The 56,892-nt window shown below is 72.6% G+C and carries 54 protein-coding genes (2 of these 54 cut by a window edge); 30 read left to right on the top strand and 24 right to left on the bottom strand.

From position 1 onward, the window contains the following. The 6 genes from AB0O28_RS11130 to AB0O28_RS11105 all read left to right on the top strand — a co-directional run. A protein-coding gene (locus tag AB0O28_RS11130) for an alkene reductase (protein WP_363638770.1) crosses the window boundary here: on the top strand, positions 1-531 show its 3' portion. The gene continues 534 nt to the left of window position 1, outside the view; the window shows 531 of its 1,065 coding nt (coding positions 535-1,065); its start codon lies beyond the left edge, outside the window; its stop codon occupies positions 529-531. A 396-nt stretch (positions 532-927) separates the two neighbouring features. After that, the gene (locus AB0O28_RS11125) at positions 928-2,397 is read left to right on the top strand and encodes a cytochrome ubiquinol oxidase subunit I (protein ID WP_363638768.1); all 1,470 of its coding nucleotides are present in this window, start codon (positions 928-930) and stop codon (positions 2,395-2,397) included. Positions 2,398-2,408: 11 nt separating this feature from the next. Next, positions 2,409-3,320: a cytochrome d ubiquinol oxidase subunit II gene (cydB, locus tag AB0O28_RS11120; protein ID WP_363638766.1), complete on the top strand. Its 912-nt coding sequence runs from the start codon at positions 2,409-2,411 to the stop codon at positions 3,318-3,320. A gap of 30 nt (positions 3,321-3,350) precedes the next feature. Next, positions 3,351-3,500 carry a hypothetical protein gene (locus tag AB0O28_RS11115; protein ID WP_363638764.1) on the top strand — a complete coding sequence of 50 codons (150 nt, stop codon included), beginning with the start codon at positions 3,351-3,353 and terminating at the stop codon, positions 3,498-3,500. A gap of 82 nt (positions 3,501-3,582) precedes the next feature. Beyond that, positions 3,583-3,813, top strand: a complete 231-nt coding sequence (locus AB0O28_RS11110) for a hypothetical protein (RefSeq protein ID WP_363638762.1) — start codon at positions 3,583-3,585, stop codon at positions 3,811-3,813. Continuing rightward, positions 3,803-4,123 (top strand): type II toxin-antitoxin system PemK/MazF family toxin, encoded by a 321-nt coding sequence (locus AB0O28_RS11105; RefSeq protein WP_363638760.1) that lies wholly within the window; start codon positions 3,803-3,805, stop codon positions 4,121-4,123. Before AB0O28_RS11110 ends, AB0O28_RS11105 begins: the two co-directional genes overlap by 11 nt. Positions 4,124-4,148: 25 nt before the next feature. Here the strand turns inward: AB0O28_RS11105 and cutA are convergent, their stop codons facing one another. From cutA to AB0O28_RS11075, 6 genes are all read right to left on the bottom strand, one after another. Continuing rightward, entirely contained in the window at positions 4,149-6,533 is a 2,385-nt protein-coding gene (gene cutA / locus AB0O28_RS11100) for an aerobic carbon-monoxide dehydrogenase large subunit (protein ID WP_363638758.1), read from the bottom strand. Continuing rightward, positions 6,530-7,018, bottom strand: a complete 489-nt coding sequence (locus tag AB0O28_RS11095) for a (2Fe-2S)-binding protein (protein WP_363638756.1) — start codon at positions 7,016-7,018, stop codon at positions 6,530-6,532. Before AB0O28_RS11095 ends, cutA begins: the two co-directional genes overlap by 4 nt. Further along, a complete protein-coding gene (locus AB0O28_RS11090; protein ID WP_363638754.1) occupies positions 7,015-7,890 on the bottom strand; it encodes an FAD binding domain-containing protein in 876 nt (291 codons plus the stop codon). The genes AB0O28_RS11095 and AB0O28_RS11090 overlap by 4 nt, the downstream gene beginning before the upstream one ends. A gap of 111 nt (positions 7,891-8,001) precedes the next feature. Then, entirely contained in the window at positions 8,002-9,384 is a 1,383-nt protein-coding gene (locus AB0O28_RS11085; RefSeq protein WP_363638752.1) for a solute carrier family 23 protein, read from the bottom strand. Between the two features lie 146 nt (positions 9,385-9,530). Continuing rightward, on the bottom strand, positions 9,531-9,758 hold the full coding sequence (locus AB0O28_RS11080) for an RNA-binding S4 domain-containing protein (protein WP_363638750.1): 228 nt from the start codon (positions 9,756-9,758) through the stop codon (positions 9,531-9,533). Positions 9,759-9,767: 9 nt separating this feature from the next. Continuing rightward, on the bottom strand, positions 9,768-11,345 hold the full coding sequence (locus tag AB0O28_RS11075; protein ID WP_363639159.1) for a PucR family transcriptional regulator ligand-binding domain-containing protein: 1,578 nt from the start codon (positions 11,343-11,345) through the stop codon (positions 9,768-9,770). Between the two features lie 278 nt (positions 11,346-11,623). Between AB0O28_RS11075 and AB0O28_RS11070 the strand changes: the two genes are divergently transcribed. From AB0O28_RS11070 to AB0O28_RS11050, 5 genes are all read left to right on the top strand, one after another. Next, the gene (locus AB0O28_RS11070) at positions 11,624-12,526 is read left to right on the top strand and encodes a DUF2877 domain-containing protein (RefSeq protein ID WP_363638748.1); all 903 of its coding nucleotides are present in this window, start codon (positions 11,624-11,626) and stop codon (positions 12,524-12,526) included. Positions 12,527-12,621: 95 nt separating this feature from the next. Beyond that, positions 12,622-14,049 carry an FdrA family protein gene (locus AB0O28_RS11065; RefSeq protein WP_363638746.1) on the top strand — a complete coding sequence of 476 codons (1,428 nt, stop codon included), beginning with the start codon at positions 12,622-12,624 and terminating at the stop codon, positions 14,047-14,049. 94 nt (positions 14,050-14,143) lie between these two features. Further along, positions 14,144-15,529 carry a DUF1116 domain-containing protein gene (locus AB0O28_RS11060; RefSeq protein WP_363638744.1) on the top strand — a complete coding sequence of 462 codons (1,386 nt, stop codon included), beginning with the start codon at positions 14,144-14,146 and terminating at the stop codon, positions 15,527-15,529. Positions 15,530-15,681: 152 nt separating this feature from the next. After that, entirely contained in the window at positions 15,682-17,838 is a 2,157-nt protein-coding gene (locus tag AB0O28_RS11055; RefSeq protein ID WP_363638742.1) for a protein kinase, read from the top strand. 182 nt (positions 17,839-18,020) lie between these two features. Then, positions 18,021-19,928, top strand: coding sequence for a serine/threonine-protein kinase (locus AB0O28_RS11050; protein ID WP_363638740.1), 1,908 nt, complete (start codon positions 18,021-18,023; stop codon positions 19,926-19,928). A gap of 36 nt (positions 19,929-19,964) precedes the next feature. On the opposite strand, the gene AB0O28_RS11045 is transcribed toward AB0O28_RS11050, so the two are convergent. The 3 genes from AB0O28_RS11045 to AB0O28_RS11035 form a co-directional block, all read right to left on the bottom strand. Then, on the bottom strand, positions 19,965-21,659 hold the full coding sequence (locus tag AB0O28_RS11045; protein WP_363638738.1) for a bifunctional 3'-5' exonuclease/DNA polymerase: 1,695 nt from the start codon (positions 21,657-21,659) through the stop codon (positions 19,965-19,967). A 120-nt stretch (positions 21,660-21,779) separates the two neighbouring features. Then, positions 21,780-23,279, bottom strand: a complete 1,500-nt coding sequence (locus AB0O28_RS11040; RefSeq protein WP_363638736.1) for a metallophosphoesterase — start codon at positions 23,277-23,279, stop codon at positions 21,780-21,782. 127 nt (positions 23,280-23,406) lie between these two features. Then, on the bottom strand, positions 23,407-25,026 hold the full coding sequence (locus AB0O28_RS11035; RefSeq protein ID WP_363638734.1) for an FAD-binding oxidoreductase: 1,620 nt from the start codon (positions 25,024-25,026) through the stop codon (positions 23,407-23,409). A gap of 57 nt (positions 25,027-25,083) precedes the next feature. Here AB0O28_RS11035 and AB0O28_RS11030 point away from each other — a divergent pair, with 57 nt between their 5' ends. The 3 genes from AB0O28_RS11030 to AB0O28_RS11020 all read left to right on the top strand — a co-directional run bounded on the left by AB0O28_RS11030 (position 25,084) and on the right by AB0O28_RS11020 (position 28,063). Beyond that, complete coding sequence (locus AB0O28_RS11030) at positions 25,084-26,592, top strand: glycerol-3-phosphate dehydrogenase/oxidase (RefSeq protein ID WP_363638732.1); 1,509 nt, start codon at positions 25,084-25,086, stop codon at positions 26,590-26,592. A 134-nt stretch (positions 26,593-26,726) separates the two neighbouring features. Further along, the gene (locus AB0O28_RS11025) at positions 26,727-27,632 is read left to right on the top strand and encodes a sucrase ferredoxin (RefSeq protein ID WP_363638730.1); all 906 of its coding nucleotides are present in this window, start codon (positions 26,727-26,729) and stop codon (positions 27,630-27,632) included. A gap of 116 nt (positions 27,633-27,748) precedes the next feature. Next, complete coding sequence (locus AB0O28_RS11020) at positions 27,749-28,063, top strand: WhiB family transcriptional regulator (RefSeq protein WP_076434697.1); 315 nt, start codon at positions 27,749-27,751, stop codon at positions 28,061-28,063. Positions 28,064-28,237: 174 nt separating this feature from the next. Here AB0O28_RS11020 and rsgA read toward each other — a convergent pair whose 3' ends face one another. The 3 genes from rsgA to AB0O28_RS11005 form a co-directional block, all read right to left on the bottom strand. Next, the gene (gene rsgA, locus AB0O28_RS11015; protein WP_363638728.1) at positions 28,238-29,338 is read right to left on the bottom strand and encodes a ribosome small subunit-dependent GTPase A; all 1,101 of its coding nucleotides are present in this window, start codon (positions 29,336-29,338) and stop codon (positions 28,238-28,240) included. A gap of 325 nt (positions 29,339-29,663) precedes the next feature. Beyond that, positions 29,664-30,923, bottom strand: a complete 1,260-nt coding sequence (glyA, locus tag AB0O28_RS11010; RefSeq protein ID WP_363638726.1) for a serine hydroxymethyltransferase — start codon at positions 30,921-30,923, stop codon at positions 29,664-29,666. Between the two features lie 293 nt (positions 30,924-31,216). Beyond that, complete coding sequence (locus AB0O28_RS11005) at positions 31,217-32,194, bottom strand: YihY/virulence factor BrkB family protein (RefSeq protein ID WP_363638724.1); 978 nt, start codon at positions 32,192-32,194, stop codon at positions 31,217-31,219. 181 nt (positions 32,195-32,375) lie between these two features. Here AB0O28_RS11005 and AB0O28_RS11000 point away from each other — a divergent pair, with 181 nt between their 5' ends. The 6 genes from AB0O28_RS11000 (at position 32,376) to AB0O28_RS10975 (ending at position 36,189) form a co-directional block, all read left to right on the top strand. Beyond that, a complete protein-coding gene (locus tag AB0O28_RS11000; RefSeq protein ID WP_363638722.1) occupies positions 32,376-32,510 on the top strand; it encodes a hypothetical protein in 135 nt (44 codons plus the stop codon). A gap of 84 nt (positions 32,511-32,594) precedes the next feature. Then, positions 32,595-32,678, top strand: a complete 84-nt coding sequence (locus AB0O28_RS10995; protein ID WP_357054749.1) for a putative leader peptide — start codon at positions 32,595-32,597, stop codon at positions 32,676-32,678. A 144-nt stretch (positions 32,679-32,822) separates the two neighbouring features. Continuing rightward, positions 32,823-34,505, top strand: coding sequence for a nitrite/sulfite reductase (locus AB0O28_RS10990; RefSeq protein WP_363638720.1), 1,683 nt, complete (start codon positions 32,823-32,825; stop codon positions 34,503-34,505). Beyond that, entirely contained in the window at positions 34,502-34,657 is a 156-nt protein-coding gene (locus AB0O28_RS10985; protein WP_142569992.1) for an Insertion element protein, read from the top strand. Before AB0O28_RS10990 ends, AB0O28_RS10985 begins: the two co-directional genes overlap by 4 nt. Positions 34,658-34,717: 60 nt before the next feature. Next, positions 34,718-35,446 carry a phosphoadenylyl-sulfate reductase gene (locus AB0O28_RS10980; RefSeq protein WP_357224026.1) on the top strand — a complete coding sequence of 243 codons (729 nt, stop codon included), beginning with the start codon at positions 34,718-34,720 and terminating at the stop codon, positions 35,444-35,446. Continuing rightward, positions 35,428-36,189, top strand: coding sequence for a sirohydrochlorin chelatase (locus AB0O28_RS10975; RefSeq protein ID WP_363638717.1), 762 nt, complete (start codon positions 35,428-35,430; stop codon positions 36,187-36,189). The genes AB0O28_RS10980 and AB0O28_RS10975 overlap by 19 nt, the downstream gene beginning before the upstream one ends. Positions 36,190-36,340: 151 nt before the next feature. Here the strand turns inward: AB0O28_RS10975 and AB0O28_RS10970 are convergent, their stop codons facing one another. The 4 genes from AB0O28_RS10970 to AB0O28_RS10955 all read right to left on the bottom strand — a co-directional run bounded on the left by AB0O28_RS10970 (position 36,341) and on the right by AB0O28_RS10955 (position 40,035). After that, the gene (locus AB0O28_RS10970; protein ID WP_363638715.1) at positions 36,341-37,636 is read right to left on the bottom strand and encodes a cellulose binding domain-containing protein; all 1,296 of its coding nucleotides are present in this window, start codon (positions 37,634-37,636) and stop codon (positions 36,341-36,343) included. A 573-nt stretch (positions 37,637-38,209) separates the two neighbouring features. Next, positions 38,210-38,557, bottom strand: a complete 348-nt coding sequence (locus AB0O28_RS10965) for a hypothetical protein (RefSeq protein WP_363638713.1) — start codon at positions 38,555-38,557, stop codon at positions 38,210-38,212. Between the two features lie 91 nt (positions 38,558-38,648). Then, entirely contained in the window at positions 38,649-39,317 is a 669-nt protein-coding gene (locus tag AB0O28_RS10960) for a DUF1707 domain-containing protein (protein WP_363638711.1), read from the bottom strand. A 205-nt stretch (positions 39,318-39,522) separates the two neighbouring features. Then, positions 39,523-40,035, bottom strand: a complete 513-nt coding sequence (locus AB0O28_RS10955; RefSeq protein ID WP_363638709.1) for a hypothetical protein — start codon at positions 40,033-40,035, stop codon at positions 39,523-39,525. A gap of 247 nt (positions 40,036-40,282) precedes the next feature. On the opposite strand from AB0O28_RS10955, the gene AB0O28_RS10950 reads away from it, so the two are divergent. The 6 genes from AB0O28_RS10950 (at position 40,283) to AB0O28_RS10925 (ending at position 47,594) form a co-directional block, all read left to right on the top strand. Continuing rightward, positions 40,283-41,791, top strand: coding sequence for an ankyrin repeat domain-containing protein (locus AB0O28_RS10950; protein ID WP_363638707.1), 1,509 nt, complete (start codon positions 40,283-40,285; stop codon positions 41,789-41,791). A 168-nt stretch (positions 41,792-41,959) separates the two neighbouring features. Next, the gene (locus tag AB0O28_RS10945; protein ID WP_363638705.1) at positions 41,960-43,570 is read left to right on the top strand and encodes an isovaleryl-CoA dehydrogenase; all 1,611 of its coding nucleotides are present in this window, start codon (positions 41,960-41,962) and stop codon (positions 43,568-43,570) included. 88 nt (positions 43,571-43,658) lie between these two features. Further along, complete coding sequence (locus tag AB0O28_RS10940) at positions 43,659-44,087, top strand: OsmC family protein (protein ID WP_363638703.1); 429 nt, start codon at positions 43,659-43,661, stop codon at positions 44,085-44,087. Positions 44,088-44,201: 114 nt separating this feature from the next. Beyond that, the gene (gene glgX / locus AB0O28_RS10935; RefSeq protein ID WP_363638701.1) at positions 44,202-46,319 is read left to right on the top strand and encodes a glycogen debranching protein GlgX; all 2,118 of its coding nucleotides are present in this window, start codon (positions 44,202-44,204) and stop codon (positions 46,317-46,319) included. A 214-nt stretch (positions 46,320-46,533) separates the two neighbouring features. Next, the gene (locus tag AB0O28_RS10930) at positions 46,534-47,289 is read left to right on the top strand and encodes an AzlC family ABC transporter permease (protein ID WP_363638699.1); all 756 of its coding nucleotides are present in this window, start codon (positions 46,534-46,536) and stop codon (positions 47,287-47,289) included. Then, a complete protein-coding gene (locus AB0O28_RS10925; RefSeq protein ID WP_204047816.1) occupies positions 47,286-47,594 on the top strand; it encodes an AzlD domain-containing protein in 309 nt (102 codons plus the stop codon). Before AB0O28_RS10930 ends, AB0O28_RS10925 begins: the two co-directional genes overlap by 4 nt. A gap of 84 nt (positions 47,595-47,678) precedes the next feature. Here AB0O28_RS10925 and AB0O28_RS10920 read toward each other — a convergent pair whose 3' ends face one another. Together AB0O28_RS10920 and AB0O28_RS10915 are read right to left on the bottom strand one after the other, a co-directional pair. After that, positions 47,679-48,755, bottom strand: coding sequence for an ATP-dependent DNA ligase (locus tag AB0O28_RS10920; RefSeq protein WP_363639156.1), 1,077 nt, complete (start codon positions 48,753-48,755; stop codon positions 47,679-47,681). 16 nt (positions 48,756-48,771) lie between these two features. Next, entirely contained in the window at positions 48,772-49,509 is a 738-nt protein-coding gene (locus tag AB0O28_RS10915; RefSeq protein WP_363638697.1) for a pyrimidine reductase family protein, read from the bottom strand. A 176-nt stretch (positions 49,510-49,685) separates the two neighbouring features. On the opposite strand from AB0O28_RS10915, the gene AB0O28_RS10910 reads away from it, so the two are divergent. Together AB0O28_RS10910 and AB0O28_RS10905 are read left to right on the top strand one after the other, a co-directional pair. Continuing rightward, positions 49,686-50,498: an SAM-dependent methyltransferase gene (locus AB0O28_RS10910; RefSeq protein ID WP_363638695.1), complete on the top strand. Its 813-nt coding sequence runs from the start codon at positions 49,686-49,688 to the stop codon at positions 50,496-50,498. Positions 50,499-50,631: 133 nt separating this feature from the next. Then, the gene (locus AB0O28_RS10905; protein ID WP_363638693.1) at positions 50,632-51,474 is read left to right on the top strand and encodes a tyrosinase family protein; all 843 of its coding nucleotides are present in this window, start codon (positions 50,632-50,634) and stop codon (positions 51,472-51,474) included. Positions 51,475-51,572: 98 nt separating this feature from the next. On the opposite strand, the gene AB0O28_RS10900 is transcribed toward AB0O28_RS10905, so the two are convergent. From AB0O28_RS10900 to AB0O28_RS10880, 5 genes are all read right to left on the bottom strand, one after another. Further along, on the bottom strand, positions 51,573-51,836 hold the full coding sequence (locus tag AB0O28_RS10900; RefSeq protein WP_363638691.1) for a hypothetical protein: 264 nt from the start codon (positions 51,834-51,836) through the stop codon (positions 51,573-51,575). Positions 51,837-51,965: 129 nt separating this feature from the next. Next, on the bottom strand, positions 51,966-52,133 hold the full coding sequence (locus tag AB0O28_RS10895) for a hypothetical protein (protein ID WP_363638689.1): 168 nt from the start codon (positions 52,131-52,133) through the stop codon (positions 51,966-51,968). A gap of 298 nt (positions 52,134-52,431) precedes the next feature. After that, positions 52,432-52,677 carry a GNAT family protein gene (locus AB0O28_RS10890; protein WP_363638687.1) on the bottom strand — a complete coding sequence of 82 codons (246 nt, stop codon included), beginning with the start codon at positions 52,675-52,677 and terminating at the stop codon, positions 52,432-52,434. Continuing rightward, positions 52,674-53,687, bottom strand: coding sequence for a non-homologous end-joining DNA ligase (gene ligD / locus AB0O28_RS10885; RefSeq protein WP_363638685.1), 1,014 nt, complete (start codon positions 53,685-53,687; stop codon positions 52,674-52,676). The genes AB0O28_RS10890 and ligD overlap by 4 nt, the downstream gene beginning before the upstream one ends. A gap of 10 nt (positions 53,688-53,697) precedes the next feature. Next, complete coding sequence (locus tag AB0O28_RS10880) at positions 53,698-53,889, bottom strand: hypothetical protein (protein WP_363638683.1); 192 nt, start codon at positions 53,887-53,889, stop codon at positions 53,698-53,700. 205 nt (positions 53,890-54,094) lie between these two features. Here AB0O28_RS10880 and msrB point away from each other — a divergent pair, with 205 nt between their 5' ends. Further along, positions 54,095-54,496, top strand: a complete 402-nt coding sequence (gene msrB / locus AB0O28_RS10875) for a peptide-methionine (R)-S-oxide reductase MsrB (RefSeq protein ID WP_363638681.1) — start codon at positions 54,095-54,097, stop codon at positions 54,494-54,496. Between the two features lie 3 nt (positions 54,497-54,499). Here msrB and AB0O28_RS10870 read toward each other — a convergent pair whose 3' ends face one another. Continuing rightward, entirely contained in the window at positions 54,500-55,105 is a 606-nt protein-coding gene (locus AB0O28_RS10870) for a hypothetical protein (RefSeq protein WP_363638679.1), read from the bottom strand. Between the two features lie 168 nt (positions 55,106-55,273). Between AB0O28_RS10870 and AB0O28_RS10865 the strand changes: the two genes are divergently transcribed. Next, positions 55,274-56,892: the 5' portion of a sensor histidine kinase gene (locus AB0O28_RS10865; protein WP_363638677.1), read on the top strand. 229 nt of this gene lie beyond the right edge of the window; the window shows 1,619 of its 1,848 coding nt (coding positions 1-1,619); it begins with the start codon at positions 55,274-55,276; the stop codon falls past the right edge of the window.

Here is a 56,892-nt window from a genome sequence, read left to right as displayed (position 1 = left end):
CAGTTCCTGTCGCAGAACGCCAACCTGCGTGACGACCGCTACGGCGGGTCGCCGGCCGGGCGGATCCGGTTCGCCGTGGAGACCGCCAGGGCCGTCGCCGAGGAGATCGGCCCCGACCGGGTGGGCATCCGGCTGTCCCCGAGGAACGGCGCCCAGGGACTGGCCGAGGACGACGCGCACGAGGTGTACCCCGCCCTGGTGTCCGCGCTCGCCGAACTCGACCTGGTCTACCTGCACCTGATGGCGACCGGCGGCGACGAGCTCAACGCCCGCATCCGCGACCTGTGGCCGAACGCCCTGATCGTCAACGACCCCGCGGCCACCGACCCGGCGTCCGCCGCGGAGCGGCTGCTGGGCTGGGGTGCCGACCTGGTCGCACTGGGCAAGGCCTTCCTGGCCAACCCCGACCTGCCGCTGCGCCTGCGGGTCGGCGCACCGCTGAACGAGGCCGACCTGAGCACCGCCTTCGGCGGCGACCACCGCGGCTACACCGACTACCCGACGCTCTCCCTTCACCCCGCCGCCGCGTAGCCGGCACAGAGTCGCGAAGACCCCCGGTTCTCCGGACCGGGGGTCTTCGCCGTTCACGCAACCCTCCGCGCGGGTGCGAGGGTCTCAACCGCGCGGCGTACGGGCGAATCAGCCGCGCGGCGGACGCGGCACTTGTCATCGTTCGCTCATTCTTGATCCCGTGCCTCCCCAGGAGGCGCTCCCGGCGGGACGGGACCGGTGTCCCTGGCGGCCGGGACGATCCGGCCGCAATCGTCGGTACTGCAAGGAACGGGGATCCGGCACCGCGAACCAGGGTCCGGGTGGCGCACCGCCCGGCTGTGACGAAGATCGCACCTCGCGGAGCCCAATGCTCTACAGCTTGTAGTACTACTGAATATAGAACTACGAGCTGTAGAGCTCCGTCGTGAGGGAGACATGGACGCGCTTGACCTGGCACGGTGGCAGTTCGGAGTGACCACCGTGTACCACTTTCTCTTCGTACCGCTGACGATCGGGCTCGGCGTCTACGTCGCCGGGCTCCAGACCGCCTGGCACCTGACGGGCAAGGAGCACTACCTCAGGCTCACGAAGTTCTTCGGCAAGCTCTTTCTGATCAACTTCGCGATGGGCGTGGTCACCGGCATCGTCCAGGAGTTCCAGTTCGGAATGAACTGGAGCGAGTACTCGACCTTCGTCGGCGACGTGTTCGGCGCGCCGCTGGCGCTGGAAGCGCTGCTCGCGTTCTTCCTGGAGTCGACGTTCCTGGGGTTGTGGATCTTCGGCTGGGACCGGCTGCCCAAGAGGATCCACCTCGCCTGCCTGTGGGCCGCCGTCATCGGCTCCAACCTGTCGGCGTACTTCATCCTCGCGGCCAACGCCTGGATGAAGCACCCGGTCGGCTACGAGGTCGTGAACGGCAGGGCGAGGATGACCGACCTGTGGGCGGTGCTGACCAACTCGACGGCCCTCGCCCAGGTGCCGCACGTGGTCGCCGCCTCGTTCGTCGTGGCGGGCGGGTTCGTGATCGCCGTCGCGGGCTACCGCATCCTGCGCGAGCGCGGCCTCGGCCTGCGGCCCGGCCTCCGGATCCGCACGGCCGCGGGGGACGCCACCACGCCGATGCGTCGCCTCCCGGACATGTGGCGGACCAGCCTGCGCGCCGCGCTCGTCATGACGGCGATCGCGGGGGCCGTCGTCGCCGGCAGCGGCGACCTGTCCGGCCAGCTGCTGCGCGAGCAGCAGCCGATGAAGCTCGCCGCGGCGGAGGGCCTGCGCCACGACACCGCCGGGGCGCCGTTCTCGATCGCCCCCGGCGTCGAGGTGCCGGGCCTGCTCAGCCTGCTCGCCGCGCACGATCCCGGCGCGACGGTCCAGGGCGTCGACGACATCCAGGCGCGGTACGAGAAGACCTTCGGGCCGGCCGACTACACCCCGAACGTGCCGGTCGTCTTCTGGTCGTTCCGCGTGATGATCGGCTTCGGCATGGCCACGGTGGGCCTGTCCGCGCTCGGCCTGTGGCTGACCCGCCGGCCCCGGCGGCAGCGCGGCGGCGCGCCGAAGCCGGTGCCGGACTGGTTCGCCCGCGTGTGTGTGCTGGCGCTCCCGTTGCCCACCGTCGCGATCGTCGCCGGATGGCTGCTCAGCGAGATCGGCCGCCAGCCGTGGACGGTCCAGGGCGAGCTGATGACGGCCGCCAGCGTGTCGCCCGGCGTCTCGCTCGGCGAGGTCGCGATCACCCTCGCGGTCTTCACGGTCCTGTACGGCGTGCTGGCGCTGGCCGAGGGCGTGCTGCTGGTGCGGCACGTCAAGGCGGGCCCGGAGCTGCCGCCGGTCGAGAGCGCGCCCGCCGAGGCCGTTCCCGCCCGCCCCGACGAGGCGCGGCTCACGCCGACGCTCATGTACTGAGGAGCCACGAGATGACGACCTTCTGGTTCATCGTGATCGCGTTCCTCTGGACGGGTTACTTCGTCCTGGAGGGGTTCGACTTCGGCGTGGGCGCGCTGCTGCCGCTGCTGTCGCGGTCGGAGGCCGACCGCAAGCAGGTGCTCGGCACCATCGGGCCGGTCTGGGACGGCAACGAGGTGTGGCTGATCACCGCGATCGGGGCGATGTTCGCCGCCTTCCCGGCGTGGTACTCCGGCCTGCTGAGCGGCTTCTACCTGGCGGTCTTCCTCGTCATCGCCGGTCTGATCGTCCGCGGCGTGGGCCTGGAGTGGCGGGGGAAGGTCCACTCCCGGCGCGAGGTCGCGCTGTGCGACGCCGGGATCGTCACCGGCAGCGTGCTCCCGGCGTTCCTGTGGGGCGCGATCTTCGGCAACCTGCTGTTCGGCACGGCGCTGGCGACCGTGCTCGGCGGGGCCCTGTCGCTGTCGGTGGCCGTGCTGCACGGCGCGGTGTTCGTGGCGCTCAAGACGACCGGCGCGGTCCGCGCCCGCGCCCGCCGCGCCGCGCTGCTCGCGGCCGTCGGCGCGGTGCCGGTCGCGATCGGCACGCTGCCGTCCGTGCCCGGCAAGGGACCGATGTGGACGCTGGGGACGGCCCTGCTCGCCGCGGCGGCGCTGGCGGCCGGGGTGACGCTGGTGTGGGGCCGCCGGGAGGGCTGGGCCTTCACCGCGACCGCCACGGCCATCGCCGCGACGACGGCCACCGTCTTCGGCGTGCTGTGGACCGCTCCCCTGCCCGGGCTCACGCTGGCCGAGGCGGCCTCCGCGCCGTACACGCTGACCGTCCTCACCTGGATCGGCCTGATCGCCCTGCCGGGAGTCATCGCCTACCAGGCCTGGACCTACTGGGTCTTCCGCAAGCGCCTCACGGCAGAGGTCCTCTGACGGCAAGGTAGAGAGGCCGAAAGGGAGGCAGTGAGCTTGAACATCGGGAAACCCGAGGCCGAGGACGGCAGCATGGCGGACGATTTGCTCGTGCTCGCCAAGAAGATTCGGTCAAGGGGTGACGAGACGGAGCTGACCGCTGAATTCCTGTACGACGCGGAGACCGGGCTCCCGTCGTGATGGCATCACGACCACGTAGCGCACTCGATCTCCTACAGATCGTCGCGAAGGCCTGCGAGGAACCGTGCCGTACGCTGAGGATATGAGCGTGGTTACCTTCCAGGCCGATCCGCGCACCGAGGCCGCGCTGGCCGAACTCACAGCCGACGGCCAGGCTCCCGACGAGGTCATCCGCGAAGCGATCGTGATGGCATGGCGGCTGCGGCGCGCGGAAACGGCGCGGCGCGAGGCACTGGCCGTCGCAGATGACCCAGATGATCGTGAGGAAGCCCGCGCGATCACGCGTGACATGGAATCTTTGCGTGCGTGGTGATGTCTACCGTCTCCGCTCCGCTCGGGACAGCATAAAGCACGAGCAGAGCGGCGAGCGGTTCGCCGTGGTGATCCAATCCGACTTCATCCCAGCTCTCTCGACGCTGCTCGTCGCTCCGACCTCCACGAGTGCGCGTCCCACGTCCTTTCGTCCCGGGATCGAGCTGTCGGGCAAGTCCACCCGGATCATGCTGGAGCAGACCGCCGCGGTCGCGCCGGAGCGGCTCGGCTCCTTCGCCGGTCGGCTCTCCCCGGCCGAGCTGCTCGAAGTCGACGAAGCGCTCCATCTCCTGCTTGGGCTGGTCCGCTGAAAACACCCGGCGCGGAGACCGCTCCCTAACGCGTGAGGCGCAGGTGGTGGAGGTCGGAGGGGGAGATGGGCATCCGGGTGATCGTGATGCCCTCGGCGTCCTCGACCGCGGAGGCGATGACGGCCGAGACGGGGATGACCCCCGCCTCCCCCGCGCCCTTGATCCCGAGCGGGTTCAGCGGCGAGGGCGTCTCCAGGTGGGCCGTCTCGATGCGCGGCACCTCCGTGGCGTACGGCATCAGGAAGTCCATGAACGAGGCGTTCAGCAACTGACCGTGCTCGTCGTAGACCATCTTCTCGTACAGCGCCCCGCCGACGCCCTGGGCGACCCCGCCGTGGATCTGCCCTTCGACGATCATCGGATTGATCAGCTTGCCGCAGTCGTGGACGACGGCGTAGCGCAGGATCCGGATCTCCGCGGTGTCCGGGTCGGTCTCCACGATCGCGGCGTGCATGCCGGCCGCGAAGGTCGACCTGATCGGCGAATAGTAGTCCCGGCCCTCCAGGCCCGGCTCCTCCCCCTCGGCCACCGGCGGCCGGTCGTCGGAGGCGTGCCCGGCGAACTGGGTGGCCCGCTTGGCCTCCTCGTCGAAGGCGTACCGCAGCGGGTTGGACAGCACGGCGACGGTCGCCAGCGGGATCGACGCCGACGGCACGCCGGCGACGTGGACCGTCCCGTCGGTGATCTCCAGGTCGCGAGGGTCGGCCTCCAGCGCCTCCGCCGCGATCCGCAGCGCCTTCTCCCTGACCTTGCGGCAGGCGAGCGCGATCGCGTTGCCGCTCATCACGGCCGCCCGTGAGGCGAAGGTGCCCACGGCGTATCCGAAGCGCCGGGTGTCGCCGGTGACGACCGACACCTTCTCGATCGGCACGCCGAGCTCGGTGGCCGCGATCTGCGCGAACACGGTCTCGTGGCCCTGTCCCTGCGAGGTCAGGCCGGTCGAGACGTGCACCCGGCCGTCCGAGGTGATCTGCACGTGCCCGCCCTCGTACGGGCCGACTCCGGTGCCCTCGACGTAGCAGCCGACGCCGATGCCGATCCTGCGTCCCTCGGCCGCCGCCCGGGCCTTCGTTTCGGGGAAGGAGTCCCAGCCGATCAGCTCCTTGAGCATGCGCAGCGCCTCGGGGTAGTCGCCGCTGTCATAGATCAGCGGGCGCCCGTCCTGGAACGTCAACCCCTGGTCGTAGGGGAACTCGTCCGGCTGGATGAAGTTGGCCGCGCGGACCTCGGTGCGGTCCCTGCCGAGGTGGGCGGCGATGCGGTCCATCGTCCGCTCCATGCAGAACACGCCCTGCGGGCGGCCCGCGCCCCGGTAGGGCGTGACCTGGACGGTGTTGGTGTAGATCGAGGAGAACTCGACCCGGTAGGCCCCCACCTTGTACGGCCCGAGCAGCTGGGTCGAGGTGATGATCGGCACGATGATCCCGTACGGCGTGTAGGCGCCGTGGTCGTGCAGGATCTCGACCTCGAGGCCGAGGACGCGCCCGTCGTCGTCGAACCCGGCCCGCACGTGCTGGACCTGGCCGCGCTCGTGCGACGACGAGACGAAGTGCTCGCGCCGGTCCTCGGCCCACTTCACCTCGCGGCCGAGCAGGCGGGCCGCCCACGGAACGAGGACCTCCTCGGGCCACGGATGCACGATCTTGACGCCGAACCCGCCGCCCACGTCCGGCGCGATGACCTCCACCTTGGGCAGCGGCAGCCCGAGCTTGGCCGCGATCGCCATCCGCACGCTGGTGGACGACTGGGTGGAGGAGTAGACCCGCAACGACTGGTCGTCGGCGTCCCAGCGGGCGTACACACCCTTGCCCTCCAGCGGCGTGCACGCGCTGCGCTCGACGTCGAGCCGGAACTCCAGCCGATGCGGGGCGGCCTCGATCGCCTCCCGCGCGGTCACGCCGCCGGGCCCCGGCACCTCCTGGACGAGGTGCGCGCCGACGTTGCCCGGCACGTCCTCGTGCACGAGGTGAAAGCCGCGCACGGCCTCCTCGACCCCCACGACGGGCTTGCGGATCTCGTAGTCGACCCGGATCAGCGCGCAGGCGTCCTCGGCGAGGTAGCGGTCGCGGGCGACGACCATGACGACCGGCTCGCCGACGTGCCGGACGATCTCCCGGGCCAGCGGGTACGCCGTACGGCCGTGGGTGAGCGCGGGATGCGGGATCAGCAGCGGCAGCGGCTCGGCCAGCGCGCCCGGCAGGTCCTCCCACGTGTAGATCGCGACCAGGCCCTCGACGTCGAGGGCGGCCGACACGTCGATGTCGAGGATCCGCGCGTGGGCGTGCGGCGACCGGACGAACGCGGCGGCCAGCGCGTCCGCGCCCAGGTCGTCGAGGTAGCGGCCCCGCCCGGTGATCAGCCGGGCGTCCTCGCGCCGCCGGACCGGCTCGCCGAACAGCCTGGTCGTCACCGGTCCTCCTCCGCCTTCAGCTCGGCCGCCCGACGGACTGCTTTGAGGATGTTCTGATAGCCGGTGCACCGGCACAGGTTGCCCGCCACGGCCTCCAGCGCCTCCTCCTCGGTCGGTGCGGGGTTGTCCCGCAGGAACGCGGTGACCGTGCACAGGAACCCCGGCGTGCAGAACCCGCACTGCAGGGCGTGGCACTCGGTGAAGGCCCGCTGGACCGGCGACAGCTCGCCCTCGCGCGCCAGCCCCTCCACCGTCGTGATCTCGTGGCCGTCCACCGTGACGGCGAACGTCAGGCACGATCGCACCGGCTCGCCGTCCAGCAGCACCGTGCAGGCGCCGCAGACGCCGTGCTCGCAGCCCACGTGGGTGCCGGTGAGGCCGAGATCGTGGCGCAGGCAGTCGGACAGCAGCCGCCGCCCGGGCACCGTCGCCTCCCGCACGACCCCGTTGACCGTCAGCGTCACCGTGTGGCGTGTCTCGTTCACGCTTCCTCCCCGCGTGCCGCGCGGGCGGCCTCCCGCAGCGCCCGTACGGCGAGCACCCCCGTGAGGTGCCGCCGGTAGTCCGCCGTCGCGTGGATGTCGCCCTCCGGATCGATCCGGTCCCGTACGGCGGCCGCAACGGTCTCCCAGTCGGCCGAGGCGGCCGGACGCGGGCCGCAGGCCGCCGTCACGTCCACGACCGCCGGGACCGGCCCCACGCTCACGCAGGCGACGCGGGCGGCGGCGATCCGGAAGTCCTCGTCCAGGGTGACGGCGGCGGCCACCCCGGCCACCGCGTAGTCGCCGTGCCGCCGCGCCACCTCGTGGAAGGCCGTGCCCGACCGGGCGGGCAGCGCCGGGAAGAAGGCCGACACGGCCAGTTCGCCGGGACGCGGCGCCGACTCCATCGGTCCGGTGAAGAACTCCGCGGCCGGCACCTCCCGCTCCCCGCCCCGCCGCGCCAGCCGTACGGACCCGCCGAGCAGGGCGAGGACGGCGGGCATCTCGGCGGCGGGGTCGGCGTGGACGAGGCTGCCCACCACCGTGCCGCGGTTGCGGATCACGGGGTGGGCGACCAGCCGCAACGCCTGCCGCAGCAGCGGCTGCACGGCCGCGGCCTCGGGCGAACGCTCCACGGCGGCGTGCCGGGCCAGGGCCCCGACGCGTACGCCGGACGGCCCGGCCTCGATGCCGTCCAGGCCGGGCACGCGGTTCACGTCGACGATCTGGGCGGGCGCGGCCAGCCGCATGTTGAGCAGCGGGATCAGGCTCTGGCCACCCGCCAGCACCTTCCCGTCGGGCCCGGCCTCGGCGAGGACGTCGAGCGCCTCGCCGAGGGCCGCCGGGCCGTGGTAACCGAACGGGGGCGGCTTCACCGGATGGTCCGCCGGGTCTTCCGGCGCGTCCGCGTCCTCGGCCCCGCCCCCGGGGCCGCACGGCCGCCGTACGCCGGCCAATGCGACGGCGGCGTGTCCGGCCCGTGCCGGTCAGACTGCCGGGTCGCGTTCGAACCCGATCTCCCCACCCGTGACCTCCTTCGCTGGTCTGCGCGCGATGGCCCGCAGCAGGTGATAGCCGGCGAGCACCACGATCGTGCCGAGCGCGATCCCGGCGAGCGAGAAGTCGCCGGTGATCTGATGGGTGACCGGCCCGATCGCGAGGATGATCCCCGCGCCGATCGGCACCATGTTGACCGGGTCGGCGAAGTCCACCCGGTTCTCCACCCAGATCTTCGCGCCGAGCAGCCCGATCATGCCGTACAGGATGACCGTGACGCCGCCGAGCACGCCGCCGGGCGTGGCGGCGATCAGCGCGCCGAACTTCGGGCACAGGCCGAACAGGATCGCGATGACCGCGGCGATGTAGTAGGCGGCCGTCGAGTAGACCCGCGTGGCGGCCATGACGCCGATGTTCTCGGCGTACGTCGTGGTGGGCGAGCCGCCGACGGCGGTCGCGACCACGGTGCCGACGCCGTCGGCGATGACCGCCCTGCCCATCTGGGGGTCGACGTCGGCGCCGGTCATCTGGCCCACCGCCTTGACGTGGCCGACGTTCTCCGCGATCAGGGCGATCACGGCGGGCAGCACGACCAGCACGGCCGACGCCTGGAACGACGGGGCGTGGAAGTGCGGCAGCCCGATCCAGTCGGCGTCGGCGACGGCCTGGAAGCTCACCCGGGGGTGGGTGTCGATCTTCCCGGTGCCCGCGTTGTAGGCGGTGATGTTCCCGAAGACCTCGTCGGCGAGCCAGGACAGCACGAACCCGAAGACCAGCCCGAGCAGCACGCCGATCCGGCCGAGGAAGCCGCGGAACACCACGATGAACACGAACGTCGCGATCATCGTGATCAGGGCGATCCACGGGTCCTGCGGCCAGTAGACGTCGGCCACCACGTACGCCAGGCCGAAGCCGATCAGCATGACCACCGCGCCGGTCACGACCGGCGGGAAGACGCGGTGGATGATCTGCACGCCGAGCACGTGGATCGCCACGCCGCACAGGGCGAGCGCCAGGCCGGCGACGAGGATCGCCCCGGTCACGACCTGGTCGGCCGCGGGGGTGTCGCCGCCGAACGCCGCCCGCACGGCCACCACGCCGCCGACGAACGACGCCGACGTGCCGAGGTAGCTGGGGATCCGCCCCTGCGTGAAGAGCAGGAACAGGATCGTCGCGACGCCCGACATCATCACGGCCGTGTTCGGGTCCAGTCCCATGACGAGGGGGAACACGAAGGTCGCGCCGAACATGGCGATCACGTGCTGGGCGCCGATGCCGACCATGCGCGGCCAGCTCAGCCTCTCGCCGGGCCTGACGACGTCTCCGGGCGCGAGGCCTTTCCCGTCGCCGTGGACTGTCCATCTGAAAGCCATGTACGCCCCTCTTGCTCATGGGCCGTGGGCCGGCAGGCACCCCCCAGGCGTCCCTCCGCGGCGCTTCTAGACCGTTTGGGGCACTTTAGGACTGGCGTGCGCGACAGACATTGGCATGATCTGCCAAACCGGTGCGCTATCGGGCGTCATACCACACGGATCGTGTACCCATCGCCGGTGACGACCTGGCCCGCCCGGATTTTGCAGGCCTTGCGCAGCTCCACGCGTCCGTCGACGCGCACCCGGCCCTCAGCGACGAGGTGCTTGGCCGCCCCGCCGCTGTCGGTGATCTGGCAGAACTTGAGGAGATCGCAGAGCGGGATGTAGTCGCCGTCGAGCTCGAAGATGATGGCCGGGGCTTTCGCGTCGTTCACGCCGCCAGCTTAGATACCCCTCATGCGCAGCACGTGCAGGGCGAGGGTGAGATTGAGCCGCAGATGCGCGTCCTCGGTGAAGTTGCCCAGCATGCGCTCCAGCTTCCCGATCCGGTAGCGCAGCGTGTTGTAGTGGAAGTGCAGCCGGCGTGCGGTCTCCGCGACGTTGAGGTTGGTCTCCAGCAGCGCCTGCAGGGTGCGGCGCAGGTCGGCGTTCTCGGCGTCGTCGTCCCCCGCCAGCGGGCCCAGGGTCTCGCGGACGAAGGAGTGCAGCTCGTCGGTGTCGTTCACCAGCGAGAGCAGCCGATAGACCCCCAGCTCGTCGAAGTGGGCGACCGCGCCCGCCCCGTGGAGCTGCCGGCCCACCCGGGCGGCCTTCAGCGCCTGGCCGTACGCGCCGGGCAGGGCGTCCGCTCCGGAGGCGACCCGGCTGAGGCCGGTGGAGAACGTGCCGTCGGAGACGGCCGCGAGCGCGTCCCTGGCCACCTTGGCCGGGTCGGCGGCAGCCCCGACGATCGCCACGACCTCGTGCGAGAACCCGGCGACCGCGCCCCGCGGATCATGCTTGCGCACCGACGCCTGCCACGCCGCCAGCATGCGGTCCTGGACCGGCCGTTCCTCGGCGTCCGGATCGATCTCGGCGACCAGCACGCTCACCGGGCGTTCCAGGTCCCAGCCGAACGCCCGGGCACGCTCGGCCACCCGCGGCCCGCCCCTGCCGGTGAGCACGTCCCGCAGGAAGTCGGCGCGGTATTTGCTCTCGACGGCGGTGACCGCCTCCTGCTTGGTGATCACCAGCGCGGCGACGGTCGCGGCGCGCTCCAGGATGCCGATGTCACTGGGGGTCAGCGTGCCGTGGGCGCTGTAGGCCGCGATCCTCCCGTGATGGTGCCCGCCCGCGACGATCGGCACGGCCGCGTAGTGCCCGTCGCCCCCCGCGGGCGGGGCCGCCGGCGTCCGCGCGAGGGCCGCGTTCATCTCCCGCAGCCGCGCCACCTGCGCGGACTCCCCGGCGGCCGCGAGGAAGTTACCGGCGGCGTCGGTCGCCCCCACGGCCACCTGCAGCAGCCCTGCCACCTCCGCCGTGACCTCCCGCATCCCGCCCCCGGCCAGCACGATCTGCACGAGCGCCCGGTGCGCCTCCTCCGTACGGGCGAGGATCGCCGCCTGCCGGTTGAGGATGTCGGTGAGCACCTGATTGAGGATGTCGTCGAAGCCCACGTCGTTGGGCAGCAGGATCAGCGGAAACCCCAGCCGGTCGGCCTGTTCGACCATCTCCCCCGGAAGCTCGTCCAGGTAGCGGCCGAGCTTGATCGCCAGCGCGGCGAGGCCGCGCTCGTCGAGGTCGGCCACGAGCCGGTCGAGCGACTGCGGCGTGTTGCGCAGCGGGTAGCCCGTGGTGAGCAGCAGCTCGTGCGGCTTCACCCAGGCGAGGATGTCGGGCACCTCCATCACGTTGAGGCGCTGCACGATGCGGTTCAGGCCGCCCCGCCCGGCGATCAGGCGGGCGTCCGCCAGCGACGAGACCCCGAGCACCTCTCCCACCGACACGCCGTGGAGGATCGTTCCCGTGCTCGCCAGGCGCATCGCGGGCGGGGCCGGGTCGTTCTGCAATGCCGTCTCCGGTCCTGCTTGCCGAACAGTGCTTTCGAACAGTGCTTCATGAAGGTGCGACGTCCCTGGTCATCAGTCGCTCACCGCTCCTCGTGCGCTACGCGGGGCCCGGGGACGCCTCAGCCCGATTGTGCACGACCACCGGTCCTGTCAGGAAGAGCCAAGCATTCGGCCGACTGTTGGCATCTTTCTCCGTACGGAGGGGGGAGACCGGGCCTTAGCGTCGGCAACGACTGGCTTCGGGAGGTCCGGTGAGTGTTGGCACGCGCCCGAGAGGGCGGCGGGCGGTGACGCCCGCGTCCCGCCCCCCGGCGGCCCCCGCCTACGTGAGCGGCGCCGCGAGCGTGGCCGTACGGCCCGCGCTGGAGTCGCCCCGCAGGCCTGCCAGGGTGCTGGCGGTCTTTCCCCTCGCGCTCTACCTGGAGATCAGGAGTGAGGCCGAGCCGCACGTCGTCGCGGTGGTGACGGGCGAGGCCACCCGCCTGCCCAACGCCGTGGTGCTCCCCGGGCGCCTCGACGGGGTGTCGGCGGGCGACGACGCCTGGGTCGGCGAGGGCGCCGTCGAGGTCGGGGGCCTGTCGATCCGGGTGCGTCGCTGGTGGGATCCCGCTCCCCCGCTCGCCCCCGCCGGCCCGGCACGGCTCGCGCCCGCCCTCGCACTGCTCCGCGACGCCCGCGCCGCCTCGCCCCGGCGGCCGGGGCTGGCCCCGGGCGGCGCCCCGGCGCTGCTCGAACGTGGCTGCCTCGCGGGTTCGCTGGTGGAGAGCATCACGGCGGCCGAGCGGCTGATCGGTCTCGGCCCCGGACTGACGCCCAGCGGCGACGACATGCTCGCCGGCCTGCTGGTCGCGCTGCGGCATCTCGGCGCGGCGGCGGGGGTCCCGCGCGCCGTCTGGCTGGCGGACTGGCTCGCCGCCGCGGTCACCTACGACGCCCGCACCCGGACCACCCCCATCTCGGCCACCCTGCTGCACTGCGCCGCGAGGGGCGAGGCGAGCCCGGAGGTCACCGGGCTGCTGCGCGGCGCGGCCGGGCAGCAGCCGCTGGAGCCGGCCCTGCACCGTCTGCTCCGCCTCGGCCACACCTCGGGCGCCGATCTGGCGTGGGGCGTGCAGATCGGCCTGTCCGCCGTCCTCGCCCTCGGGAGGGTCTGACGAATGCCGCCCGTCGCGAGCGTGGATCGAGGCGCCGTCCGGGCCGCGCGCGGCAGGGCCATGATCTGCCGGACACGACCCGGAGGGGAGGGCCGGTGAACGACCTGGTCGAGGTGCGCCCCGGGGTCTACCGCGACTCCGTGACGCTCATGCGGGTGAGCCGGGCCCTCACCGGACGGCCCGGCGTGACCGTCGCGGTCGTCGCGATGGCCACGGAGCTCAACACGGGGCTCGCCCGCGATCTCGGCTTCGCGGTGCCGCCCGCGACGCCCGGCGACCTGCTGGTGGCGGTCCGGGCCTCCTCACCCGGGGAGCTGGAGGACGCCGCCGCCGAACTCGAACGACAGCTCGCCGCACGGGCGCCGGCGAGCGGGACGCGGGGCGACGCGCCGCCGCGTACCGTCCGGTCGGCGGCGCGGGCCTTCGAGGCGAGCCTGGCGCTGGTGAGCGTGCCGGGCGAGCACGCCTTCGCCGAGGCGCTCGACGCCGTGGAGGCCGGGCTCTCGGTGATGATCTTCAGTGACAACGTGCCGGTCGAGCAGGAGATCCTGCTCAAGGACCGGGCGCGGGCCAGGGGCGTGCTCGTGATGGGACCCGACTGCGGCACCGCGGTCGTGGGCGGGGCGGGCCTGGGCTTCGCCAACGTGCTCCGCCCCGGGCCGGTCGGCGTCGTGGCCGCCTCGGGGACCGGCGCCCAGCAGGTGACGAGCCTGCTCGACCTCGCCGGGGCCGGCGTGTCCCACGTGCTCGGCGTGGGCGGCAGGGACCTGTCCGCCGAGGTGGGCGGGCGCTCGGCCGTTCAGGCGCTGCGCGCGCTCGACGAGGACCCCGCGACCGAGCTGATCGTGCTGATCTCCAAACCCCCCGCGCCCGAGGTGGCCCGCGCCGTACGGGACCTCGACCTGGCGACGCCGGTCGTGACCGCGCTGCTCGGGCCGGGGCAGGACGACCTCACCACCGCCGCGGAGAAGGTGCTGCGGGCCCTCGGCCGCGAGGTGCCCGAGTGGCCCTCCTGGCCCGCCCCCGCGAACCGGCCGCACTCCGCAGCCCATGCCCCAGCCCATGCCCCGCGCGACGGCGCTGCGGGGCGGGATGGAGCTGCGGAGCCGGGCGAGGCCCTGCGGGGGCTCTACGCCGGCGGCACGCTGTGCGCGGAGGCGGGTCTGGTCGCCGGCGCCGGCGAGTTCACCGACTTCGGCGACGACTCCTTCACCCGGGGCCGGGCCCATCCGATGATCGACCCGGCGCTGCGCCTGGAGGCGCTGCGCCGCGTCGCCTCCGGCGTCGTGCTGATGGACGTCGTGCTCGGGCACGGCTCCGACCCCGACCCGGCCTCCTGGCTCGCGCCCGTGATCCGCGACGCGGTGAACAGGGGCGTGGCCGTGGTCGTGGCCGTCGTCGGCACCGACGGCGACCCGCAGGGGCTGCGCGCCCAGGCCGCCCGGCTCAACGAGGCCGGGGCGGCGGTCTTCACCTCCAACGCCGCGGCCGCCCGGCACGCCCGCCTCCTGGCGGACGGGTGACGGACGTGCCCCGCATCGCGGCGAGCCGCCCGCCCTGCTCCGCAGGGGTCCGCCCCCTCCCCGTCCGAAGGCGGGAGTCCCTTCGGAGGTTCTCATGACCCTCTCCATGCTGTACGGCGAGCCGCGCGTCATCACCGTGGGCGCGCAGGTGCTGGGCGAGGCACTGGACCGGCAGGCCGTGCCGCGCCGGGAGGTCGACTGGCGGCCGCCGCTGCCGGGCGCCTCCGCGGCGCTCGCCCGGGTGCTCGCCGACCCCCGGCGCGAGAGCGCCAACACCGCCGCAGCCGGAAGGATGCTGTCGGCCCGGCCGATGCTGACGGGTGTGCGTCCGGCGCACGCGGTCCTCGGCCTGCGCGCCGGGGAGTTCTTCCACGCCGGGCCGCCGATCACCTGGGAGCGCGCCTCCGGCCCGATGCGGGGAGCGCTCGTCGGGGCCATGCTGTTCGAGGGCCTGGCCGCCACCCCCGAGGAGGCGCAGGACCGCCTGGCCTCCGGCGCGGGGATCACCCTCGACTCCTGTCATCATCACCGGACGGTCGGCCCGATGGCGGGCGTGGTCAGCCCGTCCATGTGGATGCTCGAGGTCGCCGACGCCGAGCACGGCGGCAGGGCGTACTGCTCGCTGAACGAGGGGCTGGGCAAGGTCCTGCGTTACGGCGCGTACGGGCCCGAGGTGATCGATCGGCTGCGCTGGATGGGCGAGGTCCTCGGGCCGGTGCTGGCGGCCGCGCTGGAGCGGTGCGGCCCGCTCGACCTGCGCGCGCTCATCGCCCAGGCGCTGCAGATGGGCGACGAGCTGCACAACCGCAACCGCGCGGCGACGTCCCTACTGGTACGCGAGATCGCGCCCGCCGTCGTGGAGGCCGCTCCGGACCGCGCCGCCGAGGTGCTGCGGTTCATCAATGGAAATGATCATTTCTTCCTGAACGCAGGAATGGCGGCGGCGAAAGTCAGCGCCGACGCGGCCCGCGGCGTGCCCGGGTCGAGCCTGGTCGTGGCCATGGCGCGCAACGGAACGGATTTCGGAATACAGGTGTCGGGCCTCGGCGACCGGTGGTTCACCGGCCCGGCCGGGGTGCCCGACGGCCTCTACCTCGGCGGGTACGGCCCGGACGACGCCAACCCCGACATCGGCGACTCCACGATCACCGAGACGACGGGCCTGGGGGGCTTCGCCATGGCGGCGGCCCCGGCGATCGTCCGGTTCGTCGGCGGCGAGGTGTCCGACGCCGTGGCGGCGACGAGCTCGATGTACGAAATCACGGTGGCCGAGCACCCGGCGTACCAGGTCCCGGCGCTCGGCTTCCGCGGCACCCCGGCCGGCATCGACGTGGCGCTCGTGGCCAGGACCGGTCTGCTGCCCGTCGTCAACACCGGCATCGCGGGCAGGATCGCCGGAACCGGGCAGGTGGGAGCGGGTCTGGTCAGCCCTCCGGCCGAGGCCTTCACGACCGCCCTCGCCGCGCTGGCCGACGTGTGAATTCCCTTTGACCGTCATCAGACCGTAATATCGTCGTCAACCTCAGATATCCGATGCAATTCGCACGGTCCGTTCGGGGGATCCTGCGGAACGAGCGTGAATTGGGGACTTTGTCTATGACGACCGATCGCCTGCTCGGTATGGTCCCCCCTATGCCAGAGGGTCAGGGGCCTGTGGGCCGCGTCCCCACGGGGGGCGCCCCCGAAGGGCAGGGACGTCTCGTCGGCCGCCGCTACCGGCTGTTGTCCCCGGTGGGCCGCGGCGGCATGGGGATGGTGTGGCACGCCCACGACGTGCTGCTCGACCGGGACGTCGCGGTCAAGGAACTGCTCCTGCCGTTCGGGCTCGACAGCACCGGCGCGCAGGTCGCCCACCGGCGGATGCTGCGTGAGGCGCGCTCGGCCGCCCGGCTCAGCCATCCCGGCATCGTCACCGTCCACGACGTCGTCGAGGAGGACGGACGGCCCTGGATCGTCATGGAGCTCGTCCGCGCCTGGTCCCTCGAACAGGCCGTACGGCAGAGCGGGCCGCTGCCGGTCGTGCAGGCCGCCGAGATCGGCATCCGGGTGCTCGACGCGCTGCGTCACGCCCATGCCGCCGGCATCCTCCACCGCGACGTGAAGCCCGGCAACGTGCTGCTCACCGCCGACCGCGTGGTGCTCACCGACTTCGGCATCGCCGCCATCGAGGGCGACGTCACGATCACCCAGACCGGGCTGCTCATGGGCTCGCCCGCGTACATCCCGCCGGAGCGCCTGCAGGGCCGCCCGATCACGCACGCCGCCGACCTGTGGTCCTTCGGCGCGACGCTGTACGCCGCCGTGGAGGGCCGCCCGCCGTACGAGGGCCCGGACGCGGTCGCCGTGCTCGGCGCGGTGCTGACGCAGGAGCCCAACCGGCCGCGCCGGGCGGGCGCGCTGCTGCCGGTCATCGAGGGCCTGCTCCGCAAGAACCCGGCCGACCGCCTTCCCGCCGCGCAGGTCGCGGAGATGCTGGAGCGGGTGCTGCACAGTCACGGCGCCGGACTGCCGGGCCGGGGCGGGAGGCCGGCCTCGGTGCCGACGCCGCAGGACTCCACGCCCGCGGGGCTGCTGCCACCGCTCGACATCCCCTCGGGGCCGCTGCCCTCACGCATCATCGAGACGCCCTCGGGCCCGGTCCGCGTGCCGCTCACGGCCGACGACCTGTCCGGCGCCGCGCCGCGCGCGGGGGAGCCCTATCCCGCGGAGCCCCGTTCCGTGGATGCGCGTGCCGTGGAGGCGCGGCCCGCCGAGCCGGCGTACGAGCCTCCGGGCGCGTTCGGGCCCTTGGGGGCCTTCGGGCAGCCCCCTTCCACCGGCATGGCCTTCGACGCGTTGTCGTCCCCCTCGGGGTCGACGCACGCGCCGGAGCGGCCGAAGGAGGCCATGTGGCCCACGCCCACGCCGGGTGACATGCCCGGCGACTTGGGCGGGACGGCGCAGCCGCCGCACCGGTCCGGGCAGCACGCGGCACCCCAGCACGCGGCGCCTCAGCACGCGGCACCTCAGCACGCGGCGCCTCAGCACGCGGCCCCTCAGCACGCGGCACCCCCGCAGGCCGTCTCCCCGCAGGCCGGCGACTCCGGGCCGGTCGCGGAGCCCACCGGCCCGCACCGGCCCCGGGTGGGCCGCAGGCGCAAGGAGCGGGCCGACGAGGTCCCCGAGCGCGAGGGCCGCTCGATGCTCCTGCCGGCCGTCGCCGGTGTGGCCGTGATCGCGGTGATCGTCGCGATCGTGCTCGTGCTGCTGCCGAGCGGCCCGGACGACGACGAGGCCACGGTCGCGCGGCAGGATTCCACGGCGGCCGCGGCGGACGCCTCCGCGGGGACGGGCGGCGCCGCCGCGTCGGCCGTACGCGTGCCCGAGGGCTACCGCGCCGTGACCGAGGGCGGGGTGTCGACGGCGGTGCCGAAGGACTGGAGCACCACGGTCGACGACGGGGTCGTCAGGCTCACGGGCCCGAAGGACAGCGGGCAGAGCATCACGATCAAGCGGATCCCGGACGGCAGCCTGGAGGCGCTGCGGGCCGCCGAGCAGAACCTGGACATCAAGGACTACACCGACTACACCCAGATCCAGCTGCGAGAGGTGAACTACCGCTACCCCGCCGCCGACTGGGAGTACACCTACACCAACGCCAGCGAGGTCACCGTCCACGCGGTCATCCGCTACCTGGAGACGGGCGGCGGGCGCGCCTACGCGGTCCTGTTCGCCTCGCCCGACTTCGACTGGAACGAGTCGGCCGCACCGGTACGGCAGGCGCTCTGGAGCACCTTCCGCCCCGCCTGACGCCGGCGCCTGCACGGAGGTAGGGGCCGGGGCGGGACGACGGCGTGGTCTCGCGCCCGCACGGGCGGTGGCCCGCCTCGGGCCCTGTGCCCGTCTGCGCCGGTTCCCGGCGACCTGTTGCGGGCTGCTTGGAGAGAATGTCCTGATCGACCAGGCGTGAACCCGGATCCCAAGGAGTGCCGGTGCGGACCTTCGAGACGCTGCGGGAGGACGATCCGCGGCAGGTGGGCCCCTTCCGCATCGAGGCACGCCTGGGAGAGGGCGGGATGGGCCGGGTGTATCTCGGGCGTTCGCGGAGCGGGCGGGCCGTCGCGGTGAAGGTGGTGCGGCCCGAGCTGGCCGGCGACGCCGAGTTCCGCCGCAGGTTCGACCGCGAGGTCGCCACGGCCCGCAAGGTCAACGGCTTCTTCACGGCCGGAGTGGTCGACGCCGACCCGCAGGGGTCGCCGCCCTGGCTCGCGACGGCGTACGTGCCGGGCATGTCGCTGGAAGACGCCGTGAACGAGCACGGGCCGTGGCCCGAGGACTCGGTCCTGGCCCTGGGCGCGGGGCTGGCGGAGGCGCTGGAGTCGATCCACGCCGCCGGAGTCGTGCACCGGGACCTCAAGCCGTCCAACGTGCTGCTGGCCGGGGACGGCCCCCGCGTCATCGACTTCGGCATCTCCCTGGCCATCGAGGGCGGCGCGCTGACGAAGACCGGCATCGCCATGGGAACTCCCGGGTTCATGTCCCCGGAGCAGCTCAGGGGCACCCGGGTCGGACCGGCGAGCGACGTGTTCTGCCTGGGGCTGGTGCTGGCGTTCGCCGCGACCGGCGCCGGGCCGTTCGGACAGGGGTCCTGGCAAGGGCTGTGGTATCGCATCGTGCACGAGGAGCCCGACCTCGGCGCACTGCCGCCGGCGGCGCGGGCGCTGGTGGCCCGGTGCCTGGCCAAGGAACCCGAGGGACGGCCCACCGTGTCGGCCCTGCTGAACGAACTGGCCGACGGCGGCCGTGACCTCGTCTCGCCCGTCCAGCAGGGCAGGTGGCTTCCCCCGGCCGTCGCGCAGGCGGTGCGCACGCCCGACGCCCCCACGCGCGTTCTCCCCGCGTCGCCGGAGACGCGGAATTCGCCGCCGTTCGACAGGCCCGGCCCGGGGATGCCCGGCCCGCGCGGGCCGCGTGGTCCTGAAACGCCGGGACAGCCGGGAGCTCCCGGACCGCCGTGGAGTTCGGGACCCCCGGGCCCGCCGTGGACCTCGGGACCCCGGTGCGCTTCGGAACCGGGGGGCGCTTCGGGACCGCCGAGAGCTCCGGGACCCCCGGGCCCGCCGTGGACCTCGGGACCCCGGGGCGCTTCTGGACCGCGGGGGATGGCGCAACCGTACATGGCCGGGACGCCCGGGGGTCCCCGGCCGGGCGGCGGGCCGGGGATGATCGCACCCGGTCCGCGGCCCGCCTTCCCCGCGCCGAGCCCCGCGCACCTTACTCCCGCCCCCTACGCGCCCCCCGCCCCCTACGCGGCGGGACCCGCGCGCGGCGCGGCGAGGCCGTATCCGCCCCCGGCGCGTCCCATACCTCAGCGCCGGCCCCGGCGGTACCCCGCCTGGTTGCGGCGGACCACGCGCGTCTGGGTGGTCCTCTGCGGGCTGCTCATCGCCGTCGTCGCCGTGAGCGAGGTCCGCATGGCCCTCTCCGCCGTGCCTGAGGAGGTCTCGACCTCCAGTGACGGTTCCGCGCTGACCGTCACGCTGAACCCCGATCCGATGCCGGCGATCTACGTCTCCGGCGCGTCGGGCGATCCGCGGTGCAAAGTGGAGAACGGCCGTGGGCGGAACGTCAGGCTCACCCGGCCGGCGGCGGACTACCAGCCGTTCGTCAAGGGCGGCAGGTGGCGGCTGCTCTACGAGATCCGCGCGCCGAAGTCGGACACCTACACGGTGAGGTGCTCCGGCGACCAGGACGCGTTCGGCGTCGGGACGGCGCCCTCCGCCGGCGTACGCAGGCTCGTCGGCATCGCCGTCGCGATCCTGGCCTACCTGGCCCTTCTGGGAGTGCCGGGCCTGCTGCTGGCCGCTCTCGTCACCCGGATGTCACGCCAGGCCCCCTGAGGCGGAGCCACCGTTCACCGGCCGCGGGGCGTGCCGTCACTTGGCGTCGGCGTAGCAGGTGACGGCCACCGCCTCCATCGGGAAGCGGACCGTGGTGTCGCCGAACAGCAGCCGGGTCGCCTCGTCCGCCGCGCGGCCGACGGCCTCGCGGACCTCGCCCGCCAGGTCGAGGGGGCAGTGCACCATCACCTCGTCGTGCTGGAAGAACACCAGCCTCGCCGTATCGGGCAGCAGCCCCCGCAGCACCGCCAGGAGCGTCAGCGCCCACTCGGCCGCCGTGGCCTGCACGACGAAGTTGCGGGTGAACCTTCCCCGGTCCCTGGCCGCCCGGGCGCCCTCGGGACCGGCCACCAGGCGCCGCCACCGCTCCGACGGAGGCGGGCAGGTGCGGCCCAGCCACGAGCGGACCAGCCGCCCGTCCTCCCCCGCGCGGGCCGCGTCCTCCACGAACGCGTACGCCTTCGGGAACCGCTGCCGCATGACGGCCAGCAGCTTGGAGGCGTCACCGCTGGTCCCGCCGTACATCGCGGACAGCATGGCGATCTTGGCCGACTCGCGGACCCCGCCGAACGCCTGGGCCAGCGCGGCGTACAGGTCGATCTCCCCGGCCGCCCGCGCGAGCCCCCTGTCGCCCGACAGCGCGGCCAGCACCCGTGGTTCGAGCTGCGCGGCGTCGGCCACCACGAGCGTCCAGCCGTCGTCGGCCACCACGACCCTGCGCATGACCTTGGGGATCTGCAGCGCGCCGCCCCCGCTGGTGGCCCACCGGCCGCTCACCACCCCGCCCACGACGTACTCGGGCCGGAAGCGGTCGCCGCTGACCCACTGCGCGGCCCAGGTCCAGCCGTGGAAGCTGTACAGACGGGCCAGTTCCTTGTACGCCAGCAGCGGCGCGACGGCCGGGTGGCCGACCGTCTTCAGCACGTGGGATCGGGTGGACGGGACCTCGATCCCCGCGGTCTTGAACGCCCTGACGATCTGCTGCGGGGAGTCGGGGTTGACGAGGTGGCCGAAGGCGGCCGACACCTCGTCGGCCAGCGCCTGGAGCTTCACCGGCCGCATGCCGTGGGCGGGGCGGGGCCCGAGCAGATCGGTCAGCAGAGCGTCGTGGACGTCCTCGCGCCAGGGCATGCCGTCGTGGCTCATCTCCGCGGCGATCAGCGCACCGGCCGACTCGGCCGCGACCAGCAGGCGGAACCGCCCGGGGTCGGGCGTGCGCGCGACACGGCGGCGCTGGTCCTCGAACACCTCGGCGACCATGTCGGCCTCGGGGACGGCGTTCCCCGGGGGCGCCGGGTCGAACAGGCTCGCCTGCGTGCCGCCCGCCTGATGCGCGTCGGACGCCTCGTGCGGGTCGTCGGGCACCGTGAGGCCCCGCAGGCGCGCGTAGGCCGCCCCGACCTGTCTGGGCTCCCCGTAGCGCCCGTCGGCGGCCAGCAGCAGGTTCTCGGTCAGCGCGACGTCATGGCAGCGCGACAGCCGTACGCCGGCGGACAGGAGCGCCGGGTAGACACGGCGAGCGTCGGCCCACACCCAGCGGGGCCTGGCGGCGGCCTCCAGCGATCGCACGGCCGCCGCGAGATCGGGCACCCGGACCGAGGGCCCCCCGTCGCGGCTCCCGCCCCCCGCACGCCCCCCGAGCCACTCCGGAAGAGCGTCTCGGTGCCCGTGCTCGCCGAGGGCCCGGATCGTCCCGCCACCGTCGGCGTCGGCCGCCACCACAACGTGCACCTCACCAGCGTGCCAGGCCATACCGACAATCCCACCGCCGGTCTGCTCCCGCCCGGCGCGGCCTGGCCGGGTGCGCCGCCCGGCACTCCCCTGATCGCCGGGACCGCCGGGCCCCCGGGATCAGAGCGGGATCTCGACCTCGTCCTCCAGCGGGGGCTCCTCCTCCTGCGGCAGGCAGCCCGTGGCGGCGAAGCACCGTAGCCGGAGCGTGTCCCCGGTGACCGACAGGTGGAGGAAGCTCTTGAAGAAGGGCGGGGTGTCCCAGTCGGACAGTTCGGAGATGTACCGGTGGAAGACCCGCCCCACCGGCAGGCGGAACGGCATCGGCCAGCCGCCGAGCAGCCGGGCCGCCCACTTCACGCGTGCGCCGATCGGCGCCCCCGGCGTGGGCCGGGGCGGGGTGTTGCCGATCCGCCGGGACATCAGGGCCAGCCCCTCCTCCGGCGTGATGTACAGCCCCCGCATCCGGAGCCTCCTGCTGTAGAGCAGGCTGTAGAACGACAGCGAGTCGCCGCGCAGCGGATAGCACTTGAAGTCGTCCTCGTGGACGCCGCCCGCGTCCACCCGGGGGATCGTGTGCGTGGCGTGCATGAACGCCCCGCCGCCGCCCGACACGACGTACTGGATGAGCCGCCCCTCCGCCCGGACCGGGTAGCGCTGGTAGTTGTGCACGTCGCCGCCGATGGCCGCGACGTAGTTGTGGGCCGGGTCGCGGACCACGTCGTCCACCGTGCCGCCGCCCTCGATGTCGCAGGGGTGGTAGGCGTTGTTGACGTAGATCGGCTTGCCGGTGATCAGGATCTTCGGCCGGGGGTCGGCGGAGACCCGGCGCAGCCACTCGCCCTGCTCCCGGTCGAGGGTCCCCTTGATGCCGGTGTCGATGCCGACGAGCAGCAGGCGTCCGGTGTCGAGCACCCAGTACGGCCCCGGCAGCGCCGGGCCGGGATCGGGCCGCATCCTCCTCGCCTCGGCCAGGGCGTCCTCGTCGATCGTCTCCGGCTTCTTCCACAGCAGCCCGCGCAGCCCGTCCGGGGACAACCGGAAGCCCCGCTGCTCCGCCGACAGGGGATGCGCGTCGCAGAAGATCCGCATGAAGCCGCCGAGCCCGTCGTACCAGTCGTGGTTGCCGGGCACGGCGAAGATCGGCGCGGGGTAGTCCTTGTACGGCCGGAAGAACTTGTCGCGATACTCGTTGCCCGATCCGGTCGGGTAGATCACGTCGCTGGCGATGACCGCGAACGACGTGCCCGCGCCGAGCTTGAGCAGCCCGGGCACCACCGCGTACTGCGAGGCGTCGCCCTCGCCGGTGTCGCCGAGCACCAGGAACGAGAACTCCTCGCCCAGGTCGAGCCTGATGCGGAAGTCCGGGTCGGCGCCGCGATCGCGCTGCGCCGCCACCCAGCGGCGGCGCACCTGCGGCGAGGGGTCGCCGAACAACTGGGCGAGGATCTCGTTGCGGGACCGCCACAGCGTCGCGGGGTTCAGCCAGGTGAAGGAGTTCCGGGTGGGCCGCAGCGCCTCGAAGGTGCCGATCTCGGGGCAGTCCCAGCCCGCTCCGCCCTGCGACACCCGTGACGAGACCTGCTTCCCCCGCGCGGCGGCCGCGCCCACATCGACCATGGAAACAATCTTGGCGTTTCCAGCGCCTCGATCGAGAAGATTTGCCCGAACTGAGCGGTGTGGGGCGACAACGCGGCGAGGTGGCGCTCCGGGCGACGCGAAGGGGCGGCGAGTGGAGGGACAGATGCTACCTCTCGGGGATCAGCACACCCGGATTGAGGATCCCGGCGGGATCGAGCCGTTCCTTGATCCCGCGCAGGATCTCGCCGCCCAGGTCGCCGATCTCCGCGGCGTACGCCTCCCGGTGGTCCCGGCCGACGCCGTGGTGGTGCGAGATCGTGCCGCCCGCCCGCACGATCGCCTCGTTCGCCGCGCGCTTGGCCGCCGCCCACTGCCCGAGCGGGTCGCCGGTCTGCGCGGTCACCACGGTGAAGTACAGCGAGGCGCCCGTGGCGTAGACGTGGGAGATGTGGCACATGACCAGCGGCGAGGTCAGCGCGCCGTGCAGAGCCAGCCGTACGGCCTCGTACAGGCGCGGCAGGTTCGACCAGAAGCCGGCGGTCTCCAGCGTCTCCACCGTCGCCCCCGCGGCCAGCAGGCAGTCGCGCAGGTAGGGGGCGGAGAACCGGCCCTGCGCCCATTTGTCCCCCGGCTCAGGCCCGAGGTGCACGCCGCCGGCCTCGACCAGCACGGCGGCGGCCCGGTCCCGCCGGCCGGCCACGTCGGCCGGGGAGCCCTCGAAGCCCGCCACCAGCAGGCAGCCGGAGTCACGGCCGGCCGCGCCGAGATCGGCGGGCTTCGCCGGCCCGGCCATGGTCTCGGTCTCGTCCGACAACCTCAGCACGGTCGGCGACGGGCCCTCCTGCTGCGCGAGCCGCCGCAACGCGGCCGTGCCCGCCGCGAAGCTCTCGAACCGCCAGCCCTCGTACGCCCTGACGGCCGGGGCGCGGTGCACCCGCAACCGCAGCGAGGTGATCACTCCGAACGCGCCCTCGGAGCCCAGGAACACCTGGCGCAGGTCGGGCCCGGCGGCCGACTTGGGGGCACGGCCGATCTCCAGGGTGCCGCGGGGCGTGGCGACCGTCATGCCCACGACCATGTCGTCGAACCTGCCGTACCCGGCCGAGGCCTGCCCGCTGGACCTGGCCGCCGCGAACCCGCCGAGCGTGGCGTACTCGTACGACTGGGGGAAGTGCCCGAGCGTCAGCCCGTGCGCGGCGAGCAGTTGCTCGGCCTGCGGCGCGCGCAGGCCGGGCTCCAGTTCGGCGACCATGGAGACGGGGTCGACGGAGACGAGCCGGTTGAGCCGGGCCAGATCGAGCGCGATCACGCCCGCGAAACCCCCCTCGGAGCCACACCGGGCCGCCACGAGCCCGCCGACCACCGAGGTGCCCCCGCCGAACGGCACCACGGCCACCCGGTGCTCGGCGCACAGGCGCAGCACGGCGGCGACCTCGTCGTGCGAACCGGGAAGCACGACGGCGTCGGGCGCGTCCGAGGCGTCCCCCGCGCGCATGAGCAGCAAATCGGGGGTGGACTTGCCCCGGGTGTGGCGGATCCGGGCGTCGTCGTCGGCCCGTACGTGCTCGTCGCCCACCACCGCCGCGAGCGCGGCCAGGGCGGGCGGCGGCAGCGCCACCGGCGGCAGCCGCACCTCCCCGAACGTCGCCGCCGGGGCGGCGGGCGCCCGGACGCCGAGGAGCTCCGTGAGCAGGCCGCGCACCGGCGCGGGCAGCTCGGCGGCCTTGGCGGGATCGCCCCAGCCCGACCAGAGCATGGGTTCCGCCGAGGTGAGAGGGGTTTCCATGGCCGTCACGCCTCCAGGTAGGTTACTCAAGAGTAATCCGCAAGTAGTGGAGAGGACATGAACTCCTCACTGAACGCGGCCAGGCGCCTGTGGGATCTGGGCGAGGCTCGTGCCGACGTCGTCGACGTGCTCGTGGTCGGGCTGGGGGCGACCGGGGCCGGAGTCGCGCTCGACGCCGCCTCGCGCGGGCTTTCCGTGGCCGCCGTGGACGCCCACGACCTGGCCTTCGGCACCTCCCGATGGAGCTCCAAGCTGATCCACGGGGGGCTGCGCTACCTCGCGAGCGGCCAGGTCGGCGTGGCGTGGGAGAGCGCGGTGGAACGCGACGCCCTGCTGCGCTTCACCGCCCCCCACCTGGTCGCCGCCCACCCGTATCTGCTGCCGCTGACGCCGGCCGTCCCCCGGGCCCGGGCCGCGGCCGCCATGGCCGGCTACCGCCTGGGCGACGCGCTGCGGGCCGCCGCGCACACGCCGCGGCACCTGCTGCCCGGCCCCTCCCGGCTGCCGGCCGGCCGGGCGCTCGCGCTCGCCCCGCCCCTGCGCGCGGACGGCCTGCGCGGTGCGCTGCTGTCGTGGGACGGCCGGGTGGTGGACGACGCCCGCCTGGTCGTCGCGCTGGCGCGTACGGCCGCCGCCCACGGTGGGCGCGTCCTCACCCGATGCCGGGCGCTGGCGCTCGCCGGGGACGGCGCCCGGGTGCGCGACGAGCTGACCGGCGACGAGTTCGACATCCGGGCCCGCGCGGTGATCAACGCGACCGGCGTGTGGGCCGGAGAGCTCACGCCCTCGGTGGCGCTGCGTCCCTCGCGGGGCACCCACCTCGTGCTGCGCGCCGGGGCCCTCGGGGCGCTGCGCGCGGGGCTGCACCTGCCGATCCCCGGCGAGCGCGCCCGCTTCGCGCTGGTGCTCCCCCAGGCCGACGGGCGGATCTACGCCGGGCTGACCGACGAACCGCTGGACGGCCCGGTCCCCGACGTCCCCGCGGCTCCCGAGCGCGACGTCGCGTACCTGCTCGACGTCCTCGGGACGGTGCTGGACCGGCCGCTGTCCCGCGCGGACGTCGCCGGCGCCTTCGCCGGGCTGCGGCCCCTGATCGACACGGCCGGCGCGCCCGGTTCCGCGGGCGGGCGGACGGCCGACCTGTCCCGCCGCCACGCCGTGCTTCGCTCGCCGGACGGCGTCGTGACGGTCGTGGGCGGCAAGCTCACCACGTATCGGCGGATGGCCGAGGACGCCGTCGACGCCGCCTGCCCCCACGCACGCGCGAGCCGTACGGCGCGGCTGCCCCTCGTCGGGGCCGGGCCGGTGCGGCCGGGCGCGCCCGGGCGGCTGGCCCGCAGATACGGCTCGGAGGCATGGGCGCTGCGCGATCTGATGCGCGAGGACCCCGCCCTGGCCGAGCCGGTGGCGCTGGGGATCACCCGGGCGGAACTGGTCTGGGCCGTGCGCCACGAGGGCGCCCTGGACGCCGGCGACCTGCTGGACCGGCGGACCAGGATCGGCCTGGTGCCCGAGGACCGGACGGCCGCCCTCCCCGCCGCCGAGGCCGCCCTGGCCTATTCCTGACCTACGACGCATACACCGGCAATATCCGGACATGCGCGCATTTAACGTTGATTTACGCCTCCACTCGCGCGGCCCCTGAGGTAAGTCGCTAAGGTTAGTCTTACCTAAGAAACGCGAGAGAAGGACGGGACCGGATGGCCAACGGGTGCGAGCACCCCGCCGCCTGCCACACGGGGGAGGCGCCGATCCTGGCGAGTGCGACCAAGAAGGGCCGGTTCTGGCTGCTCATCGAGCACCCCGGGCCCTGGGCCGCGGAGCTGGAGGAGTGCGGGCTGCCGGAGGACGTCCACCGGCTGATCTCCCGCGCCAGAGCTCTTGACATCCGGCCGCAACTGATCCGCCGGCCCGGCCGCCGCGAGGCCCTCACGGGCCCCCTGCACGTCTACGTCGCCGCCGTCGCGGTGGACGATCCGTGGCTCGCGGAGGGCTTCGTGGAGCGCCCCGACGATCTTGACCTGGGCGCACTCGTGCACGGAGTGGTTCCGGAGTCCTGCATACTGGTGAACGAGCCGATGTTCCTGGTCTGCACGCACGGCAGGCACAACGCGTGCTGTGCGCGCCTTGGTCTCCCGCTGGCGCGGTTCCTCGACGAGAACCTGCCCGGCGAAGTGTGGGAAACCACACATGTCGGCGGCGATCGATACGCCGCCAACCTCGTATGCTTGCCACACGGGCTTTACTACGGCAGCATGTCTCAGGCTGCTGCGATCGCGGCGGCAAACGCGTACCGGCTCGGCGAGGTTGTCCTCGACCGTTTCCGGGGACGCGCGGGTATCCCTGAGCCACTGCAGGCCGCCGAGCACTTCGTCCGGGCGCATACCGGCGAGCTCTCGGTCGGCGGGGTGGCCGTGGAATCCTCCCGGTCGGTTGACGACACCACGATCTGCGTCGTGCGGCGCACGACGGAGCGTGGGACGTCGCGATTCCGGGTCGTGGTCGAACCCGCGGTGTTCACGGCACCGTGTGGGATGACCTGCGCCGACGGAATCCCGACCTACAGGTTGGCCGGACTGAGCGAGCTCACGCCGGTATTGACCTGAGGGCTCCGCCCCGGAGCCGGGAACACCACGGCCTGTCCCGGCGTTGGCACAAGGGACGCCACAAGCGTCCAATGCGGCACAAACACTGAAATACCTCTCACCAAAGGTGGTTTCTCATGTCTCAGGTACGTCGGCAGCTCGCCCGCCCGCGCCCCAGCTGGGGATGGCAGGATGATGCCGCGTGCCGGGGAGAGGACCTGGTGCTGTTCTTCGGTCCTGACGGTGAGCGTCAGCCCGAGCGCGACATCCGGGAGCGCAAGGCCAAGGCCATCTGCGCTCAGTGTCCTGTGCGAGCGGAGTGCCTCGACTACGCGCTCTCCCGGCCGGAGAAGTACGGCACGTGGGGCGGCCTCAACGAGGACGAGCGCGCGTCCGAGCGCCGCCGCCGTATGCGCCGCGCCGCGAGCGCCGGCATCAGCGCCGTCGCCTGAGCGTTTCCCCCTTCCCCGACACGCGTCACCGCCGGGCGCTCCGCGTCCCGTCCCCCCGAGGGAGACGGGCACACGCGGGGCGCCCTTACGGTTTCACCCGTCCATCCACACGGCGTAGCGGCAGGTCGGCACCGCACCCCGAAGAAGGGTGCGCTCCTCCGCCCGCCGGGCTCGTCACGGGCGGCTCATGCCCCGCATCTGCTTGTGGATGGTCTTCCACTTGCGGGTCTCCTCCGCGCGCAGCCGGGCGTCGGTGCGGCGGGCCATCCAGGCGGCCTCGCGCTGGAGCCGGTTCCAGCTCTCCAGCCGCCGCTCGGGCAGCTCACCCGACTCGACCGCCGCCAGCACCGCGCAGCCGGGCTCCTCCCGATGCCGGCAGTCGGAGAACCGGCAGCCCTCGGCCAGCTCTTCGATGTCGGAGAAGACCAAGTCGACGCCCTCGCTCATCTCGTACAGCCCGACCCGGCGGATGCCGGGGGTGTCGATGACGAGCCCGCCGCCGGGCAGCGGGATGAGCTGCCGGTGGACCGTCGTGTGCCTGCCCCGCCCATCGGCGGCCCTGACCTGCTGGGTCTCCATGACCTCCGCGCCGGCGAGGGCGTTGACGAGCGTGGACTTGCCCGCGCCCGACGGGCCGAGGATCACCGCGGTCCCCGAGGGGCCCAGGTGGGCGCGCACCAGATCCACCCCGTCGCCGGTGAGCGAGCAGACCGGGTGGACGTCGACGCCGGGCACGGCCGCCGCGACGTCGGCGAGGAGATCGCCGAGGCCCTGGTCGAACAGGTCGGCCTTGGTGACGAGCACGACCGGCCGGGCGCCGCTCTCCCAGGCCAGCGCCACGAGGCGCTCGATCCGCCCGAGATCCGCGAAATCCGTGGCGTGCATGGACGGCTCGGCCACGAAGACGACGTCGACGTTGGCGGCCAGGACCTGGCCCTGGCCGTCGCCCGACAACCCTCCACGAGAGTCGCGGCTCACCCCGCCCCGGACGAAGGCCGTACGGCGGGGCAGCACCTCGGCCAGTTCGTAGCGGCCCTCATCGAGCCGGCTGAGCGCGACCCAGTCCCCCACGCACGGAAGCGCGAGCGGATCGGCCGCCGCGGCCCTGCGTACGCGGGCGCCGAACCGCGCCTGATGGGTTCCGCCGGCGGAGACGACCTCGGCGGCGCCACGGTCGACCCGCGCCACGCGCCCCGGTGCGGCGCCGCCGGGCAGGTCGGGAAGCTGCTCGGCGAGCCCGTCGTGCCAGCCGAGAAGAGAAAGTTCGCTGAACACTGCTGGTAGACACCCTTCGGAAACCGGGTGTCTCAGTGCGAAGAGATCAGGAGGACACCCGGGAGTTGACGGACGGCATGGTCGTCAGAAAGACCCGCATAGTCCTCACCTCCCTGGTCCCGGCCGCACGGATTCGCGGCGACGGAGGAACACTAACAGCACCCCGGCCGCTCCCCGCAACCCATTAAATCCCCCCACCCACCCTTGCCGTGATCTTGCAGTTGATCAGGCAGTGGAATGGCCACCACACGATCACGAGGGTGCGATGCGCGGCTCCGCCCGCACCCTCGCGACGAACTACGAGATCACGGCGTGGGTGTGGGGGTCAGGACAGGCCGGGGGTGGGGAACCGGCTCGTCAGCTCGGTGACCTCGCCGTGCACCCGGGCGATCACGTCCTCCGCGTCGCCCTTGGCCACCGCGGTGACGACCTCGTCCATCCACGCGGCGATCTGGCGCATGTCGGCCTCGCCCATCCCCCGAGAGGTGACCGACGGCGTGCCGATGCGGATGCCCGACGGGTCGAACGGCTTGCGCGGGTCGAAGGGCACGGCGTTGTAGTTGGTCTCCAGCCCCGCCCGGTCGAGAGCCTGCGCGGCCGGCTTGCCGCCGACGCCCTTGGACGTGAGGTCCATCAGGATCAGGTGGTTGTCGGTGCCGCCGGAGACCAGGTCGAACCCGCGGGCGAGCAGCTCGTCGGCGAGCGCCTTCGCGTTCTTCACGATCTGCGCGGCGTACGCCTTGAACTCCGGCTGGGCGGCCTCGTGCAGCGCGACGGCGATGGCGGCCGTGGTGTGGTTGTGCGGGCCGCCCTGCAGGCCGGGGAACACGGCCTTGTCGAGCGCCTTGCCGACCTCCTCGGAGTTCGCCATGAGCATCGCGCCGCGCGGGCCGCGCAGGGTCTTGTGAGTGGTCGTGGAGATCACGTCCGCGTACCCGACCGGCGAGGGGTGGGCGCCGCCGGCGACGAGGCCCGCGATGTGGGCGATGTCGGCCGCCAGCACCGCGCCGACCTCCCTGGCGATCTCGGCGAAGGCCGGGAAGTCGATCGTGCGCGGGATCGCGGTGCCGCCACAGAAGATCAGCTTGGGCCGGTGCTCCAGCGCCAGCGCGCGCACCTCGCCCATGTCGATGCGGCCGGTGTCGCGGCGCACGCCGTAGCGGACGGAGTTGAACCACTTGCCGGTGGCGGACACCGACCAGCCGTGGGTGAGGTGGCCGCCGAACGGCAGGCCCATGCCGAGCACGGTGTCGCCCGGGTTCAGGAACGCGAGATAGACGGCGAGGTTGGCGGGCGAGCCCGAGTAGGGCTGCACGTTGGCGTGGCTCACGCCGAAGACCGACTTGGCCCGCTCGACCGCCAGCGTCTCGATCTTGTCGATGACCTGCTGGCCCTCGTAGTAACGCTTGCCCGGGTAACCCTCGGAGTACTTGTTGGTGAGGACGGTCCCGGTCGCCTCCAGGACGGCCCTGGACACGTAGTTCTCTGACGCGATCAGCTTGACGGTGTCGGCCTGCCGCCGCTCCTCCGCCCTGATCAGTTCGGCGATCTCGGGATCGACGACGTTCAGCGAGTTCTCAGCCATGGCGCCTTCCTTCTCCACGTCGACGGCGGCGGCGACCCAGGCGCACGGCCTCCGCGATTTCGCTCCCCGGTGGTGCCCCACCTTGTGCCCCTCCCAGAGGAGCCTCAGCGCCAGTCGCGACGCCCCCACTTTATCGGAGCGAAACGACCCCCTCACTCCGCCGAGACGGGCACGTCGGCGAAGAGCCCGACCCCCGGGAGGTCGAGTCGCCCGGCCGCAGTCATTGGGCCGCAGGCGTGCTGCTCGGGCAGGCTCCGTCCTCGCTCGCGGGCATGATGTCGAACGGCCTGAGGTCAGGCCGGATCAGCCTTACCGGACTTGCGGTGATGGTGCTCATGCCGGCTGGCGCCCTCCAGCGGCCACAACCGGTCCACCTCCGCGTTCAGCGTCGCCCCGATGAGCACGGCGAGCGCGGTGATGTAGAGCCACAGCAGCACGGCGATCGGCGCCGCGAGCGAGCCGTAGATCGACAGCGGGGTGAACCAGGCCGCGAGCACCTCGCGCAGGAACGCGGCGCACACGATCCAGATCACCAGCGCCAGCACGGCCCCCGGGGTCTCGCGCCACCAGCGCGTCCGGTGCGGGACGCTCACGTGGTAGAGCAGCGTGAGCATCAGCACCGAGCCGATCACGACCACGGGCCAGTAGAGGACGGTCACGAGTGCGGCGTACCTGGGCAGGGCGTTGGACATCAGGGTGGGCCCGATGACCAGGATCGGCATGACGACCAGCCCGATCAGCAGCGCGGCGAGATAGAGGACGAACGACAGGACCCGGGTGCGGATGATCCCCCGAGTCTCCCCCAGGCCGTACGCGATGGATATGAGGTCGACATAGACGAACAGGGCCCGCGAGCCCGACCACAGCGACAGCAGGAAGCCGACGGAGATCAGCGAGACCTGACCGCCGCTCAGCACGTCGGCCAGCAGCGGCTTGACGACCCGCTCCACGGTGTTGTGGGTGAACAGCAGCTCGGACTGTTCCACGACCCAGCGCCTGATCTCGGCGATGGCGGCCGGGCCGAGCAGCCCGCTCAGATGGCCCATGACGCCGAGCAGCCCGAGCACGAACGGCGGCAGCGACAGCAGCGCGAAGAACGCCGCCTCGCCCGCGAGACCGGTCACCCGGTAGTTGACGCCCGCCATCGTGGTCGCCTTGGCCAGGGCCCAGACGTTCGTGTCGCGCAGCCACGTGAGGCGCGTCCGGGCGAGCGCCATCCCCTTGCGCGTGAGACGCCGCGGCCTGCGCGACGGCGCGTCGGTGGAGGTCATGGCACCCAACCGGTCATGAGAACTGGGCTCTACCCGCTGCCGCGGCGGTTAGTACGTGATCTGCGGGCGAGTTGTCGCCGCCCAGAATAGGGGCCCCTGCCCGTTCCTTGCGAGAACCCTCACGAAGCGATCGGCGCATACCGCTGTCATCCGCCAATAGCACGCGGTCAACAATGGAGACATGATCTGCCGAGCGTGCGGGGAGCACCGGCACGAGGACTGCCGCGGCGGGTCCTGGTGCGACTGCCAGCACCAGGAGCCGTCCGAGAGGGACCACGAGGCCGAGCCTCCGGAGAACTGGGTCCGCAAGGGCTGAGAACCCCGCGTAACATTGCCGTCACAATCCCGCATCCTGGACACGAACTTGGACATCCAGGATCTCAGGGGTATCGTTTGGGACATGCCAGCGGACCCGTTGCTCGTCGTGCGACGCCACGTCGATCTCCTGCGTGTCCGTAGCGCGATCTGTATCGACGCCGGCTGACCGTCGCCCTCCGCTGATCCATCCGGGCGCTCGGCCAGGCGTCTTTTTCTTGCCCTCACACTCGACGACGAGGTGAGAGGCCGCCTGCGCCGGCGTCCGCCGTCAACCGATCTCAGACCGAGCCTCGGAGAAGGACGTGTGCCCATGAGCACCCCGGCCCGCCCGGCGAACCGCCACCACAAGCGCCCGCGCGGCGAAGGTCAGTGGGCTCTCGGTTACCGTGAGCCACTGAACAAGAACGAGGAGAACAAGAAGGCCGACGACGGGCTGAACGTCCGTCAGCGGATCATCGACATCTACTCCAAGCGCGGCTTCGACTCCATCGACCCCGCCGACCTGCGTGGCCGGTTCCGCTGGTACGGCCTGTACACCCAGCGCAAGCCGGGCATCGACGGCGGCAAGACGGCCGTCCTCGAGCCCGAGGAGCTCGACGACCGCTACTTCATGATCCGCATCCGGACCGACGGCGGCCAGCTCAGCCTGGAGCAGCTCCGGGTGATCGCCGACGTCTCCAACGACTACGCCAGGGGCACCGCGGACGTCACCGACCGGCAGAACATCCAGCTCCACTGGGTGGAGATCGAGTCGGTGCCGGACATGTGGGCGCGGCTGGAGGCCGTGGGCCTGTCCACCACCGAGGCGTGCGGCGACACCCCGCGCGGCATGCTCGGCTGTCCCCTGGCGGGGATCGACGCCGACGAGGTCATCGACGGACGGCCCCAGCTCCAGGAGATCCGCGAGCGGTACATCGGCGACCCGGCGTTCTCGAACCTGCCGCGCAAGTTCAAGACCGCGATCAGCGGCTGTGCCGCGCACTGCACGGTCCACGAGATCAACGACATCGCGTTCGTCGGCGTGGTGAACGAGCAGGGCGAGGCCGGCTTCGACCTGTGGGTGGGCGGCGGCCTGTCGACCAACCCGATGTTCTCCAAGCGGCTCGGCGTGTTCGTCCGGCCCGAGCAGGCCCACGAGGTGTGGGCCGGCGTCACCGGCATCTTCCGCGACTACGGCTACCGGCGGCTGCGCGGCAGGGCGCGGCTGAAGTTCCTGATGAACGACTGGGGCCCGGAGAAGTTCCGCGACGTGCTGCAGACCGAGTACCTCAAGTACGAGCTGCCCGACGGCCCGGCTCCCGCCGCGCCGCGAGGGGACCGGCGCGACCACGTCGGCGTCCACCTCCAGCGTGACGGCAACTACTACGTCGGTTTCGCGCCGCGCGTGGGCCGCCTCAGCGGCGACCTGCTGCACCGGATCGCCGACATCGCCGAGCGCCACGGGTCCGGCCGGGTGGCGACCACCATCGAGCAGAAGATGGTCATCCTCGACGTCGCCCCCGACCAGGTGGAGTCGATCGTGGCCGAGCTGGAGGCGTCCGACCTGCGGGTCAACCCGTCCACCTTCCGCCGCCAGACGATGGCCTGCACCGGCATCGAGTACTGCAAGCTCGCGATCGTCGAGACGAAGAACGCCGCGTCGGAGCTGATCGACGAGCTGGAGCGGCGCCTGCCCGACTTCAACGAGCCGCTGACGATCAACCTCAACGGATGCCCGAACTCCTGCGCCCGCATCCAGACGGCGGACATCGGGCTGAAGGGCCAGCTCGTCGTCAACGACAAGGGTGAGCAGGTCGGGGGCTACCAGGTCCACCTGGGCGGCTCGTTCGGCCTGAACCCGAGCTTCGGCCGGAAGGTCCGGGGCCTCAAGACCACGGCCGAGGACCTGCCCGACTACGTCGAGCGGGTCGTGCGCAACTACGAGAAGCAGAAGAACGACGGCGAGTCCTTCGCCGAATGGGTCCAGCGCGCCGACGAGGCCGACCTCAAATGACGACCGAGCGGGCGGCGCCGTTCTACTGCCCGTACTGCGGCGAGGAGGACCTGGAGCCCTACGTGACCGAGGAGGAGAGCCACGGATGGTACTGCAGATCCTGCGCCCGTGCCTTCCGGGTGAAATTCCTCGGCCTCGGCGTGCGTTCGTGATCCCCGAAGGCTTTCGTCCAATCAACCGATGAATCAATGAACGACGTGTGAGGAGTACCGATGTCGGTGGCGGAGATAGAGGCAGGGCTGGAGCGGCAGCGGGTCACGCTGGACCTGCAGGGCATCGTGGAGTCCGCCGCGCGCTTCCTTGAGGACGCGCCGGCCCGGGAGATCATCCGGTGGGCCGCGGCCACCTTCGGCGACCGCCTCTGTCTCACCTCGTCGATGAGCGACGCCCTGCTGATCGACCTGGTCAGCAGGGTCAAGCCCGGTGTCGACGTGCTGTTCATCGACACCGGCTACCACTTCGCCGAGACCATCGGCACCCGGGACGCGGTCGAGGCGGTCTACAAGGTCAACGTGATCAACGTGAAGCCGTCCAGGACCGTCGAGGAGCAGGACCGCGACCTCGGTCCGCGCCTGTACGGGCGCAACCCCGACCTGTGCTGCTACCTGCGCAAGGTCGAGCCGCTCAACCGGGCGCTCGAGCCGTACCTCGCCTGGGTGTCGGGCATCCGCCGCGACGAGTCGCCCACCCGGGCGAACACCAAGGTCGTGGAGTGGGACGCCAAGCGGCAGATGGTGAAGGTCAACCCCATCGCCCGGTGGACCCAGGAGGACGTCGACAACTACATCGCCGACAACGGCGTCCTGATCAACCCGTTGCACTACGACGACTATCCCTCGATCGGCTGCGCCCCCTGCACCCGGCGGGTGGCACCGGGCGAGGACCCGCGCAGCGGCCGCTGGGCCGGCCTCGGCAAGATCGAATGCGGTATCCATCTGTGACGACCGTTTCACACGCGGACGCCCCGCTGATCGCGGTGGCGCACGGGTCCCGCGACCCGCGCGCCGCCGCGACCGTGGAGGCGCTGCTGGACGGCGTACGGCGGGCGCGGCCCGGCCTGGACGTGCGCGCCGCCTATCTCGACCACGCCACGCCGTCGCTGCCGCAGGCGCTGTCGGGACTGGACGAGGCCGTCGTGCTCCCCCTGCTGCTCACCGCCGCCTACCACAGCCGGGTGGACATCCCGGCGGCGCTGCGGGAGGCGGCCGGCCGCACGCCGCGGCTGCGGGCCGTCTGCGGCCCCACGCTCGGCCCGCATCCGCTGCTCGTCCGGGCCCTCGAACGCCGCCTCGCCGAGGCCGGCGTGGAGATCGGCGACCCGCACACCGCCGTTGTGCTCGTCTCGGCGGGCTCCAGCGACCGCAGGGCGAACGCGACGATCGCCGACGTCGCCCGTGAGTGGGCGCGCACCCGCCCCTGGTGGTCGGTCACCGCCGCCTACGCCTCGGCCGCGGCCCCCACGCCCCGGGACGAGGTCGTACGGCTGACGCGCGCGGGCGCCCCGAGGGTCGTGGTGGCGCCGTATCTGCTGGCCCCCGGCCACTTCGCCGACAAGGTGGAGCGCGACACCCTGGAGGCGGGGGCGCACGCCGTGGCCGGCGTCCTCGGTCCCGCCCCCGAACTGGCCGCGCTCCTGCTCGAACGCCACGCCCAGGCCGTACGCGAGGCCCGCGACGCCGCCTGACGCCACAGCGAGATCACGCTGTCGCGTGCGTGCCCGCGCCCGGGCCGTCGACCGTGGTGGATCATCTCGTCGGCGAAGCGCGGCGGACCGTTATCGGCTCCTGGGTCCGCCGCGTCTCACCTGATAACGCGCTACGGCGTGCCGGCAGGGATCACGGGCTGGTGCATGTGAGTGAGGGGGCCGACGGCGTACCGGTGCCGAGGAAGCCGAACGTGCTCGAGCCGGACGCGGGGATGGAGCCGTTGTACGAGGCGTTCGTCACCCTGACCGCGGAGCCGTTGGCACTCAGCGTGCCGTTCCACACCTGGTTGATCGTCTGGCCGCCGCTCAGCGTCCAGCCGACGGTCCACCCGTTGATCGCCGAAGCGCCCGCCGTCACCGTGACCTCGCCCTGGAAACCCCCGGACCATGAGTTCACCGTACGGTAGCTCGCCGTGCAGGCGCTCGACGCCGAGGGGCTGGCGGACGGCGACGCGGACGGCGACGCGGACGGCGACGCGGACGGGCTCGCGGACGGGCTCGCGGACGGGCTCGCGGACGGGCTCGCGGACGGGCTGGGGGACGGGCTGGGGGACGGCGACGACCCGCCCGGCGGCACGTACGGGCACTTGCTCCGGTACATCGAGACGTTGCCGGAGTCCGCCAGCTGCGGGCACAGGAACTGGGTGTACCGGGTGTCGTCGTCGAGGAAGATCTTCAACCAGGGGATCAGCACCCGCATCTCGGTGGTGTTCGCACGGGTCGCGAACAGGTGGTCCACACCGGTGATCTCCACCCACGCGCTCGGCGTCGAGGCCGGGATGGTGCTGTACAGCCCGTCGAGGTAGGACCGCGTGACCGTCGTGTCCCTCTGGCCCGAGATGAACATCGTCGGCACACGGTCATTGGACAGACGGTAGTCCCCGACGGGCGAGCCGGGCGCGAGCCCGACCCCGGCCTTCAACGTGGGCCGCCGGAGCAGCGCGGACAGAACGCCGGCTCCGCCCGCGGAGTGGCCGACCACGGACAAGCGGTTGGGGTCGACCCGGTCGCGCACCGCGCTGCGCTGGGTGAGGTAGTCCAGAGCGGCGAGCAGCTGGGTCCCCCGGGCGTCCGCGCTGTCGGTGCGGCTGTTGGTCTCGATCCCGATCACCACGAAGCCGAAGGACGCGAGCCAGGGGCCCATCCACGCTTCCTCGTTGGCGAACAGGGCGGAGTAGCCCGGCACGATCGCGACGCCGCCGAAGGTCCCCTGGCTGGTGTCCGTCGGGTAGTAGATCACACCGCTGCCGAAGCCGTTCCCGCCCGGCACGCTGATCTGCGCGGTGGCGAACGTCCCCCGGGTGGCCGACACGCTGGCCAGGGTCGGGTTGGGACCCCGCTGATAGGGGTTGCCGGCGGCCGATGCCGCGTGCGTCGCGATGGTCATCGAGAGCAGCCCGAGAACGACCACCGTCGCGGCCGTCATGCGGTGCATCAAGCGGCGTCCCCGGCCGGGCCGCGGCCCGAGTCCGGCGGTGGCACCGAATGACGATTCACTCACATGTCTTCGCACCGTTGTGTTCCTCCTTGTCGAGCTCTGACAGAGAACGCCCCATCCCAAGGCGCGGGCACCGTGGTGTTCGACCGGCGCGCAGCAGCTCGCCGGGAAACTGCGCAGGGGCTTCGTCGAGGGCGAACCCGGCGGGGTTCGGCCCTGCCGGTGTGGGGATCGGCTCGAGCCCGCCGGCGATACGGCCGCCGGGTGGTGCCGAGCCTCACGGCTGACGCCTCTGCGGGCCGGGTACGTGACGTACCGGCTCGGAGGTGATGCTCACCGGCGCTGCCACCGCCGGTCGGATGTGCCGGACTTCGATGTGTGGCGCGCGCCGGCCGGCCGGGACCTGCTGCGACGACCCGTGCACGGCGGCTCCGGCTTCCACCGCTGTAAACGGAGAACCTTTCGGCCGGGACGTCGCGGACCGTGAGGATGGACAGCCATGACGTGGTGCCGTCGCGGTCGCATGGCAAACCCGGTCGCTTCCGCGCAGGGCGCCTATTGTTAGCGCTCACAATTCGTCTGCTGATCGAGCCCCTCTCCGTTGAAGTGGATGGCGGTGGTGTCGGGCGGAGCAAATACGAGGCAGAGCGCCGCTGTCAAGCGTCCGGCGCACCCGTTCGCGTCGACCCCATGATTCCGAGCGCGGGCTGACTGGGCGTTATCGCGGGACCGCTCAGCGAATCGGCGATGACACACGGTGAAATTTTCATCGGCCGTGGCCCAGTCGCGGCAGAACAGGTAGGCCGTTCGCAGCAGACGGTCCGAGCGCTGTTCCACGTAGCGCTCGAAGTCGGCCCGGTCGCGCATGTGCGGCCCCCGGTTCTCGGTGATCCCTTGGTCAACGGTCACCGATGACTACGCCCCGGGAGCGCCCCCGCGTTGCCTCGTACGGTCACCCGGTTCACAGCCGGCCGTTGCGGGCGGAATCAGTGCGGCCGGATCAGTGCAGGCCGTGGCGGCGGTCGGGAATCTCGTGTCCCCCGAAGCCCGGGTGCCAGCGGCGCTCCTGCCACCATTCGCTCCAGGCGAACCACCCGCGCTTGATCGGCGCGGCCCGGGAGTCACCGATGATCTTCACGTCGCCCATCAGTACGTACGCCGTGACCTTGACGACGGGGGCGGACTGGCCGCGGGGCGCCTCGACCACCTGGACCTTCTTGTCCCCCATGATCGTGACGCCGGAGAGCTCGACGTCCACGCCGTCCGGCACGATGATCTTGACGTCGCCCATCACGCAGGTGGCGACGATGTCCACCTCACGCCCGCGCACCTCGGCCTGCCGCAGGTCGAGAACCACGTCGCCCATCACGCAGACCGCGCCGATGCCGTCGTCGATCCGCCATGTGCCGGTCCTCTTGGCGTCGCCCATCACCGCCACGATCCACTTGCGCATCCCGCCTCGCGGAGCGGCCGGCGCCACGGGAGCGGAGGCGGGCGCGGGTGACGACCCCGGCAGGTCGGCGGTGATCTGGGCGAGCTCGCCGTGGGTCTGCGCCAGATAGGCGGCCTCGGTCCGCTCGGTCAGTTCCGCGAGGGTCAGCCGCCCCTCCGCGGACGCCACGCGCAACCGTTCCACCACGGCCTCGCGTTCGGCGTCGGATGCCCGCATACCACCCGGATCATTCACGCCCTTCACCGTATCCCGGCCGGCCGCGATCCCCCTCCTCCCTGCGAACGATCCTGTGACACGATCCCTGCGTCGCCCGGGCGGCTGGCCGTGATCGCATGCCTGACCACGAGGGCCTCCATGACGGTGGCCGGTCCGCGTGGTGGGCGGCCCGTCACCGGCCGGCCGCGCATCACGGGGCGGCGATTCATCGACGCCAATGGCCGTCCCGGCACACGTACGTCCTGCCGTTGCCGGCTACGCCGACAGCACCGGGATCGCCGCAGAACCCGCCCGGGCGGACTCCGTGGACGACCTTCGAATCGGCCGGATCCGTGTCGTGATGTTCCCTGCGCGGGGTGTGGCGCGCGGTGTGGCGCGCGGTGTGGCGCGGCTTGCGCCTGGGGGCGGGCGGGTCCTGCGACTCGTCGGGCTCATCGCCGGCCTGGTCCGCGTCGGCCATGGTGGGGACACCGGTGGGGGCACCGGTAGGGGCACCGGCGGGTGCGCCGATGCCGTTGCCACCGCGATCGGGCGGCGACTCCCCCGAGGACGGTTCAGGGGAGAACCAGGTGCGGCCCGGGGCAGGCGCGGACTGGTTGTCGCGGGCGGAGGCGCCGCACCCGTACACGATCGTGGCGAGCAGGACGAGAGCGGCGACGACGGCGCAGCCGAGTCCGCCCGTCGTGCTGCCGGCAGGGGGCCTGGGGGCTGATGTCACTCACCCAAAGTGACGACATGGATACGCTTACGCAACCGAAACGGGCCAAGAAGGCAAGAGACGCCTCCCTGCTCTCCATGATCTCCGAGTCGAGAAGCCGGAGCGCGGGTTCTCTCCCGGCGCGGCGGTGCCACCACCGCCCGTCCCCTGGGCGCCGCGGCCGGTGCGGGCCCTCCTCGCCGCCCGATGCGCCGGCGCATCGCTCCCTGGGGACGAGGCCCGGAAGGGGCTGTGTGAGCATGGAAGCGTGACCCGCAGCAGGTTGCTGGAGGCTATAGCGGGAGGGGACGTCGCTCGGGTGGCGACGATGCTGCGCCCGGACACCGCCGTGAACCCCGCTCAGGGGACCACGCCGCTCTACCGGGCGGCCGTGGGCGGGCACCACGACATCGTCAGGCTGCTCCTGGAGTACGGCGCCGACCCCGACCTGCCGAGCGGGGGGCACGAGGAGGGCCTTCCGCTCTGCGCGGCGGCGTGCTGGAACCACGCCGAGACGGTGCAGGCGCTGCTCGACGGCGGCGCCGACCCCGACGCGGCGGAGGAGGGCGGCTGGACGGCCCTGCTGTGGGCCGCGGCCAACGGCAACCTGGAGTCGGCCGACATCCTGCTCGACGCCGGGGCCGATCCCGGCCGGGCCGACGACGACGGCGACACCCCGCTGACGCTGGCCACGATCTTCGGGGCTTACGGGATCGTGTGGTCCCTGCTCGAGCACGGCGCCGACCCGTCCGCGCCCGGCTGGGACGGCGCGACCCCGCTGGAGATCGCCACGCGGCTGGCGGCGGTGGATCTCGAAGCCCTGATACGCGAGGAGGTCTCCGCGCGGGTGGAGGGCGAGCACACCGTGCTGACCGCGCACAGCTCCGCCCCGGACGGCACCCGGCGGGTGACGGTCGAGGCGCGCGGCGCCGACCGCGCGTATTCGATCACCCGGCAGCACGGGCACGCCGCCATCGCGACGGCTTTGGAGACGGCTCTCGGCCTGAGGCCACCCGCCGACGTGCTGCTCACGCGCGTGCTGCCCTACCGCGAGCTGGACGAGGACGACGAGACGTGGTGGGCGGCCGTCCACGCGCTCCAGTCGCGCCACGACGAGGAGACGTTCCTCGCGCTGGCCCGGCTGTGCGAGAGCGACGACCCGGTCAGGCGAGAGTTCGGTGCCGACGTGCTCGCGGAGTTCGGCGAGGAGACGGGGTTCGGGAAGGAGACGAGCTTCGGCCGGGACGCGGGGCGCGACCCCTACCACGACCGCACCCTGAAGCTCCTGCGCGACATGGCCCGGCACGAGAGCGAGCCCGCGGTCGTCGAGGCGCTGCTGCACGCGTTCGGCCACCGGGCCGACGAGCGGGCGCTCCCCGAGGTGCTGCGCATCGTCGGCGCCCCCGGCCGGGAACCCACCGTCCATGACCCCGTCGCGCTCGCCGCGGTCCTGCCGCCCGACGACGAGGACGGCCTGACCGCGCTGATCCGGCTGAGCGAGTGCGCCGCCGACGAGGTGCGCGACTGGGCGACGATGGGCATCGCGGGCCTGCCCGCCGACACCCCCCGGATCAGGGACGCACTGGTCACCCGGCTCGCGGACCGCGATCTGACGACGGTGGCCGAGGCCGCGCGGGGCCTGGCCGGGCGCGGGGACCGGCGCGCGATCGAGGGCGTCCACCGCGTGCTGTGCGAGGCGGGCGCCGATCAGGACTACGCTCGCGACCTCGCCCTGGAGGCGGCCCACGAGCTCGGTCTGGAGATCTCGGGTGCCTGACGAGCACCGGAACGCCGGCCGGGGACCTGCCCTGTCTCATTCCGTGAACCGGCGGTCCCGGGGGGTGAGCCCGGGTGTTCATCCCGGCGGCCCGGGATGCTGAGATGGAGTCCCGGCCTCTGACGGACTCGGCATCGAGGAGTCCGGCATCACCGACAGGAGGACCCAGTGACCCACGACGTGACCAACCAGGTGCCCCCGCTGACCGGCCACGACGTCTCGACAGACCAGGCGCTGCTGGAGGGGCTCTCCAGGGAGGGGGCGGACTGGGCGACCGGGGAGCTGCGCCGGCTCGGCCTGCTGGCCGGTTCGGCGAAGGCCCAGGAGTGGGGGCGGCTGGCCAACGAGCACCCGCCCGTCCTGCGCACCCACGACCGGTACGGCAACAGGATCGACGAGGTGGAGTTCCACCCGGCATGGCACGAGCTCATGACCGTCGCGGTCGAGAACGGCGTGCACGCCGCGCCCTGGACGTCGGCCCGGCCGGGGGCGCACGTCGCCAGGGCCGCCAAGTTCTTCACCTGGTCTCAGGTCGAGGCCGGGCACGGCTGCCCGATCTCGATGACGTACGCCGCCGTGGCCGCGCTGCGGCACTCGCCGTCGCTGCGGGCGGAGTGGGAGCCGCTGCTGGCCTCCCGTACGTACGACTTCGGGCTGCGCCCGCCGCAGGACAAGCGCGGTGTGCTGGCCGGGATGGCCATGACCGAGAAGCAGGGCGGCTCCGACGTGCGGGCCAACACCACCAGGGCCGAACCGCTGGGCGACGGGAGCTTCGCCCTGACCGGCCACAAGTGGTTCAACTCCGCCCCGATGTGCGATGTGTTCCTGGTGCTGGCCCAGGCCCCGGGCGGGCTGTCGTGCTTCCTGCTGCCCCGCGTGCTGCCCGACGGCACCCGCAACGCGGTGCGACTGATGCGGCTGAAGGACAAGCTCGGCAACCGGTCGAACGCCTCGGCCGAGGTCGAGTACGAGGGCGCCGTCGCCTTCCTCGTCGGCGAGGAGGGCCGGGGCGTCCGGACGATCATCGAGATGGTGAACATGACCCGGCTCGACTGCGTGATCGGCTCGGCCGCCGGCATGCGCCACGGGCTGACGCAGGCGCTCCACCACGCCCGCCACCGCACGGCGTTCGGCCGGACGCTGGCCGAGCAGCCGCTGATGCGCTCGGTGCTCGCCGACCTGGCGCTGGAGTCGGAGGCGGCGACCGCGCTCATGATGCGCCTGGCCGGGGCGACCGACCGGGCCATCCGGGGGGACGCGGCCGAGGGCCTGTTCCGGCGGGCCGCGCTCGCCGCCGGCAAATACTGGGTGTGCAAGCGGGCCCCGGTCCACGCGGCCGAGGCGCTGGAGTGCCTCGGCGGCAACGGGTACGTCGAGGAGTCGCAGATGCCCCGGCTGTTCCGGGAGTCGCCGCTCAACGGCATCTGGGAGGGCTCGGGCAACGTGGCCGCCCTCGACCTGATGCGGGTGCTGGCCAGGGAGCCGGAGGCGGTCGAGGCGTTCTTCTCCGAAGTGGCGTCGGCCCAGGACAGGAGGGTCGCCGACGCGGCCGAGCGGGTGCTGAAGAGGCTCGCCTCGGCGGGAGAGGCCGACGCGCGCCGGGTGGCCGAGGAGATGACGCTGGTCCTGCAGGCGTCTCTGCTCGTACGGCACGCCCCCGCCGCGGTGGCCGACGCGTTCTGCGCCTCGCGCCTGTCCGGCGACTGGGGACGGGCCTTCGGCACGCTGCCCTCCGGCCTCGATCTGGAGGCGATCCTGGACCGCGCGGCGCCGGCGTGAGCCCACCGGCCATGCCGGTGGGCCCGGCGCACCGGCGGCGGCGTTAAGGTCACTGTGGATAGGCTTCGCTTACTGAAGGGATATCGCCATGGCGACCACTCGTACCGCGACGACGCAGTGGAAGGGCGCGCTGCTCGACGGTTCGGGCACCGTTTCGCTCGACTCCTCCGGGGTCGGCACCTTCGACGTCTCCTGGCCCTCCCGCGCCGAGGAGGCCAACGGCAAGACGAGCCCGGAGGAGCTGATCGCCGCCGCCCACTCCTCGTGCTTCTCGATGGCGCTGTCGAACGGCCTGGCCAAGGCCGGCACGCCGCCGCAGTCGCTGGAGACCCGGGCGGACGTGACCTTCCAGCCGGGCCAGGGCATCACCGGCATCGTGATCTCCGTACGCGGGCAGGTGCCCGGCATCTCGGCCGAGGACTTCCAGCAGGCCGCCGAGACGGCCAAGGCGAACTGCCCGGTGAGCCAGGCGCTCGCCGGAACGACGATCAGCCTCAACGCCGAACTCGTCGGCTGAGTGCCAGCGGGAGCCCCCGCCGGACCCGATCCGGCGGGGGCTCCCGCGTGCCCGTGCGAGGTCGGGCGACCTCGCGGGTGCACGAATCGTCCCGGCAGTGGAGAATGAGGTTACATGCGCGAGGTTTGGCCTGGAGAGCCCTACCCGCTCGGCGCCGCCTGGGATGGTGTGGGCACCAACTTCTCGGTGTTCTCGGAGGTGGCCGAGCGGGTCGAGCTGTGCCTGTACGACGACAGGGGCGAAGAGACCCGTGTCGACCTGCCCGAGGTCGACGGGTTCGTCTGGCATGGGTACGTGCCGGGGATCATGCCCGGCCAGCGGTACGGTTTCCGGGTGCACGGGCCCTACCGGCCCGACCACGGGCACCGGTGCAATCCGTCCAAGCTGCTGCTCGACCCGTACGCCAAGGCGATCGAGGGCTCGGTGCGCTGGAACGACTCGCTGTTCTCGTATCACTTCGCCGACCCGGCCCGGCTCAACACCCAGGACTCCGCGCCGTACATGCCGAAGAACGTGGTCGTGAACCCGTTCTTCGAGTGGGGCAACGACCGGCCGCCCCGCACGCCGTACCACGAGACGGTGATCTACGAGGCGCACGTGCGCGGCCTGACCATGCGCCATCCCGCGGTCCCCGAGGAGCAGCGGGGCACCTACGCGGGGCTCGCGCACCCGGCCGTGCTCGATCATCTCCTGTCGATCGGCGTGACCGCGGTCGAGCTGATGCCCGTCCACCAGTTCGTGCCCGAGCACTTCCTGGTCGCCCGGGGGCTGACCAACTACTGGGGCTACAACACGATCGCCTACATGGCGCCGCACAACGCGTACGCCGGGTCCGGGCAGCGCGGCGAGCAGGTCCAGGAGTTCAAGGCGATGGTGCGCGCCCTGCACGAGGCGGGGATCGAGGTGATCCTTGACGTCGTCTACAACCACACCGCCGAGGGCGACCACATGGGCCCGACGCTCGGCTTCCGTGGCATCGACAACGTGGCCTACTACCGCCTGCGCGAGGAGGACCGCCGCTACTACCTCGACTACACCGGCTGCGGCAACTCGCTGAACGTCCGCTCACCCCACGCGCTGCAGCTGATCATGGACTCGCTGCGCTACTGGGTGCTCGACATGCACGTGGACGGCTTCCGCTTCGACCTCGCCGCCGCGCTGGCGCGGGAACTGCACGACGTGGACCGGCTGAGCGCGTTCTTCGACCTCATCCAGCAGGACCCGGTGATCTCGCAGGTCAAGCTCATCGCCGAGCCGTGGGACGTCGGCCCCGGCGGCTACCAGGTCGGAAACTTCCCGCCGCTGTGGACCGAGTGGAACGGCAAGTACCGCGACTCCGTGCGGGACTTCTGGCGCGGGGCCTCCCAGACGCTGCCCGAGTTCGCCTCGCGCCTGGCCGGGTCGAGCGATCTGTACGCCAGCAGCGGCCGCCGCCCGGTCGCCTCGATCAACTTCGTGACCGCCCACGACGGGTTCACCCTCACCGATCTCGTGTCGTACGACCACAAGCACAACGAGGCCAACGGCGAGGGCAACCGCGACGGCACGGACGACAACCGCTCGTGGAACTGCGGCGCCGAGGGCCCGGTCGAGGACCCGGCGATCGTACGGCTGCGCCGGCGTCAGCGGCGCAACCTGCTCACCACGCTGTTCGTGTCGCAGGGCGTGCCGATGCTGCTTGCGGGCGACGAGTTCGGCCGCACCCAGCACGGCAACAACAACGCATACTGCCAGGACAACGAGATCTCCTGGATCGACTGGTCGCTGGTCCGGCAGGAGGGCGATCTGCTCGAATTCGTCCGCCGCCTGGCCGCGTTACGGCGGGCGCATCCCGTCTTCCGGCGGCGCCGGTTCTTCCAGGGCCGCCCGGTCGGGGACGGCAGCAGGGACATCATCTGGCTCACGCCCTCGGGCGCGGAGATGACCGACGGCGACTGGCACACGGGCTACGCCAAGTCCCTGGCGGTGTACGTGAACGGCGAGGCGATCAGCGAGCCGGGCCCGCGTGGCGAGCGGATCAGCGACGAGACGTACCTGCTGCTGATCAACGCGCACCACGAGAACCTGACGTTCGCCCTCCCAGGTCCGGAGCTGGGGGCCGCCTGGCGTCCCGTCCTCGACACCGCCGCCGAAGAGGTCCGCGACGACCCGTACGCCGAGGAGACCCTGCCCCCCGGGGCCAAGGTCTGTCTCGCCGACCGGTCCATGCGGATCCTGGTCTGCGCGGGCTGATCCGCACCGCCGCGCCGGGACCGGCCACCCGGGCCCGCGTGGCTCCGCGCGCCCGCGCGCGGGGCGCACCGGCGGCCGGGGGGAACAGGGGCCTCGCCGCCGTCGCGGCCGGGCGCGTGGCCCGGTGAGCCGCCCTGCCCGACGTGGCGGTGGGGATGAACGCGGCGCTGACCCATATAAGGGACTTTCCGCCCAGTTCGTTACCCTCAGGCGGGTGACCACGACACCAGTGCAGGCCGGCCTGCCGCCGAAGCCCCGGGCGGCGGTCGTGCGGGACGCCCTCGGGGTGGGCACGGCCGTCGGCCTGTCCGGCTTCGCGTTCGGCGTCACCTCGGCGGGCGCGGGGCTGACCGTCGTCCAGACGTGCGTGCTGTCGCTGTTCGTGTTCACGGGGGCGTCGCAGTTCGCGCTGGTGGGCGCGCTCGGCACTGGCGGGAATCCACTCGCCGCCGCGGCCGGGGCGCTGCTGCTCGGCGTCCGCAACGCCTTCTACGGGCTGCGGCTGTCGCAGTTGCTCGGGCTCCCCGCGGCGGTCCGCCCGCTCGCCGCGCAGTGGGTGATCGACGAGACCTCCGCCGTGGCCCTGGCCCAGCCCGACCGGCGCCTCGCCCGGCTCGGGTTCACGGTCACCGGGGTCAGCCTGTACGCCGGATGGAACATCACGACGTTCCTCGGCGCGCTGGGCGCCACCGCGCTGGGCGATCCCGCGGCCTGGGGCCTCGACGCCGCCGGCCCGGCCGTCTTCCTCGCCCTGCTCCTCCCCATGCTCCGGGCACGATCCTCCTCCGCGGCCTCCGCGGCCTTTCCGCGTCATGAGGCGGCGGTGGCGGTGCTGGCCGTCGTGCTGGCCCTCGCCGTCGTGCCCTTCGTTCCCGTGGGGGTGCCGGTGCTGGTGGCCGTGCTCGCCGCGCCCGCCGTGCTGGCCGCCTCACGGCTCCTCTCCCGCCGCTCGCCCCGAGGAGGACGCTGATGGTCTGGGTCGCGATCGTGGTCACCGCCGCCGGGTGCTACGCGGTGAAACTGCTCGGACTGTCGGTGCCGGCGGCGGTGCTGGAGCGGCCGCTCGTGCGCAGGCTGGCCGCGCTGGTGCCGATCGCGGCGCTGGCCGCGCTGATCGCCCTGCAGACCTTCGCCGACGGCCGCACACTCGTCGTCGACGCCCGGGCCGCGGGGCTCGCGGCGGCGGCCGTCGCGCTGCTGCTGCGCGCGCCGTTCCTGGTGATCGTCGCGGTCGCCGTCGTCGTCACCGCCGCGGTCCGCGCGCTGACCGGCTGACGCGCGCCAGGACGCCCCCGCAGGATCGGAGCGGCGACCAGCACGGCGATCGGCGCGCGACGCCGGGGCACGCCGCCCGGCGGGTCAGCGGGCGAGGATCTTGTCGAGGTCGTAGCTCACCGGGCGTTCGAGCTGCTCGTAGGTGCAGGACGCGGGGGTGCGGTCCGGGCGCCAGCGGCGGAACTGGGCGGTGTGACGGAACCGGTCGCCCTCCATGTGGTCATAGGCCACCTCGATCACCCGTTCCGGCCGCAGCGGGATGAACGACAGGTCCTTCTTGGCGTTCCACCGTGAGACGGCGCCGGGCAGGCGCTGGCCCTCGGCGCCGCCCGCCGCGACCTCGGCCCAGTGTCCCCACGGATGCTCGCTCAGGTCCTCCACCCGGTACGGCGCGAGCTCTTCGACGAGTTCCTCACGCCGCTTCATCGGAAACGACGCGGCGACGCCCACGTGGTGCAGGCGGCCGTCCGGCGAGTAGAGCCCGAGCAGCAGCGAGCCGACGACCGGCCCGGACTTGTGCTCGCGGTAGCCCGCCACCACGCAGTCGGCGGTCCGCTCGTGCTTGACCTTGAACATCACGCGCTTGTCCGGCGTGTACGGCTGGTCGCCCGGCTTGACGACGATGCCGTCCAGCCCGGCGCCCTCGAACGCCTCGAACCACCCGGCGGCCCGGCCCTCGTCCTGGGTGACCGGCGTGAGCCGTACGGAGCGGCCCGCGCCCGCCAGTATCTCCTCCAGCCGGGCCCTGCGCTCCGAGAACGGCGCCTCCATGAGGTCCTCCGTCCCGGTGGCGAGCAGATCGAAGGCGACGAAGGACGCGGGCGTGTTCTCGGCCAGCAGGCGCACCCGGGACTGCGCGGGGTGGATGCGCTGCTGCAGCGCGTCGAAGTCGAGCGACTGGCCCCTGATCAGCACGATCTCGCCGTCCACGACGCACTTGGGCGGCAGCTCCCGCCTGACGGCCTCGACCAGCTCGGGGAAGTAGCGCGTGAAGGGCCGCTCGTTCCTGCTGCCCAGGAAGACCTCGTCGCCGTCGCGGAAGACGATGCAGCGGAAGCCGTCCCACTTCGGCTCGTAGTAGAGCGTGCCGTCCTGCTTCGGCAGCCCTTTGACGGCCTTGGCGAGCATCGGCGCGATGGGCGGCACGACCGGCAGATCCAGGTCGGGGATCTGCGGCTCAACCGGAAGCTTCATCCTGTGCCTCCCTGATGTATCGGCAGAAGAGGAAGCCGTCCTCTTCGAGCACCTGAGCGAGGGTCAGCGGCGTGCGCGATGCGACGCCGTCCAGTATGCGCGCGGCGTCACCGCCGATCAGCAGCGGGCTCACGGTCAGCGCCAGCTCGTCGACCAGGCCGGCGGCGGCCAGCTGCGCGTTCACCCGGGGGCCGCCCTCGCACAGGACGCGGCCGAGCCCCCGGTCGCGCAGCTCGCTCACGGCCGTCGCGAAATCCACCCGTTCGTCACCCGCGACGATCACCTCGGCCCTGCCCGCCGCCTCCTCGCGGCGCTCCTTCGGCGCCGACTCCGTCGTGATCACGATCGTCCGGGCGTACGGCTCGGCCTCGGTGAACAGCGGAGCGTCCAGGTCGAGGTCGAGGCGGCGGGTGACCACGGCGATGGGCGGCGCCTGGGGCCTGCCCTCCCGCAGCGCCCGCCACGACTCGCGCGGGCGGGCCGGGCGATATCCCTCCGTGCGGACGGTGGCGGCCCCGGCCAGCACGACGTCGGCCAGGCCGCGCAGCAGTCCGAAGATCCGCTTGTCGGCGCGGCCGGACAGGCCCTCCGAATGGCCGTCGGCCCACGCCGCGCCGTCGGCGCTGGCCACCATGTTGAGGCGCAGCCAGTGGTCGCGCGGGTAGGCGTAGGCGGCGGGGATGTCCGGCTCGACCTCGGCGTAGGGGTGGATGCGGCGCACGTCTCCTACAGTGGCACACCCCACCGACAAGGCCGCCCGCGACGCCCCGCCCTCCCTTCCGGCGGTCCGCTCTGCAGGGGCCGCCCGTCCGACTTCGGCGGTTCGTCTCATTCGCCGGACGGCTCGGCGCACCCGGTGGCATGATGATCAACAAACGGGGACGGGAGGCATAGGGCATGACCGAGTACGGCGAGGTACCACAGGGCGTCGATCCGAACACTCCGAGCATCGCGCGAATGTACGACTACTTCCTGGGAGGGAAGGACAACTTCAAGGCCGACCGCGAGGCCGCGAAGAAGATGATCTCCCTCGTGCCGAACGTGCGTGAGTTCGCCCGGGCCAACCGCGAGTTCCTCGGGCGCATCGTCCGGTTTCTCGCCCAGCAGGGGATCGACCAGTTCCTCGACGTCGGCGCCGGGCTGCCGACCCAGCAGAACGTGCATCAGGTCGCCCAGTCCGTGGCCCCGCAGGCCCGGGTCGCCTACGTGGACAACGACCCGATCGTGCTGGTTCACGGCCGCGCCCTGCTCGCCGACAGTCCCGGCACCATCGTCGTCCAGGGCGACATCAACGCCCCGGAGGCGATTCTCGACGACCCGGACCTGCGGGCGCACCTCGACCTGTCCCGGCCGATCGCCGTGCTGATGCTCTCGGTCCTCAATGTGGTGCCGGACGACGCCAAGGCGGAGGCCATCGTCGCGACGTTCCGCGCGGCCATGGCGCCCGGCAGCTATCTGGTCATCTCCCACGGCTACACCGGCCAGGTCGGCAGCCGGACCGACCGGGAGGTGCGGGAGGTGTACCGCCGGTCGAGCGCGGGGTCGTCCAAGCCGCGCGACCACGCGCAGATCGCCGCCTACTTCGACGGGCTGGAGCTGCTCGAACCCGGAATCGTGCCGGTGGCCGCCTGGCGGCCGGAGCAGGAATGGGAGGCCGAGGTCGACCTCAGCCGCCCGAACATCCTCGCCGCGGTCGGACGCGTCCCCTGAGCCGGTCCTTGCCGACACGGCGTGAAATTCGCGTCCCGGCGGCTTTCTCGTTCTAGTCTTTCCGCCCGTCGGACAGGCGTTGGATCCGGGCGAGATTCTGGGGGCGGAGATGCGCGGGCCGAGCAGGCGGGAAGTGCTGGCATCGGCGGTGTGGGGCACGGCGGCGATCGCGTTCGGGGTGCGCGGGACGGCGGCGTACGCGGACCCGCCCCGGCCGCCGGCCCGCCGGCGGGTCCGCGACATGAGCACGCAGCAGTGGGAGGCGTTCGTCCGGGCCGTGCGCGAGCTGAAGGCGCGGGGAACCTACGACGCGCTGGTCAAGGCCTACGCGGACGACTTCTCGGCCACCCACGCCAACGGCTTCTTCCTGCCCTGGCAGCGCCGATACCTCCTGGATTTCGAGCGGGAGCTTCAGCGCGTCGATCCGTCCGTGTCCGTACCCTACTGGGACTGGCCGCTCGACGGCCGGGCGCCGCAGCGCTCGGCGGTGCTGTCGAAGGCGTATTTCGGGGGAAACGGAAGCGCCACGCGTGATCAGGCCGTGCTCGACGGCGCGTTCGCCGGGTGGACCGCCAAAGTTCCGCGGGTCCATCCGCTCCGGCGTTCCTATGCCGACGGCGAGAAGATCCCCGCATGGGCCTCCTCCGAGCTCATCGCGAACATGCTGAAAAATCCGGATTTTCAGGTGTTCAACATGCAACTGGAGATCCATATGGGCGCGGTGCAGATGGGCATCGGGGGCGACCTGGCCCAGTCCGCCGCCCCGAACGACCCCCTGTTCTGGCCCGTCGCCTGCTTCGGCGACCTGCTGTGGCACCTGTGGCGCTCGCGCCATCCCGACGCCCCGGTCCGGTCGGCGTACGGGAACGTCACCGAGGAGAGCCGCCTGCCGCGGTACGGCGACACGGTCGCGGCCGTCCTGGACGTCGAGAGGCTGGGCTACCGCTATGACGACGTGTGGCCGCGGACGCGCTGAGCCGCGCGTGGCGGGCCCCGGCGGTGTGGCCCCGCCCTCGGACAGGGCAGGGCCACACGCGGGCCGGCCGCGGCAGGACCGCCGGCCGCGGCCGCGCGTCAGGCCCTGGTGGACGTCGTGGCGCGGGCCCGGCCGGTCGCCTGGCCGACGGTCTCCCGCTCCCTCTCCTGCCTCTCCTGCGCACGCGCGGTCCTGGACAGGTCGTCCAGCTCGTGCGCGGTCTCCTCGAACTCCTGCGCGGCCTCCCGGCTCATCCTGCTGACGAGCCTGCGACCACGGACGGCCATGTCCTCATACACCTCGCCGGCCTTGGCCAGGGCGTAGGGGCCGACGCCGGCGAGGGCGCAGAACGGCTTGGACATCGTGATCCTTTTGACCGGTGTTGTCACTTGGTCACTCTCCATACGTATCGGTCTAGCGAGTTTCCGCCTGGTCCAGCTCAGGGGAAAACGGCCCGCCTCCTCGTCGGACGCGCGGCCGGAGACCCGGTGTCAGGAAGGTGGCGTGCCGACGGACGCCATCCCGGACCTGATGTTGTCGGCGGCCTGCGCCGGGCTGATGTCCGCGGCCCTGGATGCCTTCTCCAGATCCGCCCAGGTGATGTGGTCGGGATTTCCGTGGTCGTCGTCAGGCTCGCCGCAGCCGCAGCTCAGGCACATCCGGTTGTCTCCCCCCGCTCGGTCTTGTGCAAGGCGGCCCCGCCCTCGGCAGCGGTACGAGGGCGGGGCTCTTGGGTGTTCCAGGTTCGTCCGTACGCGGTCTTGCCCGGGGATGAGCGCCCGCTCCCCCGTCGGCGAGCGCTCGCCAGGACCATCCCCGCACCCGTCTCCAGGGACACCGCGCGGTGGTGCAAGAGCCGATCAAGAGCGGAGACAGGCGGACAAAAACGTCGCGTCCGCGATCACCAAGCAACGGCCCGCGGCCCGGCGGAGCGCCTCGTGACGTGAGCGGATGTGGTCAGAGGCCGAACATCGGGCGGCACGCTGTCATCCCGTCGACTCTTGCCGCCCGCCCGTTCCGCTGCGCCCACTTCTGCCTGGTGAGCCGCAGACGATCGGAAACCACGGCCTCGTCGCCGCTGGCGCCGACCGAGATGCCGTCGTGCTCGTAGCCGAGTTTGCGGGACACGCCCTGAGAGGCGTGGTTGTCCTGGAACACCTCGGCAGGGAACCGCGGCAGGCCATGCGCGTGCCTGCGGGTCATTCGACGGCTTTCTCCCCGCCGGCCGGCCTGGCCTTGCTGGGCTGGACGCGCCTCGGCTCGCCGGGCATCTTCGGATAGTTCGGCGGATACGGCATGTCGCCCCGGTCGTCGGCGTCGTACCACTCCAGCAGCGTGCCGATGTCGTGGGCCCGGTCGTCGATCGCCCGCTGCACGTCGCCCAGCCTGGCGAACCGCTCCGGCATCGTCTTGAGGTCGAAGTCGCCCGGGTCGCAGCCGGCCAGCTCCTCCCACGTCACGGGGGCGGAGACCCTGCCGTCGGGCCGCGCCCGGACCGAGTAGGCGGCCACCACCGTGCGGTCGCGGGCGTTCTGGTTGTAGTCGATGAAGACCTTCTCCCCTCGCTCCTCCTTCCACCAGGCGCTCGTCGCGAGGTCCGAGCGCCGCTCGACCTCGCGGGCGAAGGCGATCGCGGCGTACCGCACCTCGGTGAAGGTCCAGCGGGGCTCGATGCGCACGTGCACGTGGATGCCGCGGCTGCCCGAGGTCTTGGGGAAGCCCGTCATGCCCAGCTCGTCGAGGATCTCCCTGGCCGTGAAGGCCACCGCGCGGGCCTGCTCGAACGAGGTGCCGGGCTGCGGGTCGATGTCGATGCGCAGCTCGTCGGGGTGGTCGAGGTCGCCGCGTCGGGCGTGCCACGGATGGAAGTCGATCGTGCCGAGGTTGGCGCACCACGCGACGGCCGCCACCTCCGTCGGGCAGAACGCGTCGGCGGTGCGCCCACTCGGGAAGCGCACGGTGACGGTCTCGATCCAGTCCGGATGCCGGGGCATCCGCTTCTGGTAGATCGCCTCCGTGCCGACGCCGTCGGGGTGCCGCTTGAGGTAGGTCGGCCGTTCCCGCAGGGCGCGCAGCACGCCGTCCCCCACGCTCACGTAGTACTCCACCAGATCGCGCTTGGTGGCGCCGATCTCCGGGAAGTAGACCTTGTCCGGATTGGTGACCTTGACCGTGCGGCCACCCACCTCTATCTCGATGTACGGCGAAGCCATGGACGTGACCCTACCCGGAGAAGGTGGTCCGTCCCGGGCTGCCGACGGCGGCCGGACCGGGCGCTCCCACGGCCGCGCTCTCGCGGCGCGGCTCGTGGTCGCGTACGGCGCGCTCGCGTTCGGACGGCGCCGCACGCGACGGGACGGACCACGACGGCCGCCCGCGGGCGGCCTTCTCTCGCCGTCCGGCGGCGTCCAGCACGGGTCGGGTGCTTGGCCGCCCTGACGGCGGTGCGGGCGACCACCGCCGCGCGGGTACGGCGATCAGCCCTCTCATCGGTGAAGACGCAGGAAGACCCGGGAAAGGATGCTTCGCACCGAGAACCCGTGCGGGGAAGATCTCAGGCGTCCGGGGAGTTCATGAGTTCGTAATCCCGCGAGGGGCCGACGAAGGCAGGGTGATACGCATGGAAAAGGTCATCAAGAGCGACGCCGAGTGGCGCGCGCAGCTGTCCCCCGAGGAGTACCGGGTGCTCCGGCAGGCGGGGACGGAGCGGCCGTTCAGCGGCGAGTACGTCGACACGAAGACCGTCGGCGTCTACTCCTGCCGCGCCTGCGGAACGGAGCTGTTCCGGTCGGAGACCAAGTTCGAGTCGCACTGCGGCTGGCCGTCGTTCTACGAACCGTCGGAGTCGGACGCCGTGACCCTGCACGAGGACGACTCGCTGGGGATGCGCCGTGTGGAGGTCCGCTGCGCCCGCTGCGACTCGCACCTCGGGCACGTGTTCCACGGCGAGGGCTATCCCACGCCGACCGACGACCGGTACTGCATCAACTCCGTCTGCCTGACCCTGCGGCCGGCCGAGTGAGGCTCACTTCGGCTTGGGGTAGGTGACCCGGCAGTCGTCGTCGTCCGGGCCGAGGACGTTGGCGAGGACGGGATTGCCGTTCTCGCCGAACCGGGACTGGACGAACACCACGGGGTTGGCCTCCCCCCGCTCGGCCAGATACTCCAGGCCGCGCTTGCACAGGGTGATCGCGGTCTTGGAGTTGTCGGCGTTCTCCGGCAGGTTCGTGTAGATGCGCAGGTAGCCGCCGGTGGTGCGGATGTCCTTGACCCGCTTGGCCGTCTTGTCGCTCCACCTGCTGCGGAAGTAGGCCTCCGCCTTCTTGTCGGTGTACTTCGACGGTCCCGACGCCTTCTCGGCCGCCTTCTTGTCCCGCTTGGCGTCCGCCTTCTTGTCGGCCTTCTTGCCGGTGTCGACGCTCGCGACGGTCAGCTCGCCGGCCGGGGAGGCCTGCGGCGCGGGCGCGGCGACCGCGCGCTCGGGGGCCGCCGCGTCCGAACGCGACAACGGCCAGGCGATCGCGACGGCTCCGACGGCGAAGGCGGCCACCCCGAGGGACACCTCGACGACGTGCGAACGGGCCCGCCTCTTGCGGCGGCGCCCCCTGGAACGTGCCAGCCCGCTTGCCACTCTGCCTCACATGAACGTCGATCCTTCGTCACAGTATGGCAAAGACTTCAGGCGGCCAAGACCGTTTCCACTGCTTCGTGCGAGATCCACCACAATGTCCCTTCTGAACGGTTCGTGGTCCCCGCCGTTCGGAGGGAGGGAGGGGCCGTCTGGAGGGAGGGAGGGTACGTGCCCGCCGTCGTGTCCTGGCTCGTGTTCGGGCTGGCCTGCGTCCTGGTCACGGCCGGCGGGGCGCTGGGCGGCGCCGACCCCGTGGACGCGGCGGTCGCGCTCGGCTTCACCCCGCTCGGCGCCTATCTGGTGGCCCGTCGCAAGGGCGGCGCCGTCGGTCCCTGCTCGCTCGTGACCGTGCTCGGCGCCGTCGCCTACTTCGCCGACTCCTACTCGGCACGGCCCGGCCTGCCGGGCGCTCGCTGGGCCGCCTGGGTGGGCACGTGGGCCTGGGCCCCCGCGCTGCTGACCGTGGGCGGCGTCCTGCTGCTGCTCGTGCCGGACGGCCGCCTGCCCGGGCGGGCCTGGCGGCCGGTGGCCGTGACAGGGGCGACCGCCACGACGGTGTTCACGGTCGTGGCCGCACTCGTGCCGGAGGGCGCGGACCGGCCGTTCCCGGTGGCCGCGCTCGCGCCGGTGCGCGACGCGCTGCCGGCGGTCGTCGTGATCCTCGCCGCGACCTCGCTCGCCTGCGCCGCCGGGCTCGTCGTCCGTACGGCGAGGGCGCAGGGCGAGGAGCGCACCCAGCTGCTGTGGATCTGCCTCGGCGCCGCCGCGTTCGTGGCGGGGGTCTTCCTGCCGGCCGTCACCCGGCTGCCCGCCGCCGGCGTGCCGTTCATCCTGGCCCTGCCGGCCTGCGTCGGGGTGGCGATGCTCCGCCACGACCTGTACGCGACCGGCCCGTGGCTGCGCCGCGTGCTGACCCTGGGGCTGCTGGCGGGGGCGCTGGCCCTGCTGTACTTCACGGTCGACGGGCTCACCGGGGCGCACGTCGCCGCAGCGGTGGCGGTGGCGGTCGCGGTCGAGCCGCTGCACCGCTGGCTGCGCCGGGCCTCCGGCCGCATCCTGTACGGCGGCGGGCCCGACCCCGAGGCCGTCCACGCCCGGCTGGGCGCCCGGCTGGCCGCGACCTCGGATCCGGGGGAGATCCTGGCCGCCGTCGCCGACGCCGTGGCCGAGGCGACCCGGGCCCTCTACGTACGGGCCGAACTGGGCGCGCCCGGCGAGCCGCTGAAGGTCGTGGAGCGGGGCACGCACGCTCCGCTCGGCGTGTCGGTGCCGCTGCGCTTCCAGGACGAGGTCCTCGGCGCCCTGGGGTCCTCGGAAGGCGACGCACGGGCGCTCGCCCCGCTCGCTTCCCACGCCGGGGCCGCGCTCGCCGCCGCCCACCGCGCCGCGGCGCTGCAGCGTTCGCGGGCGCTGCTGGTCACGGCGAGGGAGGAGGAACGGCGGCGGATCAGCAGGGACCTGCACGACGGGCTGGGCGCCTTCCTCGCGGGCATCGGCTTCACGGTGGACGCGGCGGGCAACGCGCTGAAGGCCGACCCCGAGCGGGCCCGCGGCCTGCTGACCCAGATCAGGACCCAGGTGGCCGAGGCGGGCGCGGGCGTACGCCGCCTGGTGCGGGGGCTGCGGCCGCCGGAGCTGGCGCAGCTCGGCCTGGCCGGCGCCGTCGAGCACACCGCGGCGACGCTGGGCGACGGCGAGGTGGAGATCGAGATCGCGGCCGGGGACGTGAGCGGCCTGCCGGCCGCCGTGGAGGTCACCGCCTATCTGGTGGCCCGCGAGGCGATGAC

It is taken from the genome of Microbispora sp. NPDC088329 (genome assembly GCF_040685655.1).
Taxonomy (GTDB): domain Bacteria; phylum Actinomycetota; class Actinomycetes; order Streptosporangiales; family Streptosporangiaceae; genus Microbispora.
This window is presented reverse-complemented; position numbering and strand designations above follow the sequence as displayed.

Coding starts and splice junctions, on each gene's coding strand:
- AB0O28_RS10960 (WP_363638711.1), bottom strand. CDS start 39,317: ATGCGGGCATCCGACGCCGAACGCGAGGCCGTGGTGGAACGGTTGCGC.
- glyA (WP_363638726.1), bottom strand. CDS start 30,923: ATGGCTGAGAACTCGCTGAACGTCGTCGATCCCGAGATCGCCGAACTG.
- AB0O28_RS11000 (WP_363638722.1), top strand. CDS start 32,376: ATGATCTGCCGAGCGTGCGGGGAGCACCGGCACGAGGACTGCCGCGGC.
- AB0O28_RS11085 (WP_363638752.1), bottom strand. CDS start 9,384: ATGGCTTTCAGATGGACAGTCCACGGCGACGGGAAAGGCCTCGCGCCC.
- AB0O28_RS10940 (WP_363638703.1), top strand. CDS start 43,659: ATGGCGACCACTCGTACCGCGACGACGCAGTGGAAGGGCGCGCTGCTC.
- cydB (WP_363638766.1), top strand. CDS start 2,409: ATGACGACCTTCTGGTTCATCGTGATCGCGTTCCTCTGGACGGGTTAC.
- AB0O28_RS11060 (WP_363638744.1), top strand. CDS start 14,144: ATGACCCTCTCCATGCTGTACGGCGAGCCGCGCGTCATCACCGTGGGC.
- AB0O28_RS10980 (WP_357224026.1), top strand. CDS start 34,718: ATGTCGGTGGCGGAGATAGAGGCAGGGCTGGAGCGGCAGCGGGTCACG.
- ligD (WP_363638685.1), bottom strand. CDS start 53,687: ATGGCTTCGCCGTACATCGAGATAGAGGTGGGTGGCCGCACGGTCAAG.
- AB0O28_RS10975 (WP_363638717.1), top strand. CDS start 35,428: ATGCGGTATCCATCTGTGACGACCGTTTCACACGCGGACGCCCCGCTG.
- AB0O28_RS10970 (WP_363638715.1), bottom strand. CDS start 37,636: ATGACGGCCGCGACGGTGGTCGTTCTCGGGCTGCTCTCGATGACCATC.
- AB0O28_RS11040 (WP_363638736.1), bottom strand. CDS start 23,279: ATGGTCGATGTGGGCGCGGCCGCCGCGCGGGGGAAGCAGGTCTCGTCA.
- AB0O28_RS10890 (WP_363638687.1), bottom strand. CDS start 52,677: ATGACCCGCAGGCACGCGCATGGCCTGCCGCGGTTCCCTGCCGAGGTG.
- AB0O28_RS10985 (WP_142569992.1), top strand. CDS start 34,502: ATGACGACCGAGCGGGCGGCGCCGTTCTACTGCCCGTACTGCGGCGAG.
- AB0O28_RS11030 (WP_363638732.1), top strand. CDS start 25,084: ATGAACTCCTCACTGAACGCGGCCAGGCGCCTGTGGGATCTGGGCGAG.
- AB0O28_RS10900 (WP_363638691.1), bottom strand. CDS start 51,836: ATGTCCAAGCCGTTCTGCGCCCTCGCCGGCGTCGGCCCCTACGCCCTG.
- AB0O28_RS11035 (WP_363638734.1), bottom strand. CDS start 25,026: ATGGAAACCCCTCTCACCTCGGCGGAACCCATGCTCTGGTCGGGCTGG.
- glgX (WP_363638701.1), top strand. CDS start 44,202: ATGCGCGAGGTTTGGCCTGGAGAGCCCTACCCGCTCGGCGCCGCCTGG.
- AB0O28_RS10990 (WP_363638720.1), top strand. CDS start 32,823: ATGAGCACCCCGGCCCGCCCGGCGAACCGCCACCACAAGCGCCCGCGC.
- AB0O28_RS11020 (WP_076434697.1), top strand. CDS start 27,749: ATGTCTCAGGTACGTCGGCAGCTCGCCCGCCCGCGCCCCAGCTGGGGA.
- AB0O28_RS10995 (WP_357054749.1), top strand. CDS start 32,595: ATGCCAGCGGACCCGTTGCTCGTCGTGCGACGCCACGTCGATCTCCTG.
- AB0O28_RS10910 (WP_363638695.1), top strand. CDS start 49,686: ATGACCGAGTACGGCGAGGTACCACAGGGCGTCGATCCGAACACTCCG.
- AB0O28_RS11125 (WP_363638768.1), top strand. CDS start 928: ATGGACGCGCTTGACCTGGCACGGTGGCAGTTCGGAGTGACCACCGTG.
- AB0O28_RS11005 (WP_363638724.1), bottom strand. CDS start 32,194: ATGACCTCCACCGACGCGCCGTCGCGCAGGCCGCGGCGTCTCACGCGC.
- AB0O28_RS11110 (WP_363638762.1), top strand. CDS start 3,583: ATGAGCGTGGTTACCTTCCAGGCCGATCCGCGCACCGAGGCCGCGCTG.
- AB0O28_RS11055 (WP_363638742.1), top strand. CDS start 15,682: ATGCCAGAGGGTCAGGGGCCTGTGGGCCGCGTCCCCACGGGGGGCGCC.
- AB0O28_RS11025 (WP_363638730.1), top strand. CDS start 26,727: ATGGCCAACGGGTGCGAGCACCCCGCCGCCTGCCACACGGGGGAGGCG.
- msrB (WP_363638681.1), top strand. CDS start 54,095: ATGGAAAAGGTCATCAAGAGCGACGCCGAGTGGCGCGCGCAGCTGTCC.
- AB0O28_RS10895 (WP_363638689.1), bottom strand. CDS start 52,133: ATGTGCCTGAGCTGCGGCTGCGGCGAGCCTGACGACGACCACGGAAAT.
- AB0O28_RS11075 (WP_363639159.1), bottom strand. CDS start 11,345: ATGCGCCTGGCGAGCACGGGAACGATCCTCCACGGCGTGTCGGTGGGA.